Origin of the sequence: Aeromicrobium sp. WCS2018Hpa-31 (assembly GCF_031843905.1) — a bacterium.
Taxonomy (GTDB): Bacteria; Actinomycetota; Actinomycetes; order Propionibacteriales; family Nocardioidaceae; genus Aeromicrobium.
In genome coordinates this window covers 57,458-114,325 of sequence record NZ_JAVTJF010000004.1, presented here as the reverse complement: position 1 = coordinate 114,325, position 56,868 = coordinate 57,458, and the positions used below count along the sequence as shown (strand labels likewise).

Annotated in this window: 54 protein-coding genes and 1 riboswitch (2 of these 55 only partly in view); of the genes, 40 read left to right on the top strand and 14 right to left on the bottom strand. The window is 71.5% G+C overall.

The features are described from left to right. The 5 genes from RQG84_RS06140 to RQG84_RS06120 form a co-directional block, all read left to right on the top strand. Positions 1-785: the 3' portion of a carbohydrate kinase family protein gene (locus RQG84_RS06140; protein ID WP_311209296.1), read on the top strand. It extends 199 nt beyond the left edge of the window; the window shows 785 of its 984 coding nt (coding positions 200-984); the start codon falls outside the window, past its left edge; the stop codon is at positions 783-785. Positions 786-906: 121 nt separating this feature from the next. Next, entirely contained in the window at positions 907-1,752 is an 846-nt protein-coding gene (gene coxB / locus RQG84_RS06135; protein WP_311209467.1) for a cytochrome c oxidase subunit II, read from the top strand. After that, positions 1,752-3,506: a cytochrome c oxidase subunit I gene (ctaD, locus tag RQG84_RS06130; RefSeq protein WP_311209295.1), complete on the top strand. Its 1,755-nt coding sequence runs from the start codon at positions 1,752-1,754 to the stop codon at positions 3,504-3,506. Before coxB ends, ctaD begins: the two co-directional genes overlap by 1 nt. Before the next feature lie 3 nt (positions 3,507-3,509). Then, entirely contained in the window at positions 3,510-3,914 is a 405-nt protein-coding gene (locus tag RQG84_RS06125) for a cytochrome c oxidase subunit 4 (protein WP_311209294.1), read from the top strand. 39 nt (positions 3,915-3,953) lie between these two features. Further along, complete coding sequence (locus tag RQG84_RS06120; RefSeq protein ID WP_311209293.1) at positions 3,954-5,138, top strand: Ig-like domain-containing protein; 1,185 nt, start codon at positions 3,954-3,956, stop codon at positions 5,136-5,138. A gap of 1,291 nt (positions 5,139-6,429) precedes the next feature. On the opposite strand, the gene RQG84_RS06115 is transcribed toward RQG84_RS06120, so the two are convergent. The 4 genes from RQG84_RS06115 to RQG84_RS06100 form a co-directional block, all read right to left on the bottom strand. Then, the gene (locus RQG84_RS06115; RefSeq protein WP_311209292.1) at positions 6,430-8,133 is read right to left on the bottom strand and encodes a cytochrome bc complex cytochrome b subunit; all 1,704 of its coding nucleotides are present in this window, start codon (positions 8,131-8,133) and stop codon (positions 6,430-6,432) included. Next, positions 8,130-9,194: a Rieske 2Fe-2S domain-containing protein gene (locus RQG84_RS06110; protein WP_311209291.1), complete on the bottom strand. Its 1,065-nt coding sequence runs from the start codon at positions 9,192-9,194 to the stop codon at positions 8,130-8,132. Before RQG84_RS06110 ends, RQG84_RS06115 begins: the two co-directional genes overlap by 4 nt. Further along, positions 9,191-10,027: a cytochrome c gene (locus RQG84_RS06105; RefSeq protein WP_311209290.1), complete on the bottom strand. Its 837-nt coding sequence runs from the start codon at positions 10,025-10,027 to the stop codon at positions 9,191-9,193. The genes RQG84_RS06110 and RQG84_RS06105 overlap by 4 nt, the downstream gene beginning before the upstream one ends. A 97-nt stretch (positions 10,028-10,124) precedes the next feature. Continuing rightward, positions 10,125-10,703, bottom strand: coding sequence for a heme-copper oxidase subunit III (locus RQG84_RS06100; RefSeq protein ID WP_055966478.1), 579 nt, complete (start codon positions 10,701-10,703; stop codon positions 10,125-10,127). Positions 10,704-10,772: 69 nt separating this feature from the next. Between RQG84_RS06100 and RQG84_RS06095 the strand changes: the two genes are divergently transcribed. Continuing rightward, positions 10,773-11,195 (top strand): response regulator transcription factor, encoded by a 423-nt coding sequence (locus RQG84_RS06095; protein WP_056555574.1) that lies wholly within the window; start codon positions 10,773-10,775, stop codon positions 11,193-11,195. Next, positions 11,192-12,238 (top strand): anthranilate phosphoribosyltransferase, encoded by a 1,047-nt coding sequence (gene trpD, locus RQG84_RS06090; protein ID WP_257727624.1) that lies wholly within the window; start codon positions 11,192-11,194, stop codon positions 12,236-12,238. The genes RQG84_RS06095 and trpD overlap by 4 nt, the downstream gene beginning before the upstream one ends. A 24-nt stretch (positions 12,239-12,262) precedes the next feature. Here trpD and RQG84_RS06085 read toward each other — a convergent pair whose 3' ends face one another. Both RQG84_RS06085 and RQG84_RS06080 read right to left on the bottom strand, forming a co-directional pair. After that, entirely contained in the window at positions 12,263-12,538 is a 276-nt protein-coding gene (locus RQG84_RS06085; protein WP_055965697.1) for an Lrp/AsnC family transcriptional regulator, read from the bottom strand. Continuing rightward, complete coding sequence (locus tag RQG84_RS06080) at positions 12,535-14,262, bottom strand: DEDD exonuclease domain-containing protein (RefSeq protein WP_311209289.1); 1,728 nt, start codon at positions 14,260-14,262, stop codon at positions 12,535-12,537. The genes RQG84_RS06085 and RQG84_RS06080 overlap by 4 nt, the downstream gene beginning before the upstream one ends. A gap of 869 nt (positions 14,263-15,131) precedes the next feature. Here RQG84_RS06080 and RQG84_RS06075 point away from each other — a divergent pair. The 3 genes from RQG84_RS06075 (at position 15,132) to RQG84_RS06065 (ending at position 17,924) form a co-directional block, all read left to right on the top strand. Continuing rightward, positions 15,132-15,353 carry a hypothetical protein gene (locus tag RQG84_RS06075; protein WP_311209288.1) on the top strand — a complete coding sequence of 74 codons (222 nt, stop codon included), beginning with the start codon at positions 15,132-15,134 and terminating at the stop codon, positions 15,351-15,353. A gap of 124 nt (positions 15,354-15,477) precedes the next feature. Further along, positions 15,478-15,638: riboswitch (cyclic di-AMP (ydaO/yuaA leader) on the top strand. A gap of 7 nt (positions 15,639-15,645) precedes the next feature. After that, on the top strand, positions 15,646-16,632 hold the full coding sequence (locus RQG84_RS06070; protein ID WP_311209287.1) for an NlpC/P60 family protein: 987 nt from the start codon (positions 15,646-15,648) through the stop codon (positions 16,630-16,632). Positions 16,633-16,682: 50 nt separating this feature from the next. Next, positions 16,683-17,924 carry a hypothetical protein gene (locus tag RQG84_RS06065; protein WP_311209286.1) on the top strand — a complete coding sequence of 414 codons (1,242 nt, stop codon included), beginning with the start codon at positions 16,683-16,685 and terminating at the stop codon, positions 17,922-17,924. Here RQG84_RS06065 and RQG84_RS06060 read toward each other — a convergent pair. Next, complete coding sequence (locus RQG84_RS06060; protein WP_311209285.1) at positions 17,891-19,678, bottom strand: AMP-dependent synthetase/ligase; 1,788 nt, start codon at positions 19,676-19,678, stop codon at positions 17,891-17,893. The genes RQG84_RS06065 and RQG84_RS06060 overlap by 34 nt on opposite strands. A gap of 101 nt (positions 19,679-19,779) precedes the next feature. Between RQG84_RS06060 and RQG84_RS06055 the strand changes: the two genes are divergently transcribed. The 4 genes from RQG84_RS06055 to RQG84_RS06040 are packed head-to-tail and all read left to right on the top strand — an operon-like array spanning position 19,780 to position 22,609. Then, positions 19,780-20,232: an SRPBCC family protein gene (locus RQG84_RS06055; RefSeq protein WP_311209284.1), complete on the top strand. Its 453-nt coding sequence runs from the start codon at positions 19,780-19,782 to the stop codon at positions 20,230-20,232. After that, positions 20,225-20,557, top strand: coding sequence for a hypothetical protein (locus RQG84_RS06050; RefSeq protein WP_156366910.1), 333 nt, complete (start codon positions 20,225-20,227; stop codon positions 20,555-20,557). Before RQG84_RS06055 ends, RQG84_RS06050 begins: the two co-directional genes overlap by 8 nt. Further along, positions 20,554-21,573, top strand: coding sequence for an ROK family glucokinase (locus tag RQG84_RS06045; RefSeq protein ID WP_311209283.1), 1,020 nt, complete (start codon positions 20,554-20,556; stop codon positions 21,571-21,573). The genes RQG84_RS06050 and RQG84_RS06045 overlap by 4 nt, the downstream gene beginning before the upstream one ends. Position 21,574: 1 nt before the next feature. Continuing rightward, positions 21,575-22,609, top strand: a complete 1,035-nt coding sequence (locus RQG84_RS06040) for an ROK family glucokinase (protein ID WP_055965714.1) — start codon at positions 21,575-21,577, stop codon at positions 22,607-22,609. Here the strand turns inward: RQG84_RS06040 and RQG84_RS06035 are convergent. Then, on the bottom strand, positions 22,515-22,949 hold the full coding sequence (locus RQG84_RS06035; protein ID WP_311209282.1) for a hypothetical protein: 435 nt from the start codon (positions 22,947-22,949) through the stop codon (positions 22,515-22,517). The two genes, RQG84_RS06040 and RQG84_RS06035, sit on opposite strands and share 95 nt — an antisense overlap. Beyond that, complete coding sequence (locus RQG84_RS06030) at positions 22,942-23,736, bottom strand: alpha/beta fold hydrolase (RefSeq protein WP_311209281.1); 795 nt, start codon at positions 23,734-23,736, stop codon at positions 22,942-22,944. The genes RQG84_RS06035 and RQG84_RS06030 overlap by 8 nt, the downstream gene beginning before the upstream one ends. A gap of 80 nt (positions 23,737-23,816) precedes the next feature. Here RQG84_RS06030 and RQG84_RS06025 point away from each other — a divergent pair, with 80 nt between their 5' ends. The 4 genes from RQG84_RS06025 (at position 23,817) to RQG84_RS06010 (ending at position 27,680) form a co-directional block, all read left to right on the top strand. After that, complete coding sequence (locus tag RQG84_RS06025; protein WP_311209280.1) at positions 23,817-24,569, top strand: lysophospholipid acyltransferase family protein; 753 nt, start codon at positions 23,817-23,819, stop codon at positions 24,567-24,569. A gap of 54 nt (positions 24,570-24,623) precedes the next feature. Further along, a complete protein-coding gene (locus tag RQG84_RS06020; RefSeq protein WP_311209279.1) occupies positions 24,624-25,661 on the top strand; it encodes a 6-phosphofructokinase in 1,038 nt (345 codons plus the stop codon). Then, positions 25,658-26,137: a DUF427 domain-containing protein gene (locus RQG84_RS06015; protein ID WP_311209278.1), complete on the top strand. Its 480-nt coding sequence runs from the start codon at positions 25,658-25,660 to the stop codon at positions 26,135-26,137. The genes RQG84_RS06020 and RQG84_RS06015 overlap by 4 nt, the downstream gene beginning before the upstream one ends. Before the next feature lie 208 nt (positions 26,138-26,345). Beyond that, the gene (locus RQG84_RS06010) at positions 26,346-27,680 is read left to right on the top strand and encodes a class II 3-deoxy-7-phosphoheptulonate synthase (RefSeq protein ID WP_396135248.1); all 1,335 of its coding nucleotides are present in this window, start codon (positions 26,346-26,348) and stop codon (positions 27,678-27,680) included. Between the two features lie 16 nt (positions 27,681-27,696). Here RQG84_RS06010 and RQG84_RS06005 read toward each other — a convergent pair whose 3' ends face one another. The 3 genes from RQG84_RS06005 to RQG84_RS05995 all read right to left on the bottom strand — a co-directional run bounded on the left by RQG84_RS06005 (position 27,697) and on the right by RQG84_RS05995 (position 31,518). Beyond that, entirely contained in the window at positions 27,697-28,269 is a 573-nt protein-coding gene (locus tag RQG84_RS06005) for a carboxymuconolactone decarboxylase family protein (RefSeq protein WP_311209277.1), read from the bottom strand. A 104-nt stretch (positions 28,270-28,373) separates the two neighbouring features. After that, positions 28,374-30,434, bottom strand: a complete 2,061-nt coding sequence (gene pknB, locus RQG84_RS06000) for a Stk1 family PASTA domain-containing Ser/Thr kinase (protein WP_311209276.1) — start codon at positions 30,432-30,434, stop codon at positions 28,374-28,376. A 127-nt stretch (positions 30,435-30,561) separates the two neighbouring features. Then, a complete protein-coding gene (locus RQG84_RS05995; RefSeq protein WP_311209275.1) occupies positions 30,562-31,518 on the bottom strand; it encodes a polyprenyl synthetase family protein in 957 nt (318 codons plus the stop codon). 113 nt (positions 31,519-31,631) lie between these two features. Here RQG84_RS05995 and metF point away from each other — a divergent pair, with 113 nt between their 5' ends. Further along, complete coding sequence (metF, locus tag RQG84_RS05990) at positions 31,632-32,540, top strand: methylenetetrahydrofolate reductase [NAD(P)H] (protein WP_055965733.1); 909 nt, start codon at positions 31,632-31,634, stop codon at positions 32,538-32,540. A gap of 7 nt (positions 32,541-32,547) precedes the next feature. Here metF and RQG84_RS05985 read toward each other — a convergent pair whose 3' ends face one another. Then, positions 32,548-33,816, bottom strand: coding sequence for an FAD-dependent oxidoreductase (locus RQG84_RS05985; RefSeq protein ID WP_311209274.1), 1,269 nt, complete (start codon positions 33,814-33,816; stop codon positions 32,548-32,550). A 66-nt stretch (positions 33,817-33,882) separates the two neighbouring features. Here RQG84_RS05985 and RQG84_RS05980 point away from each other — a divergent pair, with 66 nt between their 5' ends. The 21 genes from RQG84_RS05980 (at position 33,883) to RQG84_RS05880 (ending at position 54,273) form a co-directional block, all read left to right on the top strand. Next, on the top strand, positions 33,883-34,614 hold the full coding sequence (locus RQG84_RS05980; protein ID WP_311209273.1) for a methyltransferase domain-containing protein: 732 nt from the start codon (positions 33,883-33,885) through the stop codon (positions 34,612-34,614). A 23-nt stretch (positions 34,615-34,637) separates the two neighbouring features. Next, the gene (locus RQG84_RS05975; protein ID WP_055965740.1) at positions 34,638-35,021 is read left to right on the top strand and encodes a DUF3040 domain-containing protein; all 384 of its coding nucleotides are present in this window, start codon (positions 34,638-34,640) and stop codon (positions 35,019-35,021) included. 387 nt (positions 35,022-35,408) lie between these two features. Continuing rightward, positions 35,409-35,858 carry a division/cell wall cluster transcriptional repressor MraZ gene (gene mraZ, locus RQG84_RS05970; RefSeq protein WP_250246796.1) on the top strand — a complete coding sequence of 150 codons (450 nt, stop codon included), beginning with the start codon at positions 35,409-35,411 and terminating at the stop codon, positions 35,856-35,858. 162 nt (positions 35,859-36,020) lie between these two features. Further along, entirely contained in the window at positions 36,021-36,152 is a 132-nt protein-coding gene (locus tag RQG84_RS05965; RefSeq protein WP_255353829.1) for a hypothetical protein, read from the top strand. Beyond that, entirely contained in the window at positions 36,149-37,141 is a 993-nt protein-coding gene (gene rsmH / locus RQG84_RS05960; RefSeq protein WP_311209272.1) for a 16S rRNA (cytosine(1402)-N(4))-methyltransferase RsmH, read from the top strand. Before RQG84_RS05965 ends, rsmH begins: the two co-directional genes overlap by 4 nt. A gap of 34 nt (positions 37,142-37,175) precedes the next feature. Next, positions 37,176-37,601 carry a cell division protein FtsL gene (locus RQG84_RS05955; RefSeq protein ID WP_311209271.1) on the top strand — a complete coding sequence of 142 codons (426 nt, stop codon included), beginning with the start codon at positions 37,176-37,178 and terminating at the stop codon, positions 37,599-37,601. Beyond that, positions 37,598-39,361 (top strand): penicillin-binding protein 2, encoded by a 1,764-nt coding sequence (locus tag RQG84_RS05950; protein ID WP_311209270.1) that lies wholly within the window; start codon positions 37,598-37,600, stop codon positions 39,359-39,361. Before RQG84_RS05955 ends, RQG84_RS05950 begins: the two co-directional genes overlap by 4 nt. A gap of 289 nt (positions 39,362-39,650) precedes the next feature. Then, on the top strand, positions 39,651-41,141 hold the full coding sequence (locus tag RQG84_RS05945; protein ID WP_311209465.1) for a UDP-N-acetylmuramoyl-L-alanyl-D-glutamate--2,6-diaminopimelate ligase: 1,491 nt from the start codon (positions 39,651-39,653) through the stop codon (positions 41,139-41,141). Beyond that, positions 41,138-42,493, top strand: a complete 1,356-nt coding sequence (murF, locus tag RQG84_RS05940) for a UDP-N-acetylmuramoyl-tripeptide--D-alanyl-D-alanine ligase (protein WP_311209269.1) — start codon at positions 41,138-41,140, stop codon at positions 42,491-42,493. The genes RQG84_RS05945 and murF overlap by 4 nt, the downstream gene beginning before the upstream one ends. Positions 42,494-42,587: 94 nt before the next feature. Continuing rightward, the gene (gene mraY, locus RQG84_RS05935; RefSeq protein ID WP_055965751.1) at positions 42,588-43,652 is read left to right on the top strand and encodes a phospho-N-acetylmuramoyl-pentapeptide-transferase; all 1,065 of its coding nucleotides are present in this window, start codon (positions 42,588-42,590) and stop codon (positions 43,650-43,652) included. A gap of 28 nt (positions 43,653-43,680) precedes the next feature. Next, the gene (gene murD, locus RQG84_RS05930) at positions 43,681-45,144 is read left to right on the top strand and encodes a UDP-N-acetylmuramoyl-L-alanine--D-glutamate ligase (protein ID WP_311209268.1); all 1,464 of its coding nucleotides are present in this window, start codon (positions 43,681-43,683) and stop codon (positions 45,142-45,144) included. Positions 45,145-45,151: 7 nt separating this feature from the next. Continuing rightward, complete coding sequence (gene ftsW, locus RQG84_RS05925) at positions 45,152-46,387, top strand: putative lipid II flippase FtsW (protein WP_311209267.1); 1,236 nt, start codon at positions 45,152-45,154, stop codon at positions 46,385-46,387. 3 nt (positions 46,388-46,390) lie between these two features. Further along, the gene (gene murG / locus RQG84_RS05920; protein ID WP_311209266.1) at positions 46,391-47,476 is read left to right on the top strand and encodes an undecaprenyldiphospho-muramoylpentapeptide beta-N-acetylglucosaminyltransferase; all 1,086 of its coding nucleotides are present in this window, start codon (positions 46,391-46,393) and stop codon (positions 47,474-47,476) included. Then, a complete protein-coding gene (murC, locus tag RQG84_RS05915; protein ID WP_311209265.1) occupies positions 47,473-48,912 on the top strand; it encodes a UDP-N-acetylmuramate--L-alanine ligase in 1,440 nt (479 codons plus the stop codon). The genes murG and murC overlap by 4 nt, the downstream gene beginning before the upstream one ends. Next, the gene (locus RQG84_RS05910; protein WP_311209264.1) at positions 48,909-49,634 is read left to right on the top strand and encodes an FtsQ-type POTRA domain-containing protein; all 726 of its coding nucleotides are present in this window, start codon (positions 48,909-48,911) and stop codon (positions 49,632-49,634) included. Before murC ends, RQG84_RS05910 begins: the two co-directional genes overlap by 4 nt. A 201-nt stretch (positions 49,635-49,835) precedes the next feature. After that, on the top strand, positions 49,836-51,005 hold the full coding sequence (gene ftsZ / locus RQG84_RS05905; RefSeq protein ID WP_055965763.1) for a cell division protein FtsZ: 1,170 nt from the start codon (positions 49,836-49,838) through the stop codon (positions 51,003-51,005). A gap of 32 nt (positions 51,006-51,037) precedes the next feature. After that, the gene (locus RQG84_RS05900) at positions 51,038-51,754 is read left to right on the top strand and encodes a polyphenol oxidase family protein (protein WP_311209263.1); all 717 of its coding nucleotides are present in this window, start codon (positions 51,038-51,040) and stop codon (positions 51,752-51,754) included. 19 nt (positions 51,755-51,773) lie between these two features. Then, positions 51,774-52,487 (top strand): YggS family pyridoxal phosphate-dependent enzyme, encoded by a 714-nt coding sequence (locus RQG84_RS05895; RefSeq protein ID WP_311209262.1) that lies wholly within the window; start codon positions 51,774-51,776, stop codon positions 52,485-52,487. Positions 52,488-52,549: 62 nt separating this feature from the next. Then, on the top strand, positions 52,550-53,044 hold the full coding sequence (locus tag RQG84_RS05890) for a cell division protein SepF (protein ID WP_055965768.1): 495 nt from the start codon (positions 52,550-52,552) through the stop codon (positions 53,042-53,044). Positions 53,045-53,050: 6 nt separating this feature from the next. Beyond that, positions 53,051-53,350, top strand: a complete 300-nt coding sequence (locus RQG84_RS05885) for a YggT family protein (protein ID WP_055965771.1) — start codon at positions 53,051-53,053, stop codon at positions 53,348-53,350. 113 nt (positions 53,351-53,463) lie between these two features. Continuing rightward, positions 53,464-54,273, top strand: a complete 810-nt coding sequence (locus RQG84_RS05880) for a DivIVA domain-containing protein (RefSeq protein ID WP_055965773.1) — start codon at positions 53,464-53,466, stop codon at positions 54,271-54,273. Positions 54,274-55,235: 962 nt separating this feature from the next. Here the strand turns inward: RQG84_RS05880 and ileS are convergent. Next, on the bottom strand, positions 55,236-56,868 hold the 3' portion of the coding sequence (ileS, locus tag RQG84_RS05875) for an isoleucine--tRNA ligase (protein WP_311209261.1). 1,598 nt of this gene lie beyond the right edge of the window; only the last 1,633 of its 3,231 coding nucleotides appear in the window; its start codon lies beyond the right edge, outside the window; its stop codon occupies positions 55,236-55,238.

Below are 56,868 nucleotides of genomic sequence, written 5' to 3'. Positions count from 1 at the left end.
TGGCCTCGGTCGGCACCGACTTCGTGGAGCAGGGCTACCGCACCTGGCTCGAGGACGCGGGCGTCGACTGCTCCCTCGTCCACGTCTCGCCCACGGCCCACACGGCCCTGTGCACCATCACGACGGACGACGCCCACGCGCAGATCGTCACGTTCTACCCGGGTGCCATGGCCGAGGCGCGGCGCATCGACGTGGGGGAGATCCACCGCGAGCGCCCGATCGACCTGCTGCTCATCGGACCGGACGACCCGGCCGGCATGCAGCGCCACACCGAGACGGCCCGGTCGCTCGGCATCCCGTTCGCCGCGGACCCCTCGCAGCAGCTCGCCTGGGCCGGCGGCGACCTGATCCGTGACCTCGTCGACGGTGCCGCCTACCTGTTCAGCAACGACTACGAGGACGCCCTCATCCAGAGCAAGACCGGCTGGTCGGCCGACGACGTGCAGGCGCGCGTCGGCACCCGCGTCGTCACGCGGGGCAAGGACGGCGTCACGGTGGTCCCGGCCGACGGTCCCGAGATCGAGGTCGCGGCGATCCCCGACGTCCGCTCGGTCGACCCCACGGGGGTCGGCGACAGCTTCCGGGCGGGCTTCCTGGCCGGGGTGGCCGCCGGTCTGTCGCTCGAGCGGTGCGCCCAGATGGGGTGCACGATCGCGGCGAGCGTCGTCGAGACCACCGGCACGCAGGAGTACACCCTGACGCGCGAGGGGTTCCTCGGGCGGTTCTCGGCGGCCTACGGCGAGGCCGCGGGCGCCGAGGTCGGCGCTGCTCTCAGCCTCGCGTGAGCGGCCCCTCGGGAGCACGACACGAAGGGTGCCCTTACCTGCTCCCGCGCGAGAGCGTCGGGGTACTGTGAGCGGGTCATCGCATGACTGGTGTGGACAAGAAAGGCGCCTCGTGGGTCGGATGAAGCTGGCGGCTGCCGTCGTCGTCGCAGTGGTCCTGAGTGGGTGTTCGCCCGTCGCGGACCACGACATCAAGCGCCTCGCGCTCCCGATCGCCGCGAGCGACCGCTCGCAGGCCGTCTGGGACCTGTGGCTCGGTGCCTGGATCGCCGTGCTGGTGGTGTTCGTGCTGGTCTTCGGGCTCATCGTCTACGCCTCGGTGCGCTACCGCCGCCGCAGCGACGACGAGGTCCCCACGCAGGTGCGCTACAACCTCCCGCTCGAGGCGCTCTACACGATCGCTCCGGTCGTCGTGGTGGCCGTGTTCTTCTTCCACACGGTGACCTCGCAGAACGAGGTGCTCGAGGAGGTCGAGAACCCCGACCACACGATCCAGGTCGTCGGCTCGAAGTGGCAGTGGGCCTTCAACTACCTCGAGGAGCAGGCCACGCAGGGCGAGGACGTCTTCGACTTCGGCACGCCCGACGCGCCGGCCGAGCTGTGGCTCCCGGTGGGCGAGTCGGTGCGGTTCAACCTCACGAGCCCCGACGTGATCCACTCGTTCTGGATCCCCGAGTTCTACTTCAAGATGGACGTCGTCCCGGGGCGTGACAACAGCTTCGACATGACGCCCACCCGCGAGGGCACCTTCACGGGTCGGTGCGCCGAGTTGTGCGGCCTGTACCACTCGCGCATGATCTTCAAGGTGAACGTCGTGTCGCCCGAGGAGTACGAGGCACACCTGCAGGACCTGGTCGAGATCGGCCAGACGGGTGCGCCGGCCGGGCAGAAGGAGGCCGACACGGTCGCCGGTCTGCGCGGCGAGGACACGGACGACGAGAGCGTCCAGGAAGGTGCGGGCAACTGATGGCCACCACTGCGGCATTCGACGACGGCCGGGAGCAGACCGCCGTCCGTGAGACGACGCTCGGCCAGAAGGTCGTCACGATCATCACCACGACCGATCACAAGGTGATCGGCAACATGTACCTCGTCACGTCGTTCGTCTTCTTCCTGATCGGCGGCGTCCTCGCCCTGGCGATCCGCGCGAACCTGGCGCAGCCGGGCTCCAACCTGCTGAGCGACGAGGCCTACAACCAGGCCTTCACGATGCACGGCACGATCATGCTGCTCATGTTCGCGACCCCGCTGTTCTTCGGGTTCGCCAACGCGATCATGCCGCTGCAGATCGGCGCGCCCGACGTCGCCTTCCCGCGCCTGAACATGTTCAGCTACTGGCTGTACCTCTTCGGCTCCAGCATCGTCGTCGGTGGCCTCTTCGTGCCCGGCGGCGCAGCGAGCTTCGGCTGGTTCGCCTACGCCCCGCTGTCCGACGGCGTGAACTCGCCCGGCATGGGCGGCGACCTGTGGGTCATGGGCCTGTGGATGTCGGGCCTCGGCACCATCCTCGGCGCCGTCAACTTCATCACCACGATCTTCTGCATGCGCGTGCCCGGCATGACCATGTTCCGCATGCCGATCTTCGTGTGGAACACGCTGGTCACGAGCCTGCTGGTCCTCATCGCGTTCCCGATCTTCGCTGCGGCGCTGCTCACGCTGGCCGCCGACCGGATGCTCGGCGCGAACGTGTTCGACGCCGCCAACGGCGGGCCGATCCTGTGGCAACACCTGTTCTGGTTCTTCGGGCACCCAGAGGTCTACATCATCGCTCTGCCGTTCTTCGGCATCATCTCCGAGATCCTCCCGGTCTTCAGCCGCAAGCCGATCTTCGGCTACGTCGGCCTGGTGGCCGCCACCCTGCTCATCGCCGCGCTGTCGGTGGCGGTCTGGGCGCACCACATGTTCGTCACCGGGGCGGTCGACCTCGCCTTCTTCAGCTTCATGACGTTCTTGATCGCGGTGCCCACCGGCGTGAAGTTCTTCAACTGGATCGGCACGCTATGGGGGGGAAGTCTGTCCTTCGACACCCCCATGATCTTCTCGATCGGCTTCCTCGTCACGTTCCTCTTCGGTGGACTGACCGGCGTCATCCTGGCCTCGCCCACCCTCGACTTTTCGCTGTCGGACTCCTACTTCGTGGTGGCGCACTTCCACTACGTCGTGTTCGGCACGGTGGTGTTCGCGATGTTCGCGGGCTTCTACTTCTGGTGGCCGAAGCTCACCGGCCGGATGCTCGACGAGAAGCTGGGCAAGATCCACTTCTGGCTGCTGTTCATCGGCTTCCACCTGACGTTCCTCGTGCAGCACTGGCTGGGCGTCGAGGGCATGCCGCGTCGCTACGCCGACTACGGGCCCAACGACGGCTTCACCACCCTCAACGAGATCTCCTCGATCGGCGCGTTCCTGCTGGGCGCCTCCACGCTCCCGTTCCTGTGGAACGTGTGGAAGTCGCGCAAGAGCCCACTGGTGAAGCTCGACGACCCGTGGGGCTGGGGCCGGTCGCTGGAGTGGGCCACGAGCTCGCCTCCGCCGCGCCACAACTTCCACTCCCTGCCGCGCGTGCGCAGCGAGAGCCCGGCGTTCGACCTGCACCACCCGGAGATCGCCGAGCTGGAGCTGCTGCACAACCCCGACGAGGGCGGTGTGTTCGCGGACGCTCCCAACACCAACGGCAAAGAGTCGGCCATAAGAGATGCCAAGCAGCAGAAGGACGGTCACTGAGCCATGAAGGGCATGAAGGCCGAGTACTGGACGATCATCTCCTGCGGGATCTTCTTCGTCTTCATCGCGCCGGTGTACTGGGTGCTCACCGAGGACCCCACAGGCACCACGGCGCTGGTCATGACGTTCCTGCTGTGCGCCCTGCTGGGCTTCTACCTGTACGTGGTGGCCAAGCAGATCCCGAGCCGTCCGGAGGACCTGGACGACGCCGAGATCGCCGACGGCGCCGGCGAGCTGGGCTTCTTCCCGCCGTACAGCTGGTGGCCGCTCTACTGCGCCCTGGCCCTCGGCACGATCGTGCTCGGCGTGGTCATCGGCTGGTGGCTGTTCATCATCGGCGCGACGATCGGTGCCGTGACCCTCTGCGGCTGGATCTTCGAGTACTACCGCGGCGTCCACGCCCACTGATCAGCCTGGGTGTTGGTCCCCGCCGCGTAGGATGACGCGGTGAGGTCAACGTTCCTGGGGCACCGCGTCGTGCTCGTCGTCGTGGCGATCGCGTCGCTCCTGGCAGCCTGCACCTCGGGCGGATCGCTCCGTGAGGCCGTCGCGCCCAAGGAGCCGGCCGTCGTCACGGCCAACGTGAAGGACAAGGCGGCCGACGTGCCCGTCGACACCCTCGTGGAGGTCGGCGTCGAGCACGGGACGATCGTCGAGGCCTCCCTGTCCACCGAGGACGGCGCCGAGGCCATCGAGGGCGAGGGTGGCGAGTCCGGCTGGACGGCGGCGTCGCGGCTCGAGCCCGGCACGGCCTACACGCTCACCGCGCAGGTCCGTGGCGACGACGGCAAGGACGTCGACCTCGTGCGCACGTTCACGACTCAGACGCTGACCCTGGACGACCAGACCTATCCGTCGGTGGCTCCGCTCAAGGGCGAGATGGTCGGCGTGGGCATGCCGGTCATCGTCACCTTCGACATCCCCGTGAAGAACCGGGAGCTGTTCGAGGAGCACATGCACGTCCGGTCCACCCCCGAGGTCGAGGGGTCGTGGCACTGGATCAGCGACTCCGTCGTGCACTACCGCCCCGAGCGCTACTGGCCCGCCGGGACGAAGGTGACGGTGGACCTCGACCTCAACAGCCTTCCCGCCGGGGGAGGGGTGTACGGCCAGCAGGACCAGAACATCCCCTTCACGATCGGCAAGAAGGTCGTGACCACGGTCGACGTCGCCAAGCACACGCTGACCATGAGCGTCGACGACGAGAAGCTGCGCACGATCCCGGTGTCCACCGGCAAGCCCGGGAACGAGACCCGGCGCGGCACCAAGGTGATCATGGAGAAGTTCTCCTCGGTCGACATGGACGCCGCCACCACCGGCGTGGACTCCTCCGACCCCGACTACTACGACATCAGCGACGTCCGCTGGGCCATGCGGGTCACGAACTCCGGGGAGTTCCTGCACGCCGCCCCCTGGTCGGTCGGCTCGCAGGGCCGCGAGAACGTGAGCCACGGCTGCGTGGGCATGAGCACCGCTGACGCCAAGTGGGTCTACGACCGCTCCCGCCGCGGCGACGTCGTGCGCTTCGTGAACAGCCCCCGGTCCCTCGAGGACAACAACGGCTGGACCGACTGGAACGTCGACTGGAGCGAGTGGACGAAGGGGTCGGCGCTGAGTTCTGCGACGTCCTGACGGGCGTCCTGGGCCGCTGAGGAGGCTCCGGGACGTGTCCGGATGGCTGCGCTCGCTCCGGTGGGCATCGCGCATGCTGCTGCGACGCTGGGGTGGGTCTTCGGGTGGTGCTGTGTCGCTGCCGTCGACCTTCACGTGCTTCTGCGTCGCTGGCGCTGGGCTTTCGCGCTCGCTGCTGCGTCGCTGTGGTTGCGAGTGGGGTCGGTCTCCGAAAGGGCCTCGACCGGAGCGGTGGGCCTTCACCTGTCGCTGCGTCGCTGTGGCTGCGAGGCGGGTCGGTCTCCGAAAGGGCGTCGACCGGAGCGGGGGGTCTCAGCGCGGTTGGGTCTGCTGGGCGCGGCGAGGTTCGCGCTCGCTGCTGCGTCGCTGTGGCTGCGAGGCGGGGCGTTCTCCGAAAGGGCCTTGACCGGAGCGGGGGGTCTCGGCTCGGGTGGGTCTGCGGGTCGCGGCCACGATTGTTCGTCTGTGCGGGATTCACGCACGATGCTTCCTTCTCGTGGACCGTGCCTCGCGAAGGAAGCATCGTGGGGACGAAATGGCGCCCCTGGAGGGCAGTGATCCTCCTTCTGCGTGGAACGGTCGGCGAGAAGGGAGAATCTCTGCCCACCCGCCGCGCCGTAGCCCCGCTGGACGCAAGATTCTGCCTTCGCGTGCTGAAGCCCGAACGATGCTGCGTTGGTGACGGGATCCGAACACGAACGCAGCATCCTTCGCCCCTCACGCACGAACGCAGAACTCTGCGTCCCCCGAGCCACGCTCCGAGAGCCCGACGGAGCCCGGACCCCGCCGCCGGTCGAGGCCCTTTCGGAGAGCAGGTCGACTCGCAGCTACAGCGACGCAGCAGCAAGGAACGACCCAACCGGAGTGACGCAGCAGCGAATGGAGGAGCCAGCCGGAGCGACGCAGCAGCGAGTGAAGAGCCGGCCGGAGCCACGTAGCAGCGAGTGAAGAGTCGGCCGGAGCGACGCAGCAGCAAGAAGCGACCCAGCCACGACGACGCAGCAGCAGGGCGAAGCTCCGTCGAGCCGGCCGCGCCCGGCGGTTCCCCCAGGTTCATGGGTGGATCGTCGCCGTTGAAGCAGACGTCGCCGCGCCGGACGCAGGATTCTGCCTTCACGTGCAGAAGCCCGAACGATGCTGCGTTCACGACGGGATCCCGTCACGAACGCAGCATCCTTCGCCCTCACACGCACGACGCAGAATCCTGCGTCGCCGGGAACGCAGAATCCTGCGCCACCCGGGAACGACGAAGGCCCCCGCCGGAGCGGGGGCCTTCATGCGGTGATGGTGCTCAGTGCGACTTCGGGATGCCGGTCTCCGACACGCCCTGGAAGTCCTCGCCGAGGTGCACGGGGTGCCCCTCGATCTCACCGAGGTGCTCCTCGGCGTGCTCGACCTCGGCCACGGTCGGCTTGTCGATCGCGCCGTGGTAGTAGAACGAGCGCGCCTTGTGGCGCAGCTTGGCCTTGCGTCCGGCCGGAGCGGCCACCCCGTTCTTGTCCGTCTCGGCCGGGGCCTCGAGGGCGGGGACCCGGTCGTGGGCGGTCAGGCGGTACTGCTCGAGGACCGGGAGCGGAGCATGACGCTCGGCGTAGCTGCCGTCGGGCGAGCGCTCGATGACACCCGTCTCGTAGCCGTGCAGGATCTTGTTCTGGTCGGCCCGCTGCAGCCCGATGCAGATGCGGCGGGTGATGAAGAACGCGAGGACCGGGAAGACGAACAGGCCGATCCGGAAGATCCAGGTCAGGGCGAAGATGTCGAGGCGGAACTGGGTGGCGATGATGTCGTTGCCGCCCGCCGCCCAGCCGACGCCGTAGAACGTCATGCCGGCCACGCCGAACGCGGTGCGCGTCGGGGCGTTGCGCGGACGCTCGAGCAGGTGGTGCTCACGCTCGTCGCCGGTGATCCAGCGCTCGATGAACGGCCACAGGAAGAGCGTCGTGAAGAGCACGCCCAGGCCGCCGACACCGGGGATGAAGATGTTCCAGCTCCACGTGTAGCCGAGGAACGTGCTCTCCCAGGCCGGCATGAGGCGCACGAGGCCCTCGGAGAAGCCCATGTACCAGTCCGGCTGCGAGCCCGCCGTGACCTCCGACGGGTTGTACGGGCCGTACGCCCACACCGGGTTGATCTGGATGATGGCACCCATGAGGGCGGTGAAGCCGAAGACGACGAAGAAGAAGCCGCCGGCCTTGGCCGCGTACACGGGGAGCATCGGGTAGCCCACGACGTTGTCGTTGGTGCGTCCGGCGCCGGGCCACTGTGTGTGCTTGTGGTAGATCAGCAGCAGCATGTGCGCGGCGATGAGGCCGAGCAGCAGCGCCGGGATCAGCAGGATGTGCGCCATGTACAGGCGGGGGATGATCTCCTCGCCCGGGAACTCGCCGCCGAAGATGAAGAACTCCACGTAGGAGCCCACGATCGGGACCGAGCGGATCATGCCGTCGACGAACCGAAGGCCCGTGCCCGACAGCAGGTCGTCGGGCAGGGAGTAGCCGGCGAAGCCCTCGACCATGCCGAGCGTCAGCAGGCCGACACCGATGACCCAGTTGATCTCACGCGGCTTGCGGTACGCGCCGGTGAAGAACACGCGGAGCATGTGGGCGATCATCGCGCCGACGAACAGCGCCGCCGCCCAGTGGTGGATCTGCCGCATGAGCAGACCGCCACGGATGTCGAAGGAGATGTGCAGCGTCGAGGCGTAGGCCTGCGACATCTCCAGGCCCCGGAACGGGGCGTAGGAGCCGTCGTAGACGACCTCGGCCATGCTCGGCTGGAACCAGAACGTCAGGAAGACGCCGGTCAGCAGCAGGACGACGAAGCTCCAGAGCGCGATCTCTCCGAGCATGAACGACCAGTGCTCGGGGAAGACCTTGCGCAGGTTCTTCTTCGCCACACCGGCGAGCCCGAGACGGTCGTCGAGCCAGCCCACCGGACCGGCGGCCTTCTTGCCGAAGCCCGTGTCCTCGACCGGGGTGTAGGTGTCGTTGCTCATGACTCACCATCCAGTCTCTTCTGGTCGCGCGCAAGCTCGGGGTAGCTCGGCGCCACGATGTCGGGGAAGTCGCTCATGGCGATGATGTAGCCCTCGGAGTCGACACCCAGCGGCAGCTGGGGGAGGGGGCGGTGCGCCGGACCGAAGATGACCTTGCCGTTGTCGGCCAGGTCGAACGTCGACTGGTGGCACGGGCAGAGCAGGTGGTGCGTCTGCTGCTCCCACAGGGAGATCGGGCATCCGACGTGCGTGCAGATCTTGGAGTAGCAGAGGATCCCGTCGATGCCCCAGTTCTCCTTGCCCTGCTCGGGCGTGATGTCCTCCGGGCGCATGCGCACGACGATGATCGCGGCCTTGGCCTTCGCGGCCAGGAGCTCGTGGCCGTGGTACTCGGCCTCCTCCTCGCCCTCGGCGGGGAAGAACACGGCCGGCTCGGCGTTGATGAGCTGACCGACCTCGATCTCCTCCGGACGCATCGGCAGGCCGGACACGTCGTTGACGACCCGCATGCCCTTCTTCCACACCGTCTCGTCCTGGCTGTGGGGGAGCGGACCGAGGTCACGCAGGAGCACCACGGACGGCAGCGCCAGCGCACCGACGGAGAGGAACAGGCTGTTGCGGATGAGCGGACGTCGGCCGAAGGTCGACTCCTCGATGCCGGCGTTGATGTCGGCCATGACCGCCGCGCGGTCCTCGTCTGAGGACTTGGCGGGGTGGCGCATCTCGACCATCTCGTGGTCGCCCATGAGCTTCTTGGCCCACTGGATGATGCCGACGCCGATGAGCAGCATGCCGCCGCCGAGGGTGGCGCCCAGCGCGAAGTTCGAGGCGGACCAGTTGAGGAACGTCTGGTCCTCGTCGATCAGGAAGTAGGAGAAGCAGAACACCACGAAGAGCAGTGCCGCGGCGAAGAACATGCCCGAGACCTGACGCTCGGCGCGGCGCTCCTGTGCCGGGTCGACGTCGGTCGGACGCCACTGGTGCGGCTGCAGGCCCGGGTCCTGGATGGGCTCCGTGGTGGCGGGGGTGCTGCTGCCGTGCTGCTCGAGGTCGTCGCTCATGCTGCCTTCTTCTTGGTCTTCACGCGCGCGCCGTGGGCGCCGATCCAGATGGCGAAGCCGACGAGGCCGCCGATGCCGACGACCCAGACGAACACGCCGTCGACCACGGGACCGAGGCCGCCGCCACCGACGCCGCCGTAGTTCGGCTGCTCCTGGACGTTCTTGATGTAGGCGATGATGTTGCGCTTGTCCTCAGGCGTGACGATCTCGTCGTTGAAGACAGGCATCTGCTGCGGGCCGGTCTGCATGGCCTCGTAGAGGTGCTTGGCGCTCACACCCTTCAGGGTAGGCGCGTATCGGCCGTTCGGCAGGGCACCGCCGGCGCCGACGGAGTTGTGGCAGGCGGTGCAGTTGGTGCGGAAGAACTCGCCGCCCTCCTTGAGGCCCTCCTCGTCGACGTTCCCGTAGTCGAGGACGTCCTCGGCGGGGATGGCCGGGCCCGGTGCCAGCGAGGCGATGTAGGCCGCGAGCTGCTTGGTCTCCTCGGCGTCGTACTCCGGTGCCTTGCGCGGCGCCTGGGGGCCCGACTGTGCCATCGGCATGCGGCCGGTGCCGACCTGGAAGTCGACCGCGGCTGCACCCACGCCGATGAGCGACGGACCGTAGTTGCCGCCGTCCTTCGTCGTGATGCCCTGGGCGTTCTGGCCGTGGCAGCTCGCGCAGCCGATGAGGAAGAGCTCGCGCCCGACCTCGACGTCGCGCGCGGTGTACTCCTCGGCCTGAGCGGCCTTGGGTGCGGCGGCGGCCCAGAGGGCTCCTACCGTCACGAGTCCCAGCAGCAGGACAGCGAGTCCGGCGAGGGGATGACGGCGGCGGGTCGACAGAGTGCGCACCGAGAACCTCATTCCTGTCAGGGGTGACCAGCGTACCTAGCGACGTCGCAGGTCCGCAGGGTTAGGTTGGGCTAACGCCGTGCCGGTGGGCGAGGCGTCAGCGGATCAGGTAGATCGTCGCGAAGAGAGCGACCCAGACGATGTCGACGAAGTGCCAGTAGTAGGACACGACGATCGCCGAGATGGCCTGCTCGTGGGTGAAGCGGCGCGCGACGAAGGTGCGGCCGATCACGAGCAGGAAGGCCAGCAGGCCGCCCACGACGTGGATGCCGTGGAAGCCGGTGGCGAGGTAGAAGAGCGAGCCGTAGGCCGAGGACGGGATGGTCACGCCCTCGTGCACGAGCTCGGCGTACTCGGTGGCCTGGCCGCCGATGAAGATCGCGCCCATGACGTACGTGAGGACGAACCACTCACGCATGCCCCACTTGCCCATCTGCAGCAGCGTGCCGGTGCGTCCGGCGCGACCGCGCTCGGCGGCGAAGACGCCGAACTGGCAGGTCAGGGACGACAGCACCAGGATCGCCGTGTTGATCGTCGCGAACGGCACGTTCAGCAGCTGCGTCTCCTGGGCCCACAGCTCCGGGGTCACGTTCTTGACCGTGAAGTAGGCGGCGAACAGTCCGGCGAAGAACATCAGCTCGCTGGAGAGCCAGACGATCGTGCCGACGGTCACCATCGAGGGACGTCCCTCGGTGCCGTGGAGTCGGGACGCGGGGATCACGGAAGTAGTGGCCACGCGCTCATTATGTACGATTCGAACGTGACCGAGAGCAGCAGGTTCCACGTCCTGGTCTACAGCGACGACCGAGACGTCAGGAATGCCGTCATCACAGCGCTCGGCACGCGTCCGCACCCGGACCTTCCACCCTTCGAGTACGTGGAGTGCGCCACCGAGCCGGTCGTGTGGCAGCACCTCGACGACACGCGCCGTCGACCCGACCTCGTGATCCTCGACGGCGAGGCCAACCCGGCCGGTGGGCTGGGCGTGGCTCGTCAGATGAAGGACGAGATCTTCCAGGCGCCGCCGGTGCTCGTGCTCACGGGTCGCCCGCAGGACGCCTGGCTCGCCACGTGGTCGCGGGCCGAGGCCGCCGTCTCGCACCCGATCGACCCGCTGCGGCTGGCCGAGGCGGTCATCGGGCTCGCGCGGTCCGTGCTCACGGCGTGAGCGCCCACACCTGGCCCGACGTGCTCGACGCCCTGGTCCTCGGGCACGACCTCGACGCCCGGTCGACGGCGTGGGCGATGGCCTCGATCCTGGACGGGGAGAGCACGCCCGCCCAGATCGCTGCCTTCGCGGTCGCGCTGCGCGCCAAGGGGATCTCCCAGGCCGAGCTGCAGGGCCTCGTCGACGCGCTGCTGTCGAAGGCCGTCCTCGTCGACGTGCCCGGCCGGGTCGTCGACATCGTCGGCACCGGGGGAGACCGGGCCAAGACGGTGAACATCTCCTCGATGTCGGCGGTCACGGCAGCCGGTGCGGGCGTGCCCGTGGTCAAGCACGGCAACCGGGCGGCCTCCAGCGACAGCGGCACGGCCGACGTCTTCGAGGTGCTGCAGATCCGTCTCGACGTTCCGGCGGAGGCAGTGCCGACGGTGCTGGAGCGAGCCGGCATCACCTTCTGCTTCGCCCCCCTGTTCCACCCCGGGCTGCGCTTCACGGGGCCGCCGCGACGCGAGATCGGCATCGCGACGCCGTTCAACGTACTCGGCCCGCTCGTGAACCCGGCCCGTCCGGCGGCGTCGGCCGTGGGGTGCTCGGACCTGCGGACCGCTCCGCTCATGGCGCAGGTGTTCGCCGACCGCGGTGACGACGCGTTCGTCTTCCGGGGCGACGACGGTCTGGACGAGATCACCACCACCTCCACGACTCGGGTCTGGACCGTCGCGGACGGGCAGGTCGTCGAGGAGCTGCTGGACCCGCGGGACCTCGGTGTCGACCTCTCCTCGCCCGAGGCGTTGCGCGGGGGCGACCCGACCTACAACGCCGACGTGTTCCGGCGCGTGCTCGACGGTGAGACCTCACCCGTGCGCGACGCCGTGCTGCTCAACGCCGGAGCGGCCCTGGCGGCCCACGCCGGGGGGAGCGGGCCGTTGCTCGAGCGGCTGGGGGCCGGGATGGAGCAGGCGCGCACGTCGATCGACAGCGGCGCAGCGCGCGAGGTGCTGGCGCGCTGGTCGACCGTGACGCAGGAGCTCGCGCCCCCTCGCTGACGACGCGACGGCCGCGTGCGGACGTCAGAGGCCGATGCTGAACGCGTCCTCGAGGTCGTGGCGGCTGAACGTCTGGAACGCGATCTGGGTCTGCGTCGACAGCACCCCCTCGACCTTGTTGAGCCGGTCGGCCACGACGGCGGCGACGTCGTCGATGCGCTGCACCCGCACCATGGCGACGAGGTCGTGGTCGCCGGTGACGGAGTAGACCTCGCTGACGCCGTCGAGGTCGGCGATCTGGGCGGCGGTCTCGGGAAGCCGCGAGACCTCGGCCTGGATGAAGACGATGGCGGTGATCACGCCGTCAGCCTAGACCGGTTCGCCCGGTGGACGTCGGACTCGACCGGCAGGTCGGCGACGTGCCGAGCAGCGCCGGCGACGGGCACGTGCCAGCTGCCTCGCACCATGCGCACGCCGGGCGTCTCGAGCCATCGCAGGAGGGTCTCGGTCTCCTCGACCGAGGCGACCGGGGCGGGGTGGGCGGCGTGCGCAGGAGCGGGTACCTCCTCGGCGGTGGCCAGGAGTGCCTCGACCCACGCGGACGGGTGGACCGTGCGGGGCAGGAGCCCGGCGGCGGCGAGGCGACCGTGCCGAACCACGTGGACCTCCCAGCCCCGCTCGCCGGGCGCCGCCGCCACGAGCTCGTCGACCTCGGTGAGCTGGCGCAGCCGCTGGGTGCGGTCGACCGCCCGCAGGGACGCGGTGAGCCGGTCGCGAACGGCAGCGGCGTCCTCGTAGCGCTGCTGGTCGCCCAGCTCGGTCATCCGCAGGCGCAGCCGGTCGACGACCTCGAGCGGGTCGCCGGTGAGCGCCTCGCGCAGGCGTGCGACCTCGGCGTCGTAGATGGCGGGGTCGAGGTCGCCGGTGCAGGGCGCGAGACAGCGGCCGAGGTCGGCGAGGGCGCACGTGCTGCCGCGCGGGCGTCGGCCCATGCGGGTGGTGCACTGACGCACGAGGAAGGTCTCGTGCAGCGCGGCGAGGGCGAGCTCGCTCTGGCGTCGGTTGCCGAACGGCCCGACGTAGTCGGCATCGTCGTCGAGGACGCGGCGCACCACCGACAGGCGGGGCCAGGGCTCGCGGGTGAGCTTGATCCACGTGAGGCGCTCGGGAAACCGCGAGCGGCGGTTGTACGGGGGACGGTGCGCCGCGATGAGGCGGAGCTCGCGCACGTGCGCCTCGAGCGCCGTGGCGCAGACGACGGAGTCGACCCGCTCGGCGAGGCGGACCATCTCGCCCATGCGGGTGCGGGTCTCCGACGCCGTGAAGTAGCTCGCGACCCGCTTGCGCAGGTCGCGTGACGTGCCGACGTAGAGCACGTGGTCGCGGACGTCGCGGAACAGGTAGACGCCGGGCTCGTGCGGCAGGTGCTGCGCCAGGTGGCGCTTGCGACGCTGCTCGGGGGAGACCCGCGACGTGAACGTGACGGCGTCCTCGAGGGAGTTCACGCCGAGGGAGCCGAGCCGCTCGAACAGGCCGTGCAGCACGTCGACGGTGGCGCGCGCGTCGTGCAGGGCCCGGTGGTCGGGCGTGGTGGTGGCGCCGAAGTGGGCGGCGAGGGTGGAGAGCTTGACGTTGCGCACCTCGTCGCGCAGCAGCGCCCGCCGGGCCAGCACGGCCGTGTCGAGCACCTCGAAGCGCGGCCAGGGGATCCCGAGCTCCTGCGCGGCGTGCTTGAGGAAGCCGACGTCGAAGGGGGCGTTGTGCGCCACGAGCACGCTGCCGGCGGCCAGCTCGAGGAAGCTGGGGAGCACCTCGGCGATGCGGGGCGCCTCGACGACCATGGCGTCGGTGATGCCGGTGAGCACCGTGATGAACGCCGGGATGCTCTCCTCGGGGTTCACGAGCGTCTGGAGCTCGCCCAGCACCTCGCCACCGCGCACCTTGACCGCACCGATCTCGGTGATGCGCGACCCGGCCTTCGGCGAGCCACCCGTGGTCTCGAGGTCGACGACGCAGAACGTGACGTCGCTCAGCGCTCGACCGAGGTCGTCGAAGCTGGCCTGGTGGGGGAAGGGGCTCGTCACAGCGCCGACGCTAGGCGCGGCGTCCGACAGAGTGGGCGATTCCCTTGGTGTCGTCGGTGGGGTGGGTCTTCGCGTGGCGCTGCGTCTCTGCCGCTGGGCCTTCACGTGCTGCTGCGTCGCTGCGGCTTCGCGTTCTCCTGCTGTTGCGTCGCTGTGGCTGCGAGTGGGCGTGGTCTCCGAAAGGGCCTCGACCGGAGCAGCGGGTCTGGCTCGGGTGGGTCTGCGGGGCGCGGCCACGATTCTCCGTCTGCGCGGGATCCACGCACGATTCTTCCTTCGCGTGGACCGTGCCACGCGAAGGACGAATCGTGGCGACGACCAGGGGCCCTGCAGGGGCAGGGATTCTCATTTGTCGTGGAACGGTCCGCGAGAAGGGAGAATCCCTACCCCACCGCCGGGCACCATCGCCCCTGCGGACGCAAGGTTCTGCCTTCGCGTGCAGAAACCCGAACGATGCTGCGTTCACGACGGGATCCCGTAGCTAACGCAGCATCCTTCGCCCCTTTGCGCACGAACGCAGAATCCTGCGTCCCCCCGAGCCACGCTCCGAGACCCGACCGACCCCGGACCCAACTGCCGGTCGAGGCCCTTTCGGAGAGCAGGTCCACGACGAGCCACAGCGACGCAGCAGCAAGGAACGACCCAGCCGGAGCGACGCAGTCGCAGGTCGGGGCCCACCTCGACCGACGCAGTCGCAGGTCGAGACCTAGCCACAGCGACGCAGCCGCAGGTCGAGACCCAGCCGGACCGACGCAGCCGCAGGTCGAAGCCCAGCCACAGCGACGCAGCCGCCGGGGGACCACTCACTGCAACCCCGCCGCAGGACGAGGGAACCGTTTCTGTCGGGACGCCTGCCTAGCGTCGGCGACATGAACCCCGAATCCGTCGTGATCGACTGCGACAGCTGCCTCGTCCGCAGTCCCAGCGCGTGCGGCGACTGCGTGGTCAGCGTGCTGCTCGGCGGTCCGCCCCAGGGTGTCGAGGTCGACGCCGAGGAGATGGCCGCACTCACCACCCTGGCCGACGAGGGTCTCGTGCCCCCGCTGCGGCTCGTCACCCCCGTCTCCGGACCCGACGTCCAGGCCGGGTGACGCACCTCACCCCGCGCAGGGCCCACGCGGTCCGTCGAGGCGTCGGGTCGTCACCCGCTTCCTCGCGGCCTCCGTTAGACTCGGCAACCGTGCGTCCGGAGCATGCTGCTCACCCAGAGCGACATCGGAGGCACCGCCGAACCGCCGCGGACGTGGGGAAGACGTCCAGGGCGGACCGGGGAACCATGTTCCTGGGGTGAATCGCACGGGCGCTCGCGCCCGTGGGTAGGGCAGACCTTGGCCCGAACCCGTCAGCTCACCCGGTAGGCGTCGAGGACACTGGAGGGTGCACGTGCACCGACGAGGCCTGGCCCGTACCCGCAGCACACGATCGACCCTGGCCACCGCAGCGGTGGCGGCCCTGACCATCGGCGTCACCGTCGGTGTGGTCGGCCCCGCGCAGGCGGACCCGGTGACCACCGAGGACGTCGAGGCCGCGTTCCACGACGTCGAGGTGGTGGCCGAGCAGGTCAACCAGCTCGACGAGGACGTCAAGGACACGCGCGCCGAGATCGCCGACCTCGACGACGACATCGCCGACCAGCTGGCCGTCTATCGCAAGCAGCGCGACGCCCTGGGCGCCTCGGTCGTGCAGCAGCAGCTCGACTCCCCGCTCGGTCCCACGGTGAGGCTTTTCGGCAGCCAGGACCCCGAGGAGTTCCTCGAGGGCCTCGGTGCGGTCCAGGCGCTCAACAGCACGCGCGCCGACGCCGTCGAGTCCTTCGCCGCCTCGGCCGAGGAGCTCAAGAACCGACGCGCCAGCCTCAAGGACCGCAAGACCGAGCTCGAGCGCGACCGCAAGAAGGCTGACGCGAAGCGCGCCCAGATCAAGGCCAAGTACGAGGACGCCAAGGCCGAGCTGGCACGGCTGACGGCCGCCGAGCAGGCCGCCTTCAACACCAGCGACGTCGAGATCGGCTTCGAGGTCGACGCGAGCGGCCGCGCCAAGGCCGCGATCGACTTCGCGACCGCCCAGCTGGGCAAGCCCTACATCTACGGCGGCACCGGGCCGAAGGGCTACGACTGCTCCGGCCTGGTCATGAAGGCGTTCGCCGCGGCCGGCGTCTCCCTGCCCCGCGTCGTGGGTCCGCAGTACGCCGCGTCGCGCAAGATCTCGATGAGCGAGCTCCAGCCCGGCGACATCGTCTTCTACCCCGACATGTCGCACAACGGCATCTACATCGGCAACGGCAAGGTCATCCACGCGCCCCGGCCGGGCAAGAGCATCGAGGTCACGAGCGTGTCCTACGGGTTCACCAAGGCCGGACGCGTCGTCTGAGCCGATCCGCGCCGGGTGTCGCATGACGACGAGATCGTGACGGGCGCACCGTGAGGAGGCCTTCGGCCAACACCACGGCCGCGCTCGTCCTCGTCGGTGTCGCGATCGCCGTGCTGCTGTGGCAGCGGCCCTGGTCCGGCGGGTCGCAGGACCCCGACGTCGTCGCGATCCCCGACGACGCGCGCGTCGTGCTGGCCGACCAGCTGACCGCGCTCTCGCGGGCCACGACGGAGCAGGAGTTCGTCGCCGCAGCCGGTGAGGGCTCCCGAGCGCGCACGTTCGCCGAGCAGGCCTGGCAGGCGCGCGAGGCGCTCTCGGTGACCGACGTGTCGCTGCGCTACGTCTCGGGTGGCGACGTGGCCGACCGCGCCGACGGCTCCACCCTCGCGACGGTGGAGGTCTCGTGGCGCGCCGGTGACGCGTCGCCCGTGGCCGGCACGAGCGTCCGCTCCACGCAGGTGGGGCTCCGCCTCGACCCCCGGAGCGACGGCACCTTCGCGGTGCGCGGGGCCGCGGCCGTGGGGGACCGTCTCCCGCTCTGGCTGGCAGGCGACGTGCGTGTCCAGGCGGCCGGCGACGCGGTCCGCGTGGTGAGCATCGACGGCGGCGTGCCCGACCTCGACGCCCTGGGCGCGGCCCGCGCCGCGGACCGCAGCGTCCGGGCGACGGTGCCGCAGGCCGACGGGCGGCTCACGGTGATCGCCCCCCGCAGCAGGGCCACGACCGCGGCGCTCGTCGGCCAGTCCCAGGAGGACGTGGCCGCGATCGCCGGCGTCACGACCACCGTCGACGGCTCCACCGGGACCGCCCGCGTCGTGGTGCTCAACCCCGACCTCTTCGCCGGCATGGACCCCCGCGCCCGGCAGGTCGTCATCACGCACGAGGCGGCCCACCTGCTCACGGGCGCCGTCGGCACCTCGATGGTGACGTGGGTGGCCGAGGGCTTCGCCGACTACGTGGCGCTGCGCGACGACGACGCGCCGCTCGCGGTGAGCGCCGGGCAGATCCTGGCCCAGGTCCGAGCCGACGGTCCGCCCGAGTCCCTTCCCTACGCGCAGGCCTTCGCGTCGGCCGGCACGCACGGGCTCGGCGCGGTCTACGAGTCCGCGTGGCTCGTCTTCGAGATGCTCGCCGACGAGACGTCGAACGACCGGATCGTGGCCTTCTACGAGGACGTGCGGGACGGCGGCGACGTCGCGGACGCCGCCCGGGAGCACCTGGGGCTGAGCGTCGAGCAGATCACCGCCCGGTGGCGCGCCTACCTGGAGAAGAGCGCCTCGACCGTGTCGTGAAGGTCGCGCAGCACCGCGGTGCGCTTGACCTTGAACGACGGTGTCAGGTAGCCGTTCTCCTCGGTCCAGTCGTCTTCGAGGACGACGAACTTGCGGATCGACTCCGCCTGCGAGACCAGCGCGTTGGCGTCGTCGACGGCCTGCTGGACCTGCGTCTCGAGCTCGGGGGAGTCCAGGGGGCCGGTCCAGGCCTCCCGGTCGATCGTCACGAGCGCGGCGATGAAAGGCTTGCCGTCACCGACCACGAGGCACTGGCTCACCAGCGGGTGGGCGCGCACCCGGTCCTCGAGCACCGCGGGCGCGACGTTCTTGCCGCCGGCGGTCACGATGATCTCCTTCTTGCGACCGGTGATGCGGACGAAGCCGTCGTCGTCGACGTCGCCGAGGTCGCCGGTGGCGAACCAGCCGTCGGGGTCGAGCGCCCCGGCCGTGGCCTCGTCGTTGTTCCAGTACCCGGTAAACACCTGGGGGCCGCGGAACAGCAGCTCCCCGTCGTCGCCGACCCGGACCTCGGTCTCGGGGAACGGGCGCCCGACCGTCCCGATGCGCTGGTCGGACGGCGTGTTCACGCACAGCGCCGCCGTGGTCTCGGTGAGTCCGTATCCCTCGAGGACCGTGACGCCGATGCCCCGGTAGAAGTGCGCCAGCCGGTCACCGAGCGGCGCGCCGCCGGAGATCGCCCACTCGGCGTGGCCACCCAGTGCCTGCCGCAGCTTGGCGAACACCAGCCGGTCGAAGAGGGCGTGCTTGGCGCGCAGCGCCGCGCCCACCCGCTTGGGCTTCCCTCGTCGCGTCGTCGCGTCCTGGGCCTTGCTGTAGGCGATGGCCGTCGCCACGGCCCGGTCGAAGATCGGACCCTTGCCGTCGGCGTAGGCCTTGGTGCTCGCGGAGTTGAAGACCTTCTCGAACACGCGGGGGACCGCCAGGACGAACGTGGGCTGGTACTCGCCGAGGTCGGCCACCAGGTCCTTCACGTCGGCCGTGTGGCCCAGTCGGGTGCCGGAGCGGATGGCGCCGACCTGGATGATCCGGGCGAAGACGTGCGCCAGGGGCAGGAAGAGCAGCGTCGAGGCGTTCTCGCGGCCGAACAGCTCGGGCAGCTGCTCGAGCGCGCCCTCGAGCTCGGCCCGGAAGTTGCCGTGCGTGAGCCGGCAGCCCTTGGGACGGCCCGTGGTGCCCGAGGTGTAGATGAGGGTGGCGAGCGAGTCCGACGTGAGGGTCGCCCGGGCCTGCTCGAGCTGCGCGTCGCTGACGCCCTCGGCCGCGCTGCGGACCTCGTCGAGGCCGCCCTCGTCGATCGTCCACACGTGCTTCAGGTCCGGGGCGTCGCGGCGGGCCTCGTCGACCCGTCCGAGGTGCTGCGCGCTCTCCACGACGGCTGCGACGGCGCCGGAGTCGGCGAGGATCCAGGCCACCTGGTCGGTCGAGGACGTCTCGTAGATCGGCACGGTGACCGCTCCGGCCCACCAGACCGCGTAGTCCACGAGCGTCCACTCGTACCGCGTGCGCGAGAGCAGCGCCACCCGGTCGCCCGGCCGGACGCCGGCTGCGACGAGTCCCTTGGCGACGGCGACGACGTCGGCGTGGAACGCGCCGATCGTCACGTCGGACCAGCCGTCCGGCCCACGTCGGGCGAGGGCCACGGCCTCCGGATCGGCCGCGAGGCGGTCGAGCACGTCGTCGGTCAGGTTGCCCCGGTCGGGGCGTCCGTCCGACGCGGCAGGGTCAGGTCGGTCACCGTCCGCAGCGTTCACGTACGGCAGGCTACTCGGCGTCGAACGGGCACGGGAGCCGCGGGGCGGACGTGGAGCGGCGTCCCACTACGATGAGGATCCCGAGGAAGCGAGGAGGGCCCATGGCGCGCACCACGAGCGACATCGTCATCGATGCCGCGCCGTCGGACGTCATGGCCGTGATCGCCGACTTCGACGCCTATCCGTCGTGGGCCACCGGCGTCCGCAGCGCCGAGGTGGTCGAGCCGGGAACGGTCGACGTCGCTGGCGGCGATCGGGCCGACCGGGTCCGTTTCACCCTCGACGCCGCACCCATCCGCGACACCTACGAGCTGCTCTACACCTGGGACGGCGACCGATCGGTGTCGTGGAGCCTGGCGGAGAAGGCGACGGTGCTGACCGCGCTCGACGGCACGTACGCGCTGGCCGAGGTGGCCGGCGGGACGCGGGTGACCTACCAGCTCGCCGTCGACGTCGCCGTGCCGCTGCTCGGCACGCTCAAGCGCAAGGCCGAGAAGGTCATCATCGACGCGGCCCTGAGCGGCTTGAAGCAACGGGTCGAGACTCTTGGCTGACGACGAGGTGGGGTCGCTGGGACAGGAGACCCTCAAGCTGTTGCGAGCGCTCGCCGTCGACGCCGACACCACGGCGCCCCGGCGGAACGACGCCGACGCCGGGTCGCCCGACGCCGACGCGCACGTGTGCACCACGTCGTGGTGCCCGGTGTGCCAGGTGGTGGGCTTCGTGAAGACCAACCCCGACGTGGTCGAGGAGGTCGCCGTGGCGGCGCTGCACCTCGCGCGCACCGTGCGCGACGCGTTCGAGACCGCGCTGCGCCAGGGCGACGGCACCCACGACACCAGCGACCGACGTACCGACGAGGGAGAGGCGAGCCGATGAGCTCGACGCACGACCACGACACGCGCCTCGGCGTGGGGGTCGACATCGGCGGCACCAAGATCGCCGCCGGCCTCGTGGGGCCCGACGGCACCATCCTGGCCAGCGTCTCGGAGCCCACGCCCGACGCCGACGCCATCGCCGACCTCGTGGCCGACCTGGTGGCCCGGCTCCGAGCGCAGGCGCAGCACCCGGTCGCCGGGATCGGCGTCGGTGCGGCGGGGTTCGTCGCGGCGGACCGGTCCACGGTCACCTTCGCCCCCAACATCGACTGGCGCGACGAGCCGCTGGGCGAGCGGATCGGCCGGCTGGTCGAGCTGCCCGTCGTCGTCGAGAACGACGCCAACGCCGCCGCCTGGGGCGAGTACCGGTTCGGCGCGGGTGCGGACTCCGACGACCTGCTGCTCGTGACCATCGGCACCGGGGTCGGTGGGGGCGTGATCCAGTCCGGCGACCTCATGCGCGGCGGGTTCGGCGCGGCGGCCGAGATCGGCCACCTGCGGCTCGTCCGCGACGGGCGTCTCTGCGGGTGCGGCCAGCACGGCTGCTTCGAGAAGTATGCGAGCGGCAGCGCCCTCGTGGCCGAGGCGCGTGAACGGGCTGCGAGCGACGACCCGGCAGCGGCGGCCCTCGTGGCCCGCGCCGGCGGCGTCGAGAAGATCAAGGGTCCGCTGGTCACCGACCTCGCCCAGGAGGGCGACCCGTTCGCCGTGGACCTGCTCCGCGACCTCGGGGCCTGGATCGGCGAGGGCTGCGCCTCGCTCGCCGCCGTGCTCGACCCGAGCGTCATCGTGATCGGCGGTGGGGTCGGGGCAGCAGCCGACCTGCTGCTCGACCCCGTGCGGGAGGCCTTCGAGGAGCACCTGCCCGCGCGCTTCCACCGTCGTGTCGCCGAGGTGCGCCTCGCGACCCTCGGCAACGACGCCGGCATCGTCGGCGCCGCCGACCTCGGCCGCTCCGCCCGCCGGGCGACGGCGCAGCCGGTCGGCTCCGCACCCGGCTCAGGAACAGGGGACTGACATGGCGGACAGGTTGGCCGTCGGCATCGACATCGGCGGCACCAAGATCGCGGCCGGCGTGGTCGACGAGGACGGACGTGTCGTCGCCCGCACCCGTCGCGAGACGCCCACGACCGAGCCCGAGGCCGTGCTCGACGCGATCACCGAGATCACGGCGGAGTTCCGCGCCGAGCTCCCGGTCAAGGCCGTGGGCATCGGCGCCGCGGGCTTCGTCGACGCGTCGCAGTCGACCGTCCTCTTCGCGCCGCACCTGGCGTGGCGGCACGAGCCGCTGCGCGACCGGGTCGCCCGCCGGACCATGCTGCCGGTGATGGTCGACAACGACGCCAACACCAGCGGCTGGGCCGAGTGGCGGTTCGGAGCGGCGCAGAACGAGCCCGACCTGGTGCTCATCACGCTCGGCACCGGCATCGGCGGTGCGCTCGTCATCGACGGACTGCCGTACCGCGGCCACTTCGGCATCGCGGGGGAGTTCGGCCACATGCAGGTCGTGCCCGGCGGCAACCGCTGCGAGTGCGGGAACCTCGGTTGCTGGGAGCAGTACGCCAGCGGGCGCGTGCTCGGACGTCGGGCGGCGGCGGCGGTGGCCGAGGGCTCACCCATCGGCCGTCGGCTGGCCGAGGCCGCCGGTGGTGCCGACCGCGTCGAGGGGGCGCACGTCACACCGCTCGCGCAGGACGGCGACGAGGAGGCGATCTCGTGGATCGCCGACGTCGGCGACTGGCTCGGCGTCGGCATGGCCAACCTCGCCGCGGCGCTCGACCCCGGTCTGTTCGTCGTCGGCGGAGGGGTGAGCGACGCCGGCGAGATGCTGCTGGGTCCGGCGCGCGAGGCCTACTCGCGCACGCTGACGGGGCGCGGCTACCGGTCCGAGGCCCGGATCGTCCGCGCGCACCTCGGCCCCGAGGCCGGGCTCATCGGCGCGGCCGACATGGCCCGACTCACAGCGCGGCGCCGTCGTCCGGCCAATCCCGCTGCGAGGGTCCGTGTTCGGGCAGCTGCGCGATCAAGTAGATCGCCGAGGCGACGAAGGTGAGGGCCGCGCCGAGCAGGACGGGGCTGGACAACCACTGACCCGCCAGCGAGGCGAACATGAGCAGCAGGGGCGATCCCACCAGGCCGCCCCAGGCGACGGCTCGCCCACGGTGCATGGGCCGACCCGGACCTGGGTCGACCCGACGGTAGAACTGCTCGTCGACCGGGTCGGGCTCGTCGTCGAGCTCGAACGGCTCTGGCTCGGCCGGCTCCTCGGCCGGTGTCGGGTCGGGCTCGTCGGCCTCCGCGGGGAAGGGCAGGTCGAGGTCGAGGCGGCTGACGATGTCGTCGAACTCGTCGCGTCCGTCGCGGCCGGGCCCTCGCGCGTCGGGCTCAGCCATCGGCGCCACCGGTGTGCGAGGCGATGAACGCGGCGGAGCGCTCGAAGATCTCCGGTGCGTCGTGGTCGAGCGTGGCCACGTGGTAGCTGTTCTCGAGCGTGACGAACTCCCCGAGCCCGGGGCGCAGCCCTTCGCGCACCAGCGACAGGGTGCTGTCGTCGACGACGTGGTCGTCGGTGGAGCGGAAGAACAGCACCGGGGCCTTGATCCGTCCGAGGTCGGCGCGCACGTCGCCCCAGAGCTGCATCATCGAGTGCAGGGCCTTCAGGGGCGTGCGGTCGTACGCGTTCTCCTCGATGCCGGGCTTCTTGATGTCGCCACCGATCGCCTCGAGGGAGGGGACGACCCACTTGAGGAGGGGGACGGCCTTCAGCCGCGGGTCGCGCGAGGCGATGGCGGGGTTGACCACGACCACCGCGTCGACATCGTGCGGACGCTGCTCGGCCAGCCTCAGGGCGAGGCAGCCGCCCATGGAGAGCCCGCCCACGACGACCCGCTCGCAGGTGTCGCGCAGGATGTCCAGCTCGCTCTCGAGCGCGCCGTACCAGTCCGACCAGGTGGTGCGGTTCATCTGCTGCCACGTCGTGCCGTGGCCGGGCAGACGGGGCACCCGCACCGTGTAGCCCCGGTCGGCGAGGTCGCGACCCCAGGGCACCATCGAGTACGGCGAGCCGGTGAAGCCGTGGCTCAGCAGGACCCCGACGGGTCCGCCGTCGCTCGTGAAGGGCTCGGCTCCCGGCACGACGGAGGGCTGCGACGCGCTGGATCCGGAGGAGGTGGGGCTCATGGATGCATCCTCCCTCACGGTGTCGCCACCGTGCACCCCCCTGAGCGCGGTAGTGTCCGGGTGACGCTGAGGAGGCGACGTTGTTCTACTGGTTCCTGAAGTTCCTGGCGCTGGGTCCGCTGTTGAAGCTGATCTTCCGGCCCTGGGCCGAGGGCACCGAGAACGTGCCCAAGGACGGTGCGGTCATCCTGGCCAGCAACCACCTGTCCTACAGCGACTGGCTGTTCATGCCGCTCGTCATCCCGCGTCGCGTGACCTTCGTGGCCAAGGCCGAGTACTTCGAGTCGCCCGGCATCAAGGGCTGGTTCCAGAAGAAGTTCTTCTCCGGTGCCGGCCAGGTCCCGATCGACCGGTCGAGCGGCTCAGCCGCCGCCGGGGCCATCGCCACCCAGCTGCGGCTGCTCTCCGAGGGCGAGGTGTGCGGGATCTATCCCGAGGGCACCCGCTCCCACGACGGCAAGCTGTACCGCGGGCGCACGGGCGTCGCACGGATCGCGCTGGAGGCCGGGGTGCCGGTCATCCCGCTCGCGGTCATCAACACCGACGTCGTCGCGCCCCCCGGCAAGGTCTTCGGCAAGATGGCGCGCCCAGGCGTCCGCTTCGGCGAGCCGCTCGACTTCAGCCGCTACGAGGGCCTCGAGGGCGATCGCTTCATCCTGCGCGCCGTCACCGACGAGATCATGTACGAGATCATGCGCCTCTCGGGCCAGGAGTACGTCGACCTCTACGCCCAGGATGCCAAGAAGCGTGACAAGGAGACGGAGCGTGCGGCCGCCAAGGTGGTCGAGCGCGCCGAGTCCGACGAGGTGTGGGACCAGATCAAGCCCGAGTGAGTCCCGCTCCGGCACGAGGCGGGCACGACGTCGGTACCGACGAAGGAGCGAGCCATGCGGATCGGAGTACTGACCGGGGGCGGTGACTGCCCCGGACTCAACGCGGTGATCCGGGCGGTGGTCCGCAAGGGGGTCCAGACGTTCGGCGACGAGTTCATCGGGTTCCGTGACGGCTGGCGTGGCCCGCTCGAGGACGACGCCCGCGAGCTGGGCATCGCCGACGTCCGGGGCATCCTGCCGCGCGGCGGCACCATCCTCGGTTCCTCGCGGACCAACCCGTTCGCCGTCGAGGGCGGGGTGGAGCGGATCCGCTCGACGCTGGAGTCCCGCGGCTGCGACGCGCTGATCGCCATCGGTGGCGAGGACACCCTCGGAGTCGCCACCCGGCTCGCCGAGCTCGGGGTGGCGGTGGTCGGCGTGCCGAAGACGATCGACAACGACCTGTCGGGGACCGACTTCACGTTCGGCTTCGACACCGCCGTCAACATCGCCACCGAGGCCATCGACCGGCTGCACACGACGGCCGAGTCGCACCACCGGGTGCTGGTGGTCGAGGTCATGGGGCGCCACGCCGGCTGGATCGCCCTGCACTCCGGGCTGGCCGGGGGAGCGAACATCATCCTGATCCCGGAACGTCCGTTCGACATCGACAAGGTCTGCGCGCAGGTCGAGAGCCGGTTCGCCACCCGGTTCTCGCCCATCGTGGTCGTGTCCGAAGGGGCGGTGCCGATCGCGTCGCCCGACGGCACGGGCATGACGCTGCAGTCGGGCGAGAAGGACGCCTTCGGCCACGTGCGGCTCGGTGGCGTGGGGGAGCGGCTGGCCCAGGAGATCGAGGAGCGCACCGGCAAGGAGGCGCGGGCCGTGGTGCTGGGCCACGTGCAGCGCGGCGGCACCCCCACCGCGTTCGACCGGTGGCTCGCCACCCGCCTGGGGCTGCACGCCATCCAGGCCGTGCACGACGGCGACTTCGGCATGATGATGGCGTTGCGTGGCACCGACATCGTCCGGGTCCCGCTCAGCGAGGGGACCGGTGAGCTCAAGCTCGTCCGGCCCGAGCTCTACGAGGAGGCCGAGGTGCTGTTCGGATGAGTGAAGGACGCGACGTCGAGGACGTCTGGAGCTACCCGCGACCGCCTGCCGTGGAGCCCAGCGACGAGCTGGTCGTCGTCGAGCTCGGCGGAGTCGAGATCCTGCGGACCACGCACAGCTACCGCGTGCTCGAGACCAGCCACCCGCCCACCTACTACCTGCCCGTCGACGCCGTGGCCGAGGGCGTGCTCCGGCCGATCGCCGGCACCACGGTCTGCGAGTTCAAGGGCGAGGCGAGCTACTGGGACCTCGTCGTCGGCGACCGCGTCGTGCCCGCTGGAGCCTGGACCTACCCCCGGCCCCGGCCCGGCTACGTGATGCTCCTCGACCACCTCGCCCTCTACCCCGGCCGCATGGACCGCTGCACCGTCGACGGCGAAGTCGTCCAGGCCCAGGACGGCGACTTCTACGGCGGCTGGATCACCTCGCGCGTGAGCGGGCCGTTCAAGGGGGCGCCGGGGACGCTGGGTTGGTAGGCGGCTCGCGGCTCGTTCCTCGCCGCTTCGGCGGCTCCTTCGTCGCCGCCCTGGGCTCCGCCCAGCCGCCTGTCTCGCTTCGCTCGACTTGTAGTGGCTGAGGTCGCCGACCTGGGATCCACCCGGCTGCGTGTCGTCCCGGAGCGGGCGTCGTCCACGTGTGCGTGGGTGGTCGTGGGCACGGACGGGGTCCCCGTATCCTTGACCGGTGAGCATTCCGAGCCTTGACGACCTCCATGCGATGGGTGCTGCCCAGCAGCCCACGTATGCCGATCCTGCTGCGCGCGAGCGTGCGCTCGGGCAGTTGCGCCGGATGCCACCGCTCGTGTTTGCCGGCGAGTGCGACGACCTCCGCGACCGGATGGCCGCCGTGGCCCGCGGCGAGGCCTTCCTCCTGCAGGGAGGTGACTGCGCCGAGACGTTCGAGGGCGTCACCGCCGAGAACGTCCGCAACAAGCTGAGGGTGCTGCTGTCGATGGCCGTCGTGCTGACGTACGCGGCGAGCGTGCCGGTCGTCAAGCTCGGCCGCCTCGGTGGTCAGTACGCCAAGCCGCGGTCCCGCGACACCGAGACCCGTGACGGCATCACGCTGCCGGCGTACCGCGGTGACGCCGTCAACGGCTTCGACTTCACGCCCGAGTCACGCGTTCACGACCCGCAGCGGCTCGTCGACGTCTACAACGCCTCCAGCGCGACCCTGAACCTCGCCCGTGCCTTCACCACCGGTGGCTACGCGGACCTGCGTCAGATGCACGAGTGGAACAAGGACTTCGTCAAGAACAGCCCGGTCGGCGTCAGCTACGAGAAGGTCGGCGGCGAGATCGACCGCGCCCTCGCGTTCATGGACGCCATCGGCGTGGAGCCCGACGCCTTCCGCTCGGTCGACTTCTACTCCTCGCACGAGGCCCTGATCCTCGAGTACGAGCACGCCCTCACCCGCATCGATTCGCGGACCGAGCAGCCGTACGACGTGTCCGGCCACTTCGTGTGGATCGGCGAGCGCACCCGCCAGCTCGACGGCGCCCACGTGGAGCTGCTGAGCCACATCGCCAACCCCATCGGCGTCAAGCTCGGCCCCACCACCTCGGCCGACGACGCGATCGCGCTCTACGAGAAGCTCAACCCCGAGCGCACGCCCGGCAAGGTCACGTTCATCACGCGCTTCGGCGCCGGAAAGATCCGCGACCTCCTGCCCGCCCTCGTCGAGAAGGTCACCGCTGCGGGTCTCGAGGTCGCGTGGGTGTGCGACCCGATGCACGGCAACACGTTCGAGGCGTCCACCGGCTACAAGACCCGGGAGTTCGACGACGTCATCGACGAGACCCGCGGCTTCTTCGAGGTGCACCGCTCGCTCGGCACGTGGCCCGGTGGCCTGCACGTCGAGCTCACCGGTGACGACGTCACCGAGTGCGTCGGTGGCGGGCGTCGGCTGTCGGCCGAGGACCTGGCGACGCGGTACGAGACGCTGTGCGACCCGCGGCTCAACCGCGAGCAGTCGCTCGAGCTCGCGTTCCTCGTCGCCGACATGCTGCGCGAGCGCTGACCGACCCCTCGGCCGGTCAGCGACCGTCGAGCGGCACCCGCAGCGTCATGAGCGTGGTGGCGAGCGCGTCGTACTGGCCGCACAGCATGAGCAGCTCGATCGCGGTCGCCTCGTCGAGGTGCTCGCGCACGCGGGCCCACGTGGCGTCGTCGAGGTCGCGGTCGCGCACCAGCGACGCCGTCGCGTCCAGCAGCACGCGCTGACGCCCGGTCCAGCCGTCCCACGTGGCGTCACCGACGTGCTCGACCTGGTCGGGCGTCAGTCCCACCTTGCGGCCGATCCGTCGGTGGTGGTCGAGCTCGTAGTCGCACCCGCGCAAGGTCGCGACGTGCAGGATGACGAGCTCGGTCTCGGTGCGCGGGAGCCGTCCGAACGGCATGAGGGCCGCGCTGAACATCAACCAGGCGCGGAACAGTCGGCGCTGGCGCCCGAGCGTGGTGAACACGTTCGGGCGGTGGCCGCCGATGACGCGGCCCGCGATGCTGCTGATGCCGTGGTTGACGAGGCCGAGGTCGCGTCGGTCACCTGGACCGATGCGAGGGGTGGTCGCGGGTCCGGGGGAGGCGGGGGGCGTGGCGGAGGTGGTCACGAACCCAGCCTAGGGGTAGAACTGGGACGGGTGCACCAAAAACGTCCGCGGGGCGCGTCGGCCACGACCCCCGCAGGCGTCGACACCGGTGCCCGACCGCGAGGTCAGACGTAGATCGTGATGGTCGAGCCGACCTTGGCCTCGCCCGAGCCGGGCTCCTGGAACACGACGCGGTCGGCGCCGGGGATGCGGTTCTTCACGTCGACCTTGAAGCCGGCCTTCTCCAGGGCGGCCACGGCCTCGGTGCGGGGGCGGCCCATGACGTCGGGGACGTCGACGTTCTCGGGCCCGCGGGAGACGACGATCGTGATCGTGTCGCCCTTGAAGCGGGTGCCGTCGGACGGGGACTGGCTGATGACCACGCCCTTGTCGACGTCGTCGGAGAAGCGCTGGGTCACGTTCACGTCGAAGGACGCGTCCTCCAGCGCCTTCACCGCGTCGGCCTGGGACTTCCCGGTCTGGTCGACCACGTCGATCGGCTGCCGGCCGCGACTCACGACGAGGTCGATCACGGTGCCGCGCTTGACCTGCTGACCGACCTTCTGGTCCACGGCGCGGACGATGCGACCCTCGGGGATCTTCTCGCTGTAGGCCTCGGTCACGTCGCCGACCTGCAGCGTCAGCTCCTCGAACGCGACGCGCGCCTGGTCGACGGTCTGCCCCTGGACGTTGGGGATCGCGTAGCGCTCCTTGCCCTTGGAGACCACGGCGTGGATCGTGTCGCCCGGCAGCAGACGGTCGCCGGCCGCGGGGTCGGTGGAGAGCACGGTGCCGAGCGGGGCGGTCTCGGAGAACGCTCGACGGGTGACGTCGAGCGTGAAGCCCGCGGCCTCGGCCTCCTCGGCGGCCTGGGCCTCCGCCTGGCCCACGAGCTGGGGCGTGTCGGCGTAGCGGCCCACGCCCAGCCAGTAGCCGAACGCGGCCAGCAGCAGCGCGGCGACGATCGCTGCGACCAGCAGCACGCGACCCCTCCTGCTCGAGCGGTCCTGGTCGCGGGACTGCTGGTAGTCCTCGGCGGTCATGGCGGGGTGGAGGCCTGGTGCCGCGGCAGCCGTCGCGGTCCGGTCGTCGGTCCAGGTCTCGCTGCTCCACCGCATGGTTGGCTCGGCGCGCGCGACGACCTCACCGGTCTCGCGGTCGACGAGCACGGTCTCGCCACCGTCGTCGAGGTCACTCGCCTCGGCCGGCGTCATAGGGCCCGTGAGCTCCCCGTCCGGTGCCTCGTGCTCGAGGTCGACGGGACGGGTGGGCTCCTCGTCGGCGGCCATCGGGCGGGGCCGCAGGTCAGCGGTCAGGTCGGGGTCGTCGTCGAGCCCCTCGGCCAGGGCACGCTCGACCAGACGCACCTGCCGCAGCAGCACGCCGGCGTCCTGCGACCGCTGGGAGCGGTCGCGGACCGTCGCGCGGGCGACCAGGGCGTCGACGTAGGGCGGGAGGTCCGGACGCACCACCGACGGGGCGGCGATGTCCTCGTGCACGTGCTTGTAGGCCACCTGGATGGGGGAGTCGCCGGTGTGCGGCTTGGTGCCCGTGAGCATCTCGTAGAGCAGCGCGCCGCACGCGTACACGTCGGACCGTGCGTCGGCGCCCTCGTTGACCACGATCTCGGGCGCCAGGTAGGAGACGGTGCCGATGAGCGTGCCGCCGGTGGCGGTGGTCGCGGCGCTCACGGCGCGCGCGAGGCCGAAGTCGGCGACCTTCACCTCGCCGTCGGGCGTGATGAGGACGTTCTCGGGCTTGACGTCGCGGTGCACGAGGTGGGCTCGGTGGGCCGCCGAGAGCGCGGTGAGCACGTCGGCCAGCAGGTGCAGGGCTCGCAGGGGAGGCATCGGCGTCTCCGCGCGCATGACGTCGCGCAAGGTGCTGCCGGGGACGTACTCCATGACGAGGTAGGTGACGTCGCCGTCGCGCCCCTGGTCGAAGACCGCCACCACGCCACGGTGGTTCAGCTTGGCCGCGGCGCGGGCCTCGCGCTCGAAGCGCTGGGAGAACTCGTCGTCGTCGCCGAGTCCGGCGTGCATGACCTTGATCGCGACCGGGCGGTCGAGCCGCTCGTCGTGGCCGTGGAATACGCTGGCCATCCCGCCTCGGGCGATCCGTTCGCCCACGCGGTAGCGACCGTCGAGGACGCGTCCGACGAGGGCGTCGTCGCGGATGACCGTCACGCCGGACCTCCTCACGTCCGCTCCCAGGGCCGGCTGACCCTGCGACGAGTGTAGAGAACGCCCGCGCGCCGGACGTGCTCCGCCGCCCGTGTCCTGCTCTGCTGTTCGGCCCGGACCCCCTGGCGGGTCAGGAGGTGCGGCGGGTCGCGCTCAGGGCCAGCGGGCCGAGGACGGACCGGGCGTGGTCGCCGAGCGCGGTGATCGCGGCGTCGGCCTCGTCCTCGAGGTGCGCGATGTCACGCTCGACGGCCGCCAGGGCGCCCGTGCGCACCATCAGCTCGGTGAGCGGCTCCACCCCTTCGCGGGTGCCGAGGAGGCGGGAGAGGAGGGTGCGGTCGTCGTCGCTGCCGAGCTCGGTGGCCCGGGCGACGAGGACGGTGCGCTTGCCCTCCCTGAGGTCGTCCCCGGCGGGCTTGCCGGTGACCGCGGGGTCGCCGAAGACCCCGAGCACGTCGTCGCGCAGCTGGAAGGCCTGCCCGAGAGGCAGGGCGACGGCGCTCAGCCCGTCGATGAGGTCGGCGTCGGCGCCCGCGAGCGCCGCCCCGATGTGCAGGGGCCGCTCCACCGTGTAGGAGGCCGCCTTGAACCGCACGATCGTCATGGCCTCCACGACCGTCACCGTCGGACGGGTCTGGGCGAGGACGTCGAGGTACTGGCCCGCCACGACCTCGGACCGGCACAGGTCGAGGAAGCGCAACGCCTCCGGGACGCGCGGAAGACCGGACGAGCGCAGCTGCTCGTCGGCCCACGACAGCATCAGGTCGCCCAGGAGCACCGCCGTCGACAGGCCGAAGCGCTCGGCGTCCCCCACGGCGTCCTGGCCCCCGGCCCGGTGCTGCGCCTCGAAGGCGCGGTGGACGCTGGGGTTCCCGCGGCGGGTGTCCGAGCCGTCCATGAGGTCGTCGTGCACCAGCGCGCTGCCCTGCAGCCACTCCAGCGAGGCGGAGGCCGTGACCACGGCGGGGTCGTCGGGGTCACCACCTGCCACCAACCAGCCGGCCCGGCAGAACGCCGCCCGCAGCCGCTTGCCCCCGGCCACGAACGAGGTCGCCGCGTCGAGGAAGGGGGCCAGGTCGGGGCCCACCGAGACGAGGGCCGCACGCCGATCGTCGCCGAAGCGAGAGAGCTCACGTGCGACGTCGTCCCGAAATCGGTCAAGGTCGGCTGGTCCCACCGTTCGGACGATACCGTTGGTCCGTGACTGACGGTCCTGCGCCCACGTCCTCGCGATCACTGCTCGAGGACCTCCGCCACCCACGCCCGTGCGTGTCGTTCGAGTTCTTCCCGCCCAAGGACGATGCGGGCGAGGAGGTGCTGTGGCGCACCATCGCCGACCTCGAGCCGCTCCAGCCCACGTTCGTCTCCGTGACCTACGGGGCCGGTGGCACGAGCCAGGAGCGCACGGTGCGCGTGACGTCGCGCATCGCCGAGCAGTCCCGGATCCGCGCGATCGGGCACCTCACACTCGTGGGGCAGAGCCGCGCGGAGATCGAGCAGGTGCTCAAGCAGTACGCGAGCGCCGGCATCCACCACGTCCTCGCGCTGCGCGGCGACCCGAAGGGTGGCCCGCGGGAGCCCTGGGAGCCTCACCCCGGGGGCATGGACCACGCGATCGAGCTGGTCGAGCTGGCGCGCGACCTGGGTGACTTCTCGATCGGCGTCGCGGCCTTCCCCGAGGGCCACCCCGACGCCGGGGGGCGCGACCCGGACGCCGACGTCCTGGTCGCCAAGCACCGGGCGGGCGCGGAGTTCGCGATCACGCAGTTCTTCTTCCGCGTGCAGGACTACGTCGACCTCGTCGAGCGCACGCGGGCGCGAGGCAGCGACCTGCCGATCGTGCCGGGCATCATGCCGATCCTGAACTTCGGCCAGGTCGCGCGCATGGCCGAGCTCTCGGGGGCGGAGATCCCGCGCGAGGTGCTCGACGTCATCGAGCCGGTCGCCGACGACAAGGACGCCGTGCGCACGCGCGGCATCGAGCTCGCGACCCAGCTGTGCCGCGACCTGCTGGCCGCCGGGGCCCCCGGTCTGCACTTCATCACGCTCAACCGGTCCAAGGCGACGCGCGAGATCTTCGAGACCCTGCGGGGCGAGGGCCTGGTCTGAGGTCTCCTCAGGGGGCGGGACGACGGGGCACGGGGCCGAGACGTTCGGCCAGGGCCTCGGTGGCCAGACCGATCTCCTCGAGGGAGCCGCCCGGGTAGGCGTGGGCCCCGGCCATGAGCAGACCCGGTGGCAGGCGCGGCCCCGGTCGCTCGAGCATCGTGCGCCAGCCCCTCCACTGCCAGCCCCAGTGGCCGAGACGCACCAGGTCGGCCGGCCGCAGGTCGTGGCGCTCGACGACGTGCTCGCGCAGGTCGACGCCCACGCGGACGAGTGCGACGAGGGGGTCCTCGGCGTTGTGGTGCGTGATCGTCCAGCAGCCGGGCGAGGACTCCCACAGCTGCATGGGCGGGTCCGAGTGGACCGCCACGTCCCGGGGGAGGTCGGGGGCGTCCGCCGCCAGGCGCACCAGCGTGCGGTGCGCCGGGATCCGCGGGTGGAGCGTCGGCTCCGGCAGGCCGTCGGGCCACCACGGCGCGCACCAGGCGACGACGTCGGCCTCGACCGGACCGCCGTCGGTGGTCACGCCGGTCACGGACCCCCCGTCGCGGGTGATCCCCGAGGCCGCGGTGTGCAGGCGGACCTCGACACGACGCTCCTGCAGGCGGGTCGTCAGGGCGTCGGCCAGCGCCGGCATCCCACCGTCGACGGCCCACCGCCCGAAGCCCCTCTCCACGTGGTGGACGACGGCTGCGGCGGCGGGCACCAGACGGGGGTCGTCGCCGGCCAGGACCACGGGGTCCAGCACGATGCGCCGCAGCTGCCGGTCGTCGAGGACCCGCTGGGTCTCCCGACGCAGCGTGCGCCGCGCCTCGAGGGTCCGGCGGGTGGAGCGGTCTAGCGCGTCCTCGTCCGGGACCTGGTTGAGCAGACGTCGGCGCACCGTGTCCCAACGGTCCGACATCGTGTCGAGCCAGGGGCTCCACGGGTCGACGCCGAAGGCCTCGACGAAGGCGTCGACCTGGCCCGACCGTCGGCCCATGGGCAGGTCCATCACCGTGCGGTCGGCGAACACGTGGCGTCGCCCGGGGACGGTCTCGATGGTCAGCGCGGCGTCCAGGGGGCGGCCGGACTTGCGGAACAGGTCCCGCAGCACCCCCGGGAGGGTGAACGTGTCGGGGTCGAGCTGCCACACGCCGTCGCCGACCCGGTGACCGCGCAGACGACCGCCGAGCCGGTCGGAGGCCTCGAGCAGCACCACCTCGTGCCGCAGCTTCGCGAGACGCGCCGCCAGCGAGGTGCCGGCGAAGCCACCGCCGACCACCACGATCCTCGCCATGCCCGCACCCTAGGTCATGCGCGAGGAGCCTCGGTGCGGACCGAGGCGCTGTGACACAGTGGCGCCATGCGTCCGGTGCGTCAGGAGATCATGTGGCAGGCGGTCCTCGACGCGATCGCGGCCGTGCCGGGGGAGGGCCCCTTCGACGTGCTCGACGTCGGGGGAGGAACCGGCGGTGACGCCGTCCGCCTGGCGGCGCTGGGCCACCGGGTGACCGTCGTGGACCCCAGCCCCGACGCCCTGGCGTCCCTCGGTCGTCGGGCCGCCGAGGCCGGCGTCCAGGACCACGTGGTCGGCGTCCTGGCCGACACCTCCGACCTGGGCGAGCACGTCGCCGCCGCCTCCACCGACCTCGCGGTCCTGCACGGCGTGCTCGAGTACGTCGACGATCCCGCCGAGGCCCTGGCCGCGGTCGCCGGCGTCCTGCGCCCGTCGGGCGTGGTGAGCGTGGTCGTGGCCGGCCGGCCGGCAGCGGTGCTCGCCCGCGCGATCACCGGCGACTTCGACGGTGCCGCCACGATCCACGGCTCGACGGCGCGGACCTGGGACCTGCGCGCCCAGGGGCCCCGGCGGTACGTCGAGAGCGAGCTCGCGGCCGAGCTGGAGGCAGCCGGGTTCGCCCTCTCCTCCGTGTCGGGACTGCGGACCTTCGCCGACCTCGTGCCCAGTGCGGTGGTCGACACCGAGCCCGGCGCGCGGGAGCGGCTGTACGCTCTCGAGCGACTCGTCCGGTCGTCCAGCGAGTTCTCAGGGATCTCGGGTGGTCTGCACATCATCGCCCGCCTAGACTTGACGTAGTTCCACCTGACCAGGAGGCCCCCGTGCCACTCTCCGACGAAGAAGCCCGCCTGCTCCAGCAGCTCGAGCAGTCCCTCGCTGCCGAGGATCCCGACTTCGCCTCGACGCTGCGCGGGTCCAAGCAGGCGGCGCGCAACCGCAAGATCGCCGTCCTGGCGGGTCTCGGCTTCCTGGTGGGCCTGGGCGTCATGTTCGCCGGTGCGGTCACCGCCACCACGTGGCTCGGTGTCGCCGGGTTCCTCGTGATGCTGGTCGGTGCCTACTTCTTCGTCACGGCCTGGCGCCACGGTCTGGCCGCGTCGCCCGACGCCGCGCCCTCGCGCCCGTCCTCGCCCAAGCCCTCCGGGTCGTTCGTCGACCGCATGGAGGAGCGCTGGCAGCGTCGCCAGGAGGGCGACGACCTCTGACCCACCCGAGCCCGCGACGCTGAGTCGCCGGCTCCCGCACCACCACCCGACGCCGGGTCCCGCACACGCGGGGCCCGGCGTCGTCGTGCGTGCGGGGTCTCGTGCGTCCTCGACCGGTCGTCGAGGCCTGAGCGCCATCCGTGGGGGCCGATGTCGCTCCACCACGCTCCACCGCACACCCCGGACCAGCGCGCTTCCGGGTCCAGCGCTGCAATCCCAGCGCCGGACGGTCCTGGCGTCGGGGGAGAGGGCGGGCGGAAAGGTGCCGCGAAACCAGGCGAATCGGCTTGACGGTGGTGGAGTGTGGGGTACTGTGGTGCGAAATGGAGCATTCGTGGCGCGTTGGTCGCACCACGGGGCACGTCGCAGAGGGCGAGGTGGAAGGAGGTGGGCATCGATGCGAACAACTTCTTCGGCACCTACACGCCGCGTCTGGACGACAAGTCCCGCCTGTTCCTGCCCGCCAAGTTCCGCCCCCGGCTCGAGGGCGGCATCGTGCTGACCCGCGGGCAGGAGAACTGCATCTACGGCTGGACGACCGACTCGTTCAGCGCGTTCACCGACCGCATCCGCGAGACGCCGTTCACGAACCGCGAGGCCCGCAACTTCGTGCGGATGCTCTACTCCGGGGCCTCGTCGGAGGTGCCGGACAAGCAGGGACGCATCTCCATCCCGCCGGTGCTCCGCAGCTGGGCCGGGCTCGAGCGCGACGTCGCGGTGGTCGGGGCCATGGACCGCCTCGAGATCTGGGACGCCCGCCGCTGGGACGAGTACTCCTCGTCGCAGGAGGAGCAGTTCTCCGACATGTCCGACGAGGTGATGCCCGGCATCTTCTGACCAGCCCGCAGGGTCCGACCTCCGGCTGTCCGGTCCTGGCATCACTTCCCCGGTGCCAGAGCCGTACGGACGGGGATCAGGCCACACGGTCTCCACCACCCGCTCCATGTCCTGCACGACCACCCCGCCACACCCCGACCCTCGAGCGCCCGAGGAGGTGCGATGAACCAACGACGCCGTGTCCGTCACGAGGTCGCCGACGCTGCTGTCCTCATGGCCTTCTCCGCCGGCGTGTCCGTGGCGATCGCCGTGGTCCTGGGCGTCGTGGTCGCGCTGACAGCAGGCGCCTCGTGACGACCGAGGAGCCCGGCGGGCCGGACGCCCGCCACGTCCCCGTCCTCCTCGACCGCGTGCTCGACCTGTTGGCGCCGGCCATCGAGTCGGACGGCACGACGGGGTCGGGGGGACGGACCCCGGTCGTCGTCGACGCGACGCTGGGCCTGGGCGGGCACACCGAGGCGATGCTGCGCCGCTTCGAGCACCTGCGGGTCGTCGGGGTCGACCGCGACACCGAGGCGCTCAGCCGTGCTCGCGCCCGCCTCGCGGAGTTCGAGGACCGGGTCACCTACGCGCACGCGGTGTACGACGAGCTGCCCGAGGTGCTCGCCGACGCCGGCCTGCGTCACGTCGACGGCGTGCTCTTCGACCTCGGCGTCTCGTCGATGCAGCTCGACCTCGCCGATCGCGGCTTCGCCTACGCGCAGGACGCCCCTCTCGACATGCGGATGACGCCGGGCGTGGGCATGACGGCCGCCGACATCCTGAACACCTACCCCGCCGACCGGCTCGCCCGGGTGCTGAGGGTCCACGGCGAGGAGAAGTTCGCCAAGCGCATCGCCGAGGCCGTCGTCGCCGCCCGGGACACCGAGCCGTTCACGCGCAGCGCACGGCTGGTCGACCTCGTGCGCGACAGCATCCCCGCCGCGGCTCGACGCACCGGCGGCCACCCCGCCAAGCGCACCTTCCAGGCGCTGCGCATCGAGGTCAACGACGAGCTCGCGGTCTACGCCCGGGCGCTGCCGGCCGCCCTCGACGCGCTCACCGTCGGCGGCCGGGTTGTCGTGCTCGCCTACCACTCCCTCGAGGACCGCATCACCAAGCGGGCCCTGGCCGAGGTCACCACGCTCAAGGTCCCGCACGGCCTGCCCGTCGTCCCCGCCGAGCTGGAGCCGCGCTTCCGCCAGCTCACCCGGGGTGCCGAGCAGGCGAGCGACGCGGAGTCCGCGGAGAACCCGCGCGCCCGCTCGGTGCGGCTGCGGGCCGTGGAACGGATCGCGGCATGAGAGGACACGACGTGGTGAAGGGGGAGGGACCGGCATGAGCACGATGCACGCGGCACGTCCGCGCCAGAGGACCACCCGGCAGGCTCGACCCACGAGCCTGCCGCTGCGTCTCGTCGCGCCCGTGCGCAGCCGCGCGAGCCGAGCCCCCTTCGTGGTCGTCGTGCTGACGGTGCTGGGTGCCGGACTCGTGGGTCTGATCCTGCTGAGCACGGTCCTGCAGGCCCAGGCCTTCGAGATCGCCCGACTGTCGACCCGCGCCGACGCCCTGGGCGTCCAGCAGCAGGAGCTCCGCCGCGAGGTCGACCGTCTTCAGGCGCCGGCCGCTCTCGCCGAGCGAGCCATCCGCCTCGGGATGGTGCCCAACACCAACCCGGCCTTCCTGCGGCCCAGCGACGGCGAGGTCATCGGTGACCCCGAGCCGGCGGAACCGCGCAGCAACGTGACGAGGGTGGACCGATGAAGCGCCAACGACTGACCCGCTCCCGGCTGCGCATCAGCCTCGTCCTGGTGGTGAGCCTGTTCTGCCTCTTCGGCGTCCGGCTGTTCTGGATCCAGGGTCTCGACGCCCAGGCGTACGCGGCCATGGCGCGCCAGGCCGGGACGAACACGACGACGATCCCGGCCCCTCGGGGCGACATCCTCGACCGAAACGGCGAGGTGATCGCCACGAGCGTGGACGGTCTGACCCTCACCGCCGACCCGACGATGACGGCGGACAAGGCGCCCAGGATCGCTCGCATCCTCGTGACCTCGCTCGGCGAGGACCGGATCGACTACTTCGAGACGATCGAGAAGCTGCGCACCCCGAAGACCCAGTACGTGGTCCTCGAGAAGAACCTGCCCGCGGCCAAGGCCGACAAGGCGTTGAAGGCCGTCCGCAAGGCCGGACTGACCGGCGTGTTCGGCGAGAGCGTGACGCTGCGCAGCTACCCCGGAGGGAAGCTGGCCGCCAACCTCGTCGGCTACATGAGCCAGACCACGGAGTCCGACAAGCTGGTCGGCGTCCAGGGCATCGAGCGGCAGTACGACGACCTGCTCACCGGCAAGGACGGCTCGGCCACCTACGAGGTGTCACCGAGCGGTCAGCGCATCCCCATGGCCGACAGCACCGTCGTCGAGATGGAGCCCGGCCAGGACGTCAAGACCACGATCGACCGGGACCTGCAGTGGTACGCCGACCAGCGGCTGGCCGACGCCGTGCGCTCGTCGAGCTCGGACTGGGGGCTCGCCATCACCATGGACGTGCGCACCGGACAGGTCGTCCAGCTCTCCCAGGCACCGACCTTCGACCCCGAGACGCCCTCGACCCGCGACGACGGGAACACCGTCTCGCGCTTCGTCCAGACCGTGTACGAGCCGGGCTCGGTGCTGAAGACCGTCACCATGGCGGCGCTGGCCGACCAGGGCAAGATCACGCCCGAGACCCAGATCAAGGTCCCCGGCAGCATGACGATCGACAAGTACCCGATCGGCGACTACTGGAAGCACGGCACCATCAACCTGACCGCGGCCGGCGTCATCGCGAAGTCCTCCAACCTCGGCACGATCGTCGCGGCCCAGCAGATGGACAACCAGACCATGCACGACTACTTCCGGAAGTTCGGCTTCGGCGTCGGCTCCGGCGTGGAGCTGCCGGGCGAGTCCAAGGGCATCCTCAAGCCGGCCGCCGAGTGGACCAAGGCCAACCACGCCACCATCTCGTTCGGCCAGGGCATCTCGGTCACCGCGCTGCAGGTGGTGCGAGCAGTCGGTGCCATCGCCAACGGAGGCGTCATGGTCGACCCGTCGGTCGTCAGCGGGTACGTGGACCAGGAGGGCGCCACCACCAAGACGCGGGAGACGCCCACCCGACGCGTGGTCTCCAAGAAGGCGGCGGCCCAGGTCACCCGCATGATGGAGGCGGTCACGGCCGACGACGGCACCGCCCCTGCCGCCCAGATCCCCGGCTACCGCGTCGCAGGCAAGACCGGCACCGCCTGGCGCGTCAACCCGGTCACGGGACGCTACGTGCGCGGGCAGAACACCGTCTCCTTCATCGGCTTCGCCCCGGCCGACGAGCCCCGGTTCGTCACCTACGTCGTCCTCGACAAGCCCTTCAGCAACGCCGGCGGTGGCTCCACCGCCGCCCCGGTCTTCCACGACATCATGTCGATGGCGCTCGAGCGCTTCGGCGTCACGCCGACCGGGTCGAAGAGCCCGAAGGTCGAGCAGGAATGGTAGGCGGGGCGCGCTCGTTCCTCGCGCTCTGGCGCGATCCGCTCGCTGGCGCTCGCTCCTCGCTGCCCGCCTCGGCTGCGCTCGCTGGCGCTCGCTTGCCGTTGGAGGTGAGTCGTCCGTCGCTGGCGCTCGCTCACCGCGGTGCGGCTCGGCCGCGCTCGCTGGCGCTCGCTTGCCGCGGAGGTGGGTCACCGGCGGGCCGGTGCCTTCGGAGGCCGTGGGTAGGGGAGTGGGTCTGGCGGGGAGTCGCTACGTTGGAATCGTGACGGACTCCGACGGCTCCACGGCGATCATGCGGACCCGGCCCAGGGAGGTTCGGGCGCTCACCCTCGCGGACGTGGCCGACCACCTCGGCGTGCCGGGGCCTGGGACGCCCGCGGACGCCACGCCGGTCACGGGCATCACGCTCAGCACGCGCACGGTGCGGCCCGGCGACCTCTACGCGGCGCTGCCCGGCGGCCGCGCGCACGGGGCCGACTTCGTCGACGCCGCCGAGGCCGCCGGTGCCGTCGCCGTCCTGACCGACGCCGAGGGTGCGTCCCGCCTCCCCACGCTGCCCACGGTCGTCGTGGACGGACCCCGGTCGCGACTCGCCGAGCTCAGCGCCTGGTTCCACGGCCACCCGACCACGGCCTTCACGACCCTCGGCATCACCGGAACGCAGGGCAAGACCACGAGCACCTACCTGGCCGAGTCGGCCGTCGGCGCCGTCCGCAGCGCGGTCGTCGGCACCATCGGGACCCGGGTGCGGGGGATCGCGGCCGACTCGGCGCTGACGACGCCCGAGGCGCCGGACCTGCAGGCGCTCTTCGCGGTCATGCGCGAGGAGCAGGTCGAGCTGTGCGCGATGGAGGTCTCCAGCCATGCCCTCGTGCAGGGTCGCGTCGACGGCTTCGCCTTCGACGTCGCCACGTTCCTCAACCTCGGACGCGACCACCTCGACTTCCACCGCGACCTCGAGGAGTACTTCGCCGCCAAGGCGAGCCTGTTCACCCCCGAGCACGCCCGGCGCGCCGTCGTGAACGTCGACGACGAGCACGGCCGGCGCCTCGTGGAGCTGACCTCCCTGCCGGTCACGACCTTCTCGACGGAGGGACGGGTCGCGGACTGGCGCGCGGCCAACGTGCGCCCGCACCGCCTCGGGACGGACCTGGAGGTCCTCGGCCCCGACGGCCTCGAGCTGGAGCTGCACGTCCCCCTGCCCGGCGTGTTCAACGTGGCGAACGCCCTGGCGGTCATCTCCTCCCTCGCGACGGTGGGTCACGACCCGGCCGCGCTCGCCGCCGGCATCGAGACCAGCCAGGGCGTCCCCGGCCGCATGGAGCGGGTCGAGGCCGGCCAGAGCTTCACGGCCGTCGTCGACTACGCGCACAAGCCCGACGCCGTCGAGGCGGTCCTGACGGCCCTGCGGCCGGTCACCGCGGGCCGGCTCGTCGTCGTGATCGGCGCCGGCGGCGACCGCGACCACGGCAAGCGTCCGCTCATGGGCGAGGTCGCGGCCCGCTACGCCGACCTCGTGGTCGTCACCGACGACAACCCCCGCACCGAGGACCCTGCCGCGATCCGCCGCGCCGTGCTCGCCGGGGCCTCCGGAGGCGCTGCCACGGTCGTCGAGGTCCCGGGACGTCGGGACGCGATCGCCCACGCCGTGTCCGTCGCCGAGCTCGGCGACACCGTCGTGGTGGCGGGCAAGGGACACGAGCAGGGCCAGGAGGTCGGCGACGTGGTGCACCCGTTCGACGACCGGGACGTGCTGCGTACCCTCATCGAGGAGCACGCATGATCCCCATGAGCCTCTCCGCGGTGGCCCAGGTGGTCGACGGCGTTGTGCACGGCGACGGCGACGTCGTGGTCACGGGTCCGGCCACCCTCGACTCGCGGGCGGTCGAGGTCGGAGGCCTCTTCGTCGCCCTGGCCGGCGAGCACGTCGACGGCCACGACTTCGTGCAGTCCGCGCTCGACGGGGGAGCGGTCGCGGTCCTCGGGTCCCGGCCGGTCGAGGCGCCGACCGTCGTGGTCGACGACGTCACGGTCGCGCTCGGACGTCTGGCGCGCCACGTGGCCGACGAGATCGACGCCGAGGTCGTCGCGATCACTGGGTCCCAGGGCAAGACCAGCGTGAAGGACCTCGTGGCCCACCTGCTGGGGCGCACGGGCGCGACCGTCGCGACGGCCGGCAACTACAACAACGAGCTCGGCGTCCCGATCACGGTCCTGCGGGCCGACCACGACACCCGCTACCTGGTCGTCGAGATGGGCGCCCGTGGGGTCGGGCACGTCGCCCGGCTGTGCCGCATCGCGCCGCCCGACGTGTCGGTCGTGCTGAACGTGGGCAGCGCCCACGTGGGCGAGTTCGGGTCGGTCGACAACATCGCCGTGGCCAAGGGCGAGATCGTGGAGGGTCTGCAGCCCGGCGGCGTCGCGGTGCTCAACGCCGACGACGCGCGGGTCGCCGCGATGGCGGCCCGCGTGCCGGCCGGTGCCGCCGTGGTGCACTTCGGCCGGACCGCCGACGGCCCCGACGACGTGCGCCTGGACGGCGTCCACGTGGACGGGCGCGGCGAGCCGGACGTGACGCTCGCACGGGCAGGCCGACGCTGGACGACCCACGTGCCGCTGCCCGGTGCCCACCAGGGACTCAACCTCGCGGCGGCCGTCGCGGTCGCCGCCGCCCTCGACCAGCGGGTCGAGGAGGAGGCGCTCACGGACTACCGCTCCGCCAGCGCCCAGCGGCTCCAGCGGCTCGAGCGGTCCGACGGCGTCGTCGTGCTCGACGACTCCTACAACGCCAACCCCGAGTCGGTGATCGCCGCGGTCGAGACGCTGCGGACGATCGACGCCACGCGCAGGGTCGCGGTCCTGGGGGAGATGCTCGAGCTCGGTCCCGAGGCCCACGACCGGCACGTCGAGGTCGGGCGGGCGGCGGCCGACGCCGGCCTCGACCTCGTGCTCGCCGTCGGTCAGGGAGCCCGCGGGGTCGCCGAGGGCGCCGGCGCCCGCGCCCGCGAGGTGCCCGACGTCGACGTGGCGCTCACCACACTCCGCGCGTGGCTCGAGCCGGGAGACGTCGTGCTCGTGAAAGCATCGAGGGGAGCGCGCCTCGAGCGCGTCACGGCAGGACTCCTCGACGCCTGACCGGCATACTCGTGCACGACCCTGAGCCCGCCCACGTCCCCCACCCCCCCCCCCCCCCCCCCCCCCCCCGAACCGCCGAGAGGATCCCGCCCCCATGCTCGCCGTCCTGATCGCTGCAGCCCTCGCCCTCGTCGGCACCCTCCTGGGCACCCGTGTGGCCATCCGGGTGCTCGTGAAAAAGGGCTACGGCCAGCTGATCCGCGACGACGGACCGACGTCGCACCACGTCAAGCGCGGCACGCCCACGATGGGCGGCACGGTGATCATCCTCGCGTCGCTCGTCGCCTACGCCGTCGCGAAGCTCGTGACCGGCTACGCCCCGAGCGCGTCGGCGATCCTGCTGCTGTTCCTCTTCGCCGGGCTCGGCCTCATCGGCTTCCTCGACGACTACATCAAGATCTCCAAGCAGCGCAGCCTCGGGCTGCGCAGCAAGGCCAAGATGATCGGCCAGGTGCTCGTGGGCCTGGTCTTCGCGATCCTCGCCATCGGCTGGGAGGACGAGAACGGCCGCACCCCCATCTCGCACGCCATCTCGTTCACGAGGGACATCCCGGGGACGCAGCTGCCCACCGTGCTGCTCGTCGTGTGGGTGCTGCTCATGATCGCCGGGGCGAGCAACGGCGTGAACCTGACCGACGGCCTCGACGGTCTCGCGACCGGTGCCTCCGTCATGGTCTTCGGCGCCTTCATCATCATCAACGTCTGGCAGTACAACCAGAGCTGCGCGACGGAGGACGTCCTGGGCTGCTACGAGGTGCGGGATCCCCTCGACCTCGCCGTCGTGGCGGCCGCCATCACGGGCGCCTGCTTCGGCTTCCTGTGGTGGAACGCCTCCCCGGCCAAGATCTTCATGGGCGACACCGGCTCGCTGTCGCTCGGCGGCGCGATGGCCGGATTCGCCCTCATGACCCGCACCGAGCTGCTGCTCGTGATCATCGGCGGTCTGTTTGTCGCCATCACCGCGTCGGTCATCCTGCAGGTGGCCTACTTCAAGGCCACCGGCGGCAAGCGGATCTTCCGCATGGCGCCGCTGCAGCACCACTTCGAGCTGCTCGGCTGGGCCGAGATCACCATCGTGGTCCGCTTCTGGATCATCAGTGGCCTCTGCGTCGCGGCCGGGCTGGGCGTCTTCTACTGGGAATGGCTCGCCCGCCTGTGAGCGCGGCGCTCACCATGGACGTGGTCGCATGAGTGCCGTGGAACGTCCCGACGTCGGGTCCCTCGGCCGCGACGACGACTGGTCCGCCGTGCGCGCCGTGGTCACCGGCTTCGGCGTGAGCGGGTTCGCCGCCGCCGACACGCTGCAGCACCTCGGCGCGCACGTGGTCGTGCTCGACGAGAACGCACCCGCCCCGGGCTCGGCCCACGAGGAGCGGGCCACGCTGCTGGACACGCTGGGGGTCGACCTGCGGCTTCGTGCCGGCAGCACGGCCGAGTTGCCCGACGACGTCGACCTGGTCGTCACCTCGCCCGGCTGGCGTCCGGAGGCGCCGGTCCTTCGAGCGGCTGCCGACCGGGGGCTCCCGGTGTGGGGCGAGGTCGAGCTGGCCTGGCGGCTGCGGGCCGCCGACGCGCCGCCCTGGCTCTGCGTCACCGGGACCAACGGCAAGACCACCACGGTGCAGATGCTGGACTCCATCCTGCGGGCCGCGGGCCTGCGCAGTGCCGCGGTCGGCAACGTCGGCCGCCCGGTGCTCGAGGCGGTCATGGACCCCGAGCCGCTCGACGTGCTCGCGGTCGAGCTGTCGAGCTTCCAGCTGCACTGGAGCGACTCGATCGCCGCCGAGGCCGCCGCCGTGCTCAACGTCGCCGACGACCACCTCGACTGGCACGGCTCGCTCGACGAGTACGCCCGCGCCAAGGGCCGCGTCTACGAGCACGTCGAGAAGGCGTGCGTCTACGCGGTCGAGGACCCCACCACCGAGCAGCTGGTCCGCGACGCCGACGTGCAGGACGGCGCCCGCGCCATCGGGTTCACGCTCGGGGTCCCCGCTCCTGGCATGCTCGGCGTGGTCGACGGCCTGCTCGCGGACCGTGCCTTCGCTCCCGACCGTCAGACCAGCGCCGCCGAGCTGGGCTCGGTGAGCGACCTGCCCGACGACGCACCCCACACCGTGGCCAACGCCCTCGCCGCGGCCGCACTGGCCCGCGCCCACGGGGTCGAGGCCCGCGCCGTGCGCGACGGGCTGCGTGACTTCCGGCCCGGGCCCCACCGCTCCGAGCTGGTGGCCGAGATCGACGGCGTCCGCTACGTCGACGACTCCAAGGCGACCAACCCGCACGCCGCGCTCGCGTCGCTGCGGGGGGTCCCGTCGGCCATCTGGATCGCCGGGGGACTGGCCAAGGGTGCGCGCTTCGACGACCTCGTCGAGGCCGTCGCCGACCGGCTGCGCGGCGTGGTGCTCATCGGTGCCGACCGTGCGGTCGTCGCCGAGGCGCTGGCCCGACACGCGCCGGATGTGCCCGTGACGGAGGTCCTGGCCGGGGAGGATGAGCTCATGGACGACGTCGTCGCGGCTGCTGCAGCCATGGCCCGCCCCGGTGACTCGGTGCTGCTGGCCCCCGGATGCGCGTCCATGGACCAGTTCCGCGACTACGCCGCCCGAGGCGACGCGTTCGCCGCGTCGGTGCGACGGCTCCCGACGGGGTGAGCGGCCGATGAGCACGACCGATCGCCGGCCGGCTGCCGGCGCAGGCGCCGGTGGTCCGATGAGCGGTGCCCAGCGCCTGCTCGACCGGCCCCTCGCGTCGTACCAGCTGGTGCTCGGGACCACGGCCCTGCTGCTCGGGCTCGGCCTGATCATGGTGCTCAGCGCGAGCTCCGTGCTGTCGCTGCAGGTGTACGGCAACTCGTTCGCGATCGTGCAGCGACAGCTCGTGCTGGCCGTCGTCGGCCTGGTCGGTGCCTACCTCGTGACCCGGCTGCCGCTCGCGACCCTGCGCAAGCTCATCCTGCCCGGGCTCGTCGTGTCCATCGGCCTGACGCTCGCCACGTTCATCCCGGGCGTGGGCGTGGAGGTGAACGGCAACACCAACTGGATCCCGGTCGCCGCGGGCTTCCGGCTGCAGCCGTCGGAGTTCCTCAAGCTGGCGCTCGTGCTCTGGATCGCCGACCACTACGCGCGCCGGCAGAAGCACCTGGACACGCCGCGCCTGATCCTGCTGCCCATGCTCATCGTCGCCGGGGCGTGCGCCGCGCTCGTCGTGGCGCAGAACGACCTCGGCACGGCGCTCGTCCTCTTCGCGGTCATCGTCGGGATGCTCTGGGTCGCCGGGCTGCCCGGGCGCTACCTCGGCGCGATCGTGGCGTTCGTCGGCGTCCTGTGCGTATTCTTCGTCGCCACCGCGCCGCACCGCGTGGCGCGCATGCTGAGCTTCCTCAACCCGCTCGCCGACCCGGACAAGGACGGCTACCAGGCCGTCCAAGCCATGATGGGGTTCGCGCGGGGCGGCTTCGGCGGCGTCGGCCTCGGCGGCAGCCGGCAGAAGTGGGGCTCCCTGCCGGAGGCGCACACCGACTTCATCCTGGCCGTCGTCGGCGAGGAGCTCGGCCTGCTGGGCAGCCTCGTCGTCCTCGTCCTGTTCGTGCTGCTCGCCGTCGCGGGCGTGCGGATCGCCACGCGCAGCCGCGATCCCTTCGCGCGCTACGCCGCGGCCGGCATCACCGTCTGGATCACCGCCCAGGCCGTGATCAACATCGCCATGGTGCTGGGCCTGCTCCCGGTCATCGGCATCCCGCTGCCGCTGCTCTCCTACGGCGGCTCGAGCGTGCTGGTCACCCTCGTGGGCTGCGGCGTCCTGCTGAGCTGCGCCACGACGGAGCCGGGGGCCAAGCGCGCCCTCGCCGCCAGCAAGGCCCGCCGCGCCCGACGCAACGCTGCCAGGAGGCGATGAGCGGTGCGCGCCCTGCTCGCCGGCGGTGGCACCGCCGGCCACACCTCGCCCCTGCTCGCCACGGCAGCCGTCCTGCGCGACGAGGGCGTGGAGGTCACCTGCCTCGGCACACCCCGTGGCCTGGAGACCACGCTCATCCCGGAGGCCGGGTTCCCGCTCGAGCTGGTGCCTCCGGTGCCGCTGCCCCGACGCCCCGGGATCGCCATGCTCCGGGTGCCCGGCCGGCTGCGCGCCGCCGTGGCCCAGACGCAGGACGTCTTCGAGCGCGTCAAGCCGCACGTGGTCGTGGGGTTCGGCGGCTACGTGTCGGTGCCCGCCTACCTCGTGGCCCGGCGGATGCGCATCCCCCTGGTGGTGCACGAGGGCAACGCCAAGCCCGGCATCGCCAACCGGCTCGGAGCGCGCTTCACGACGCACGTGGCCACCAGCTTCCCCGACACGCCGCTGCGGAACGGGCGCTACGTCGGCCTGCCCATCCGACGCCAGATCTCCGGGCTCGACCGTGCGGCCTCGCGTGCGGAGGGCCGCGCGCACTTCGGGCTCGACCTGGACCGTCCGACGCTCCTCGTCACGGGCGGCTCGCAGGGTGCCCGACGCATCAACCACGCGGTCAGCGGGGCCGCGCGTGACCTCGCCGAGGCCGGCATCCAGGTGCTGCACGCCGCGGGTCGTCCCGACGAGGTGGTGCTCGACCGGCCGGAGGGTGCCCCGCCCTACGTGGTGGAGCAGTACATCGACCGGATCGACCTCGCCTACGCCGCGGCCGACCTCGTGGTGTGCCGCGCGGGCGCCAACACGGTCACCGAGGTCGCGGCCGTGGGGCTCCCCGCGGCGTTCGTCCCCCTGCCGATCGGCAACGGCGAGCAGGCGCTCAACGCCCATCCCGTGGTCCAGGCCGGGGGCGGGCTGCTGATCGACGACGAGGCCATGACGCCGTCGTGGGTCGACCACGTGGTCGTCCCGCTCGTGCAGGACACGGAGCGCCTGGCCGCGATGTCGGCGGCCGCGCGCGACCTCGTGCCGCGCGACGCCGACGTCCGGCTCGCCCGCATGGTGGTCGCCGCCGCCGGACGGCAGCTGGGCCGATGAAGGTCCCCTTCCCCGACGCCGTGCCCGGCCCCGACCGGCTGGGCCGCGTGCACCTGGTCGGCATCGGCGGCGCCGGGCTCTCGGCGATCGCCCGTCTCATGGCGCAGCAGGGGGTGTCGGTCAGCGGCAGCGACGCCGCCGACACCGACGTCGTCCGGGCCCTGCGGTCGGAGGGCATCACCGTGCACGTCGGTCACGCGGCCGAGCACGTGGCGGGCGTCGACACCGTGATCGTCTCGACCGCGGTCCGCGAGGACAACCCTGAGGTCGTCGCCGCCCGCGCGGCCGGCGCGCGCCTCTGGCCCCGGTCGGCCGGGCTGCGCTCGGTGATGTCCGGCCGACGGACCGTCGCCGTGGCGGGCACCCACGGCAAGACCACCACCACCGCGATGCTGACGTGTGCCCTGGTGGGCGCGGGCGCGGAGCCGTCCTTCGCGATCGGTGCCGAGGTCGCGAGCCTCGGCACGAACGCCCGGCTCGGCGCGGGACACCTCCTCGTCGCCGAGGCCGACGAGAGCGACGGCGCCTTCCTGCACTACGAGCCCGCCGTGGCCGTCGTGACCAACGTCGACGCCGACCACCTGGACACCTGGGGCACCGAGGAGGCCTACGCCGCGGCCTTCGACGAGTTCGTCGGCACCGTGGCGGAGCTGCTCGTCGTCGGCGCCGACGACCCCGGCGCCGCCGCCCTCGCGGCGGTCGGGCGGGCTCGCGGCCTCGACGTGGTGACCACCGGCATCGACCCGTCGACGCAGGACCTCGACCACCCCGACGACGAGCTGAGGGCCCGCGACGTCCGTGTCGTCGAGGGCGCCACCACCTTCCTCGTCGAGGGGATGGGCCTGTCCGGCCTGCCGGTGCAGCTGGCCGTGCCCGGTGCGCACTACGCCCAGGACGCCCTGCTGGCCCTGGCCGTCGGCCTGCGCCTCGGACACCCGGCCGACGCCCTCGTGGCCGGCCTGGCCACGTACGGGGGAGCCCGACGCCGCATGGAGCGGCTCGGCGCCGTCGACGGCGTCACGGTCTACGACTCGTACGCGCACCATCCCACCGAGATCCGCGCCGACCTGGCGGCCGCCCGGTCGCTCGCCGGGGACGGTCGCCTCGTCGTCGTCTACCAGCCGCACCTGGTGAGCCGCACCCGTCGCTACGGCGCCGAGATGGGGCAGGCCCTCTCGGCCGCCGATCGCGTGGTGGTGGCCGACCTGTACCTCGCGCGGGAGGATCCCGATCCCGCCGTCACGGCCGCGCTCGTGGTCGACGCCGTCCACGGACCGCCGGCGTCGGCCGGTGGACCGGTGGAGTCGGTGCACGCGGCGCTCCTGCCCGAGCTGGGCGACGGCGACCTGGTGCTCACCCTCGGGGCCGGCGACGTCACCACGGTCGGACCGCGCATCCTCGAGGGTCTGCGGACCCGCGAGGCGTCGGGAGCATGAGCGAGGAACGGTTCGCCCTCCGGCGCCGACAGGACCGTCGTCGGCGCCTGCTGCGCTGGCTGGGGGGAGTGCTGGGCGTCGCCGCCGTCGTCGGACTCGTGTGGGTGATCTGGTTCTCGGACCTGCTCGGCGTCCGCACCGTGCAGGTGGAGGGGCTCAGCACGTTGAAGCCCGACCAGGTGCGCACCGCGGCCGACCTGACCCCCGGTACTCCGCTCGCGCGGGTCGACACGTCGGCGGCTGCGGCCCGCGTGGCCAGGCTCGAACGCGTCGAGCACGTCGAGGTCGAGCGCAGCTGGCCGCGCACCGTCACGGTGGTCGTCACCGAGCGCACGGCGGTGGCCTGGACGAGGGTCGACGGCCGGATCCGGGCCCTCGACCGGTTCGGCGTGGACTTCCGGACCCTGTCGAAGGAGCCGAAGGGACTGGTGGAGGTCGCCACGACCGCCACGGAACCACGGCAGCGCCAGCTGGCGCTCGTGGCCGCGGCGTCGGTGGTCTCCCGGCTCAGGGCCGACGCGCCCTCCCTCATGAAGCTCGTGCAGTCGGTCGACGCGCCGAGCCGTGACGCCGTCACGCTGGACCTGACGAAGGGCCGCACGGTCACGTGGGGGAGCGCGGCCAAGCCGGAGCAGAAGGTCCGGGTCCTCGAGGCCCTCCTGCGGATCGACGCGACCGGGTACGACGTGAGCGCGCCCGAGCAGCCGACCACGCGCCAGTAGGACCAGCCGTCGGCCTGGGGAGGGGACACGAACGGCAACGAACCGGCGACACGCGGCGTGTCTGCGAGGTGGCCGTCGCCGTCGCGCGTAGCGTGAGCGTCAGACAGCAAGTTGACATAACTATAACCCTGTCGTTCACGTTAAGACTTACAACCCCACCGGCTCCACAGCTCGGCTCACCTCTCCTGAAAGGCATCGCACATGGCGGTCCAGAACTACCTCGCCGTGATCAAGGTCGTCGGCATCGGCGGCGGCGGCGTGAACGCCGTGAACAGGATGATCGAGGTCGGCCTCAAGGGCGTCGAGTTCATCGCGATCAACACCGACGCGCAGGCGCTGCTCATGAGCGACGCCGACGTCAAGCTCGACGTCGGCCGTGACTCGACCCGCGGACTCGGCGCCGGCGCCAACCCCGACATCGGCAAGCGCGCCGCCGAGGACCACGCGGAGGAGATCGAGGCGGCCATCAAGGGCGCCGACATGGTCTTCGTCACCGCGGGCGAGGGCGGCGGAACCGGCACCGGTGGTGCGCCGGTCGTCGCCCGCATCGCGCGCTCCCTCGGTGCCCTGACGATCGGCGTCGTCACGCGCCCGTTCACCTTCGAGGGCCGCAACCGCTCCGGGCAGGCGGACGCCGGCATCCAGGCGCTGCGCGAGGAGGTCGACACCCTCATCGTCATCCCGAACGACCGGCTGCTGTCGATCAGCGACCCCAACGTGAGCCTGCTGGACTCGTTCCGCCAGGCCGACCAGGTGCTGCACCAGGGAGTCTCGGGCATCACCGACCTGATCACCACGCCGGGCCTGATCAACCTCGACTTCGCCGACGTCAAGTCCGTCATGTCCGACGCGGGCTCGGCCCTCATGGGCATCGGCTCGGCGCGCGGTGAGCAGCGCGCGGCGGTCGCCGCCGAGATGGCCGTCTCCAGCCCGCTGCTCGAGGCGTCGATCGAGGGAGCCCGTGGGGTCCTGCTCTCGATCGCCGGCGGCTCCGACCTCGGCCTGTTCGAGATCAACGAGGCGGCCGGCCTGGTCGCCGACGCCGTGGACCCCGAGGCCAACATCATCTTCGGTGCCGTCATCGACGACGCCCTGGGCGACGAGGTCCGGGTGACCGTGATCGCGGCCGGGTTCGACGGTGGCGAGCCGAAGTCGCGCGACTCCTCCCAGCCGGCGCTGCTCAAGGAGCAGGGTGCCCAGGAGCAGGCCGCCACGCCTCCTCCCACGGCCGAGACCTACACCGGCGGCAAGTACTCCGCGTCCACGCAGGCCGACCCGGTGCCGTCGGGCGACCCCCGTTCCGTGCCGGCCCGTGAGCCGCGCGAGGTGCCCTACGGTGACGACCTCGACATCCCGGACTTCCTGCGCTGAGCAGGTCGGACGCGGGCGGTAGCGTCGACGACGTGTTTTTCCACCGCGACGACTCGCTCGACTGGGCGAGGGTCGGGTTCACCGACGCCTCGACCGACCTAGGGCGCACGGACGACCCCGAGCACGTCGCCACGCGTCGTCGTGTGGCCGAGGGGCTCCGGGGTGAGGAGTCGACCGAGCGGCTCGAGGTGGCGTCGATGCACCAGGTGCACGGGGCCGACGTCGTGTCGGTGCGGCGGGAGTCGCTGAGGGCATCGTCGCCGGCCTCCACGGCCGACGCGCTCGTCACCCGCGACGTCGACGTCGCACTCGTCGTGCGCGTGGCCGACTGCACGCCGATCGTCCTCGCCAGCGACGTGAGCCCGATGGCTGCCGTCGTGCACGCGGGGCGGGAGGGTCTCGTGCGCGGCGTCGTGCCCGCGGCGGTCAAGGCGCTGGTCCTCGACGAATCTCCGTCCCAGCTCCACGCCTGGGTCGGTCCGCGGGCCTGCGGGCGCTGCTACGAGCTGCCGGAGGACATGGCCGACGCCGTCGAGTCCGCCGTGCCCGGCACCCGGTCCACCACGTCGTGGGGGACGCCCGCGGTCGACGTCGGAGCCGGTGTGGTCTCCCAGCTGCGGGAGCTCGGCGTGACCGTGCACGACATCGGCCGCGACGTGTGCACGATCGAGGACGACCGCTTCTGGTCCCACCGCCGCCAGGGTGACCGGGCGGGCCGCATGGGCGCCGTCGTCGTCCTGCGCCACTGATCGAGGAAGAGGGAGTGCCATGAGCCGTCGCGACGAGCTGGCCGCCAACCTGACCGAGGTGCGCGAGCGGGTCCACGCCGCGTGCGCCGCTGCCGGCCGTGCGCCGGAGGAGGTGACCACGATCGTGGTCACCAAGACCTACCCGGCCTCCGACGTCGCGCTGCTGGCCGAGCTCGGTGTCACCGACGTGGGGGAGAACCGTCATCCCGAGGCCGGCGACAAGCGGGCCGAGCTCGACGACCTCCTCGCCGACGTCGTCACCGCGCCACGCCTGCACTTCGTCGGGGGCCTGCAGACCAACAAGGCCGGGGCGGTCGCGCGCTACGCGGACGTGGTGCAGAGCGTCGACCGGGCCAAGCTGGCCCGCTCCCTGTCCCGTGGTGCCGAGGCGGCCGAGCGTGACCTGGAGGTGCTGCTCCAGGTCGATTTCGATCTCGCCGACCCCGGCCGCTCCGGCACGGCGCCCACCGACGTGCCGGCCCTGGCCGACCTGGTGGCGGAGCTGCCCCGGTTGCACCTGCGTGGGCTGATGACCGTCGCGCCCCTCGGAGTGGAGCCGCGGCCGGTGTTCGAGCAGCTGCGTGAGCTCGGTGACACGGTGCGCGCGACCCACCCGGGTGCGGACGTCGTCTCGGCCGGCATGAGCGGTGACTTCGAGGACGCCGTCGCCGCCGGCGCGACACACCTGCGAATCGGGCGCGCGGTCCTGGGGGAGAGGGCATCTCTCCGGTAATCTCACCAGTGTCGTTCACGACACTTCGACCACCCCGCTCACCTGCAAACCACGGAGACATCATGGCTGGCGCAATGCGAAAAGTCGGCGAGTACCTCGGCCTGGTCGAGCAGGCCGAGTACGACGAGTTCGACGACGAGCCCACCGGGCCGATCGCCGTCCGGCGCGACGACGAGCGCAGCGCCGCCGTCGTGCGCACCCCCGAGCGTCGGGCCCAGGTCGCGTCGATCGACGAGCACCGCCGCGCGCCCCGCGCCGTCGAGCCGGCGCCGTCGATGCTCGCGCGCATCGAGACGGTCACCCCGCGCACGTACAACGACGCCCGCACCGTCGGCGACCACTACCGCTCCGGCGTGCCGGTCATCATGAACCTCTCCGAGATCGACGACGACGACGCCAAGCGCCTGGTCGACTTCGCCGCTGGCCTCGTCTTTGCCGTGCATGGCACGATCAACCGTGTCACCGCCAAGGTCTTCCTGCTGTCGCCCGAGAACATCGAGGTGACCGACGAGGACAAGCAGCGCATCGCTGCGGGCGGGTTCTACAACCACGGCTAGGGAGACATGGCGCTGAACTCCATCGGGCAGGTCATCTCGTTCGTCCTGCTCGTCTGCATCCTCGTGCTGCTCGCGCGGTTCATCCTGGACTGGGTCCAGCTGTTGGCTCGGTCCTGGCGTCCCAGTGGCGTCGTGGCCGTCCTCTGCGAGGGCATCTACACCGTCACCGACCCGCCGCTGCGCGTGGTCCGTGGCGTGATCCCGCCGATCCGCCTGGGTGGCGCGGCGCTGGACCTCTCGCCGATGATCCTGCTGGTCGTCATCTACATCCTGCAGGCGATCGTCAACCGCACCATGGTGCAGTGACGCGCCGGTGGATCCCGCTCGAATGGGACGGGTGTGGCAGCAGTGAACGGTGACCGAGTACGGTGGGTCAGAACCACAGATCTTGCGACGAAACCACGACACGAGGTGAACTCATGCCCCTGACGCCAGAGGACGTGCGCAACAAGCGCTTCACTCCGGTACGTCTCCGCGAGGGTTACGACATGGGCGAGGTGGACCAGTTCCTCGACGAGGTCGAAGCCGAGCTGGAGCGACTCACCGTCGAGAACGAGGAGCTGCGCGCCAAGGTCGCCGCTGCCTCGACCGGCGAGCCCACCGGCCTGATCCCGGCGATCAAGCCCGAGCCGACGCCGCAGCCCGTGGCCGCCGAGCCCGAGCCCGAGCCGACTCCCGAGCCCGAGCCGGAGCCGGTCGTCGAGAAGAAGCCCGAGCCCGAGCCGGAGCCCACTCCCGCGCCCGTCGTGGCCGCTGCCCCCGCGCGCAACAGCATGGGTGACGCATCCTCGGCTGCGGCCCGACTGCTGGAGATCGCGTCCAACAACGCGGACCAGCTGATGGACCAGGCCAAGGAGGAGGCCGACCGCATCGTCGGTGAGGCCCGCACCAAGGCCGAGCGCCTGACGAACGAGTCGCGCGGCAAGGCCGACCGGCTCGAGACCGACGCCCGCATCCGCGCGCAGAAGCTCGACGACGAGACCAACGAGCGTCGCCAGCAGGCCGTCGCGGCCATCGAGCGGGAGCGCTACGAGCTCCAGCGCGAGGTCGAGCACCTGCGCGCGTACGAGCGTGAGTACCGGGCCCGGCTCAAGAACTACTTCCAGAGCCAGCTCGACCAGCTCGCGGCCAACGAGAACACCCCGGCCCCGGCGCAGAACCAGAACGACGGCTCGCCCCGTCGTCTGCGCTCGCTGCTCGGCGACGAGGACAGCAACGCCTCGCTCTGAGTCGTAGCCACCACGCAGGGCCCGCCACCGTCACGGTGGCGGGCCCTCGTGCGTTCGGGTAGGTGTCGTCGGCCTGCGTCGCTTCCTGCTTGGGCCCGGCGGCTACGTCGCCCCGGGTGGGTCTTCGTTCACTGCTGCGTTGCTGAGGGTGGGACTTCCTGTGCTGCTGCGTTGCTGTGGGTGGGTCTTCTCGTGCTGCTGCGTTGCTGTGGGTGGGTCTTCCCCTGCTGCTGCGTCGCTGTGACCCCGAAGCGGGGTGGTCTCCGAAAGGGCCTCGACCGTCGGATGGGTCTGGGCTCGGTTGGGTCTACGGGGCGCGGCCATGATTCTTCATCTGTGCGCGATCCACGCATGATTCTTCCTTTTCGTGGACCGTGCCCGCGAAGGGAGAATCGTGGCGACGAAAAGGGCCCCGTACGGGCAGGGATTCTCCCTTCGCGTGGACCGTCCCGCGCAAAGGGAGAATCCCTGACCACCCGGCGCACGAGGGCCCCCGGCGGACGCACGATTCTGCCTTCGCGCGCGGAAGCCCGAACGATGCTGCGTTGGTGACGGGATCCGGTAGCGAACGCAGCATCCTTCGCCCTCTCACGCACGAACGCAGAATCTTGCGTCCCTCGGAGCCGCGCTCCGAGAGCCCGACCGAGCCCGGACTCCGCCGCCGGTCGAGGCCCTTTCGGAGCGCAGGTCCATTCGCAGCCACAGCGACGCAGGAGCAAGGAACGACCCCCACCCACGGCGACGCAGCAGCAAGGAACGACCCCCACCCACGGCGACGCGGCAGCAAGGAACGAGCCCCACCCACGGCGACGCAGCAGCAGGGAACGACCGGCCCGGAGCAGCGCAGCAGCACGGAAAACCCACCCGAGCACGGGTAGCAAGCCGTGCAGACATGAGAAAGCCGTGCGGTGCGGGAGATTCCCAGGTCGACCTGGGAATCTCCCGCACGCTCGCGGGGAGGGTCAGGCCTTCGTGACCGCGACGCGGGCGGTCGCGCCGGTGACGTCGATCGGCGTGCCGTCGGGCAGGTCGCCCAGCGAGACGGAGGTCGCCAGGGTCTCGCCCGCGACGAGCGCCTCGTGGGTGCGGACCGCGGCCAGCACGGCGTCGTCGCCGTCCAGGTGGAGCGTGATGCGGTCGGAGACCGACAGGCCGGCGTCGCGCCGGGCCTGCTGCACGCCGCGCACGACGTCGCGTGCCAGGCCCTCGGCCTCCAGCTCCGGCGTCACCGTGGTGTCCAGCGCCACGAAGCCGCCGCCCGGCAGCACCGCGATCTCCGTGCCACCGGACGACCCGGCCACCTGCTCGAGCGTGTACTCGCCCTCCTGCAGCTCGATGCCGCCCGACGTGACGGTGCCGTCGTCGGCGACCGACCAGTCGTCGGTCTTCGACCCGCAGATCGCGTGCTGGACGTCCTTGCCCAGCCGGGGTCCGGCCGCGCGGGCGTGCACGGTCAGCCGCGACGTGAGCCCGTGGGCGGCCGCCTCGTCGGAGTCGGCCGCGATCAGCCGCACGTGCTTCACGTTGAGCTCGCGGGCCACCACGTCCTCGAAGCCCTCGAGGGCGCCGGGATCGGGCACGGCCACCTCCAGCGACGCGAGCGGGAGCCGCACACGCAGCGCCGAGGCCTTGCGCAGCGCCGAACCGGTCGAGCAGACGGCGCGGACCTGGTCCATCGCGTCGACGAGGGCGTCGTCGCGCACGTAGGCGTCGGCGTCGGGCCAGTCGGTGAGGTGCACCGACCGTCCACCGGTGAGACCGCGCCAGATCTCTTCCGTCGTCAGGGGGAGCAGGGGGGCGACCACCCGGCAGACGGTCTCCAGGACCGTGTGCAGCGTGTCGAACGGTGCCCGCTGCTCGGCCGTGAGCTCCGCACCGGCGTCGGACAGCCAGAAGCGCTCCCGCGAGCGTCGGATGTACCAGTTCGTGAGCACGTCGAGGAACTCGCGGGTCGACTCGCAGGCCTCCGCGATCGCGTAGTCGTCGAGCTGGGTCGTCATGTCGCGCACCCACCGGCCCAGCTTGGCCAGCACGTAGCGGTCGAGCGGGTCGCTCGGGGCCGACGTGAGCGGCTGGCCCTCGTAGCCGGCGGCGTTGGCGTAGAGGCCGAGGAACGCCCAGCTGTTCCAGAGCGGGATCATCACCTGGCGGACGCAGTCGCGGATGCCCTGCTCGGTGACCACGAGGTTGCCACCCCGCAGGATCGGCGACGCCATGAGGAACCAGCGCATCGCGTCGGCGCCGTCGCGGTCGAAGACCTCCGAGACGTCGGGGTAGTTGCGCAGGGACTTGCTCATCTTGTTGCCGTCGGACCCGAGCACGATGCCGTGGCTGACGCACGCCTCGAACGCGGGACGGTCGAACAGCGCCGTGGCCAGCACGTGCAGCGTGTAGAACCAGCCGCGCGTCTGGCCGATGTACTCGACGATGAAGTCGGCGGGGAAGTGGTCCTCGAACCAGTCGCCGTTCTCGAACGGGTAGTGCACCTGGGCGAACGACATGGAGCCCGAGTCGAACCAGACGTCGAGCACGTCGGGCACGCGACGCATCATCGACCGGCCGGTCGGGTCGTCGGGGTTCGGGCGCACCAGGTCG

Coding starts and splice junctions, on each gene's coding strand:
- RQG84_RS05950 (WP_311209270.1), top strand. CDS start 37,598: ATGAAGCGCCAACGACTGACCCGCTCCCGGCTGCGCATCAGCCTCGTC.
- RQG84_RS05955 (WP_311209271.1), top strand. CDS start 37,176: ATGAGCACGATGCACGCGGCACGTCCGCGCCAGAGGACCACCCGGCAG.
- RQG84_RS05910 (WP_311209264.1), top strand. CDS start 48,909: ATGAGCGAGGAACGGTTCGCCCTCCGGCGCCGACAGGACCGTCGTCGG.
- RQG84_RS06035 (WP_311209282.1), bottom strand. CDS start 22,949: ATGGCTGAGCCCGACGCGCGAGGGCCCGGCCGCGACGGACGCGACGAG.
- RQG84_RS05880 (WP_055965773.1), top strand. CDS start 53,464: ATGCCCCTGACGCCAGAGGACGTGCGCAACAAGCGCTTCACTCCGGTA.
- RQG84_RS05890 (WP_055965768.1), top strand. CDS start 52,550: ATGGCTGGCGCAATGCGAAAAGTCGGCGAGTACCTCGGCCTGGTCGAG.
- ctaD (WP_311209295.1), top strand. CDS start 1,752: ATGGCCACCACTGCGGCATTCGACGACGGCCGGGAGCAGACCGCCGTC.
- RQG84_RS06040 (WP_055965714.1), top strand. CDS start 21,575: ATGGCGGACAGGTTGGCCGTCGGCATCGACATCGGCGGCACCAAGATC.
- RQG84_RS05965 (WP_255353829.1), top strand. CDS start 36,021: ATGAACCAACGACGCCGTGTCCGTCACGAGGTCGCCGACGCTGCTGTC.
- RQG84_RS05985 (WP_311209274.1), bottom strand. CDS start 33,816: ATGGCGAGGATCGTGGTGGTCGGCGGTGGCTTCGCCGGCACCTCGCTG.
- RQG84_RS05895 (WP_311209262.1), top strand. CDS start 51,774: ATGAGCCGTCGCGACGAGCTGGCCGCCAACCTGACCGAGGTGCGCGAG.
- RQG84_RS05945 (WP_311209465.1), top strand. CDS start 39,651: ATGCGGACCCGGCCCAGGGAGGTTCGGGCGCTCACCCTCGCGGACGTG.
- RQG84_RS05885 (WP_055965771.1), top strand. CDS start 53,051: ATGGCGCTGAACTCCATCGGGCAGGTCATCTCGTTCGTCCTGCTCGTC.
- RQG84_RS06125 (WP_311209294.1), top strand. CDS start 3,510: ATGAAGGGCATGAAGGCCGAGTACTGGACGATCATCTCCTGCGGGATC.
- coxB (WP_311209467.1), top strand. CDS start 907: ATGAAGCTGGCGGCTGCCGTCGTCGTCGCAGTGGTCCTGAGTGGGTGT.
- mraY (WP_055965751.1), top strand. CDS start 42,588: ATGCTCGCCGTCCTGATCGCTGCAGCCCTCGCCCTCGTCGGCACCCTC.
- ftsW (WP_311209267.1), top strand. CDS start 45,152: ATGAGCACGACCGATCGCCGGCCGGCTGCCGGCGCAGGCGCCGGTGGT.
- murF (WP_311209269.1), top strand. CDS start 41,138: ATGATCCCCATGAGCCTCTCCGCGGTGGCCCAGGTGGTCGACGGCGTT.
- RQG84_RS06020 (WP_311209279.1), top strand. CDS start 24,624: ATGCGGATCGGAGTACTGACCGGGGGCGGTGACTGCCCCGGACTCAAC.
- murD (WP_311209268.1), top strand. CDS start 43,681: ATGAGTGCCGTGGAACGTCCCGACGTCGGGTCCCTCGGCCGCGACGAC.
- RQG84_RS06055 (WP_311209284.1), top strand. CDS start 19,780: ATGGCGCGCACCACGAGCGACATCGTCATCGATGCCGCGCCGTCGGAC.
- RQG84_RS06030 (WP_311209281.1), bottom strand. CDS start 23,736: ATGAGCCCCACCTCCTCCGGATCCAGCGCGTCGCAGCCCTCCGTCGTG.
- RQG84_RS06100 (WP_055966478.1), bottom strand. CDS start 10,703: ATGGTGACCGTCGGCACGATCGTCTGGCTCTCCAGCGAGCTGATGTTC.
- RQG84_RS06115 (WP_311209292.1), bottom strand. CDS start 8,133: ATGAGCAACGACACCTACACCCCGGTCGAGGACACGGGCTTCGGCAAG.
- RQG84_RS06095 (WP_056555574.1), top strand. CDS start 10,773: ATGTACGATTCGAACGTGACCGAGAGCAGCAGGTTCCACGTCCTGGTC.
- RQG84_RS06045 (WP_311209283.1), top strand. CDS start 20,554: ATGAGCTCGACGCACGACCACGACACGCGCCTCGGCGTGGGGGTCGAC.
- murC (WP_311209265.1), top strand. CDS start 47,473: ATGAAGGTCCCCTTCCCCGACGCCGTGCCCGGCCCCGACCGGCTGGGC.
- RQG84_RS06015 (WP_311209278.1), top strand. CDS start 25,658: ATGAGTGAAGGACGCGACGTCGAGGACGTCTGGAGCTACCCGCGACCG.
- ftsZ (WP_055965763.1), top strand. CDS start 49,836: ATGGCGGTCCAGAACTACCTCGCCGTGATCAAGGTCGTCGGCATCGGC.
- RQG84_RS05980 (WP_311209273.1), top strand. CDS start 33,883: ATGCGTCCGGTGCGTCAGGAGATCATGTGGCAGGCGGTCCTCGACGCG.
- RQG84_RS06110 (WP_311209291.1), bottom strand. CDS start 9,194: ATGAGCGACGACCTCGAGCAGCACGGCAGCAGCACCCCCGCCACCACG.
- RQG84_RS06075 (WP_311209288.1), top strand. CDS start 15,132: ATGAACCCCGAATCCGTCGTGATCGACTGCGACAGCTGCCTCGTCCGC.